Source organism: Pedobacter sp. AW31-3R (genome assembly GCF_052180285.1).
In the GTDB taxonomy this organism is placed as follows: domain Bacteria; phylum Bacteroidota; class Bacteroidia; order Sphingobacteriales; family Sphingobacteriaceae; genus Pedobacter.
Window position 1 is genome coordinate 3,517,962 of the sequence record NZ_CP197475.1, and the last position, 57,671, is coordinate 3,575,632.

The 57,671-nt window shown below is 42.5% G+C and carries 53 protein-coding genes (2 of these 53 cut by a window edge); 23 read left to right on the plus strand and 30 right to left on the minus strand.

Annotation, left to right across the window (positions count from 1 at the left end):
- The 9 genes from ACSBL2_RS14510 to ACSBL2_RS14550 form a co-directional block, all read right to left on the minus strand.
- Positions 1–259, minus strand: partial view of a hybrid sensor histidine kinase/response regulator transcription factor gene (locus tag ACSBL2_RS14510; RefSeq protein ID WP_442587251.1) — the 5' portion only. 4,238 nt of this gene lie to the left of the window's left edge; 259 of the gene's 4,497 nt are visible here — the first part of the coding sequence; the start codon lies at positions 257–259; the stop codon falls past the left edge of the window.
- 253 nt (positions 260–512) lie between these two features.
- Complete coding sequence (locus ACSBL2_RS14515; protein ID WP_442587252.1) at positions 513–1,964, minus strand: pectate lyase; 1,452 nt, start codon at positions 1,962–1,964, stop codon at positions 513–515.
- Positions 1,965–2,148: 184 nt separating this feature from the next.
- Positions 2,149–3,726, minus strand: a complete 1,578-nt coding sequence (locus tag ACSBL2_RS14520; RefSeq protein WP_442587253.1) for a DUF5123 domain-containing protein — start codon at positions 3,724–3,726, stop codon at positions 2,149–2,151.
- Positions 3,727–3,736: 10 nt separating this feature from the next.
- On the minus strand, positions 3,737–5,590 hold the full coding sequence (locus tag ACSBL2_RS14525) for a RagB/SusD family nutrient uptake outer membrane protein (RefSeq protein WP_442587254.1): 1,854 nt from the start codon (positions 5,588–5,590) through the stop codon (positions 3,737–3,739).
- 12 nt (positions 5,591–5,602) lie between these two features.
- On the minus strand, positions 5,603–8,851 hold the full coding sequence (locus tag ACSBL2_RS14530; protein WP_442587255.1) for a SusC/RagA family TonB-linked outer membrane protein: 3,249 nt from the start codon (positions 8,849–8,851) through the stop codon (positions 5,603–5,605).
- 555 nt (positions 8,852–9,406) lie between these two features.
- Positions 9,407–12,034, minus strand: coding sequence for a glycoside hydrolase family 3 C-terminal domain-containing protein (locus ACSBL2_RS14535; protein ID WP_442587256.1), 2,628 nt, complete (start codon positions 12,032–12,034; stop codon positions 9,407–9,409).
- A 172-nt stretch (positions 12,035–12,206) separates the two neighbouring features.
- Entirely contained in the window at positions 12,207–13,682 is a 1,476-nt protein-coding gene (locus ACSBL2_RS14540) for a serine hydrolase (protein ID WP_442587257.1), read from the minus strand.
- 83 nt (positions 13,683–13,765) lie between these two features.
- Positions 13,766–14,341 (minus strand): hypothetical protein, encoded by a 576-nt coding sequence (locus ACSBL2_RS14545; RefSeq protein ID WP_442587258.1) that lies wholly within the window; start codon positions 14,339–14,341, stop codon positions 13,766–13,768.
- Positions 14,342–14,418: 77 nt separating this feature from the next.
- Positions 14,419–14,997, minus strand: coding sequence for a Crp/Fnr family transcriptional regulator (locus ACSBL2_RS14550; protein ID WP_442587259.1), 579 nt, complete (start codon positions 14,995–14,997; stop codon positions 14,419–14,421).
- Positions 14,998–15,176: 179 nt separating this feature from the next.
- Between ACSBL2_RS14550 and ACSBL2_RS14555 the strand changes: the two genes are divergently transcribed.
- Entirely contained in the window at positions 15,177–15,743 is a 567-nt protein-coding gene (locus ACSBL2_RS14555; protein WP_442587260.1) for a DUF4256 domain-containing protein, read from the plus strand.
- 19 nt (positions 15,744–15,762) lie between these two features.
- On the opposite strand, the gene ACSBL2_RS14560 is transcribed toward ACSBL2_RS14555, so the two are convergent.
- The 7 genes from ACSBL2_RS14560 to ACSBL2_RS14590 form a co-directional block, all read right to left on the minus strand.
- Entirely contained in the window at positions 15,763–16,332 is a 570-nt protein-coding gene (locus ACSBL2_RS14560; RefSeq protein ID WP_442587261.1) for a Crp/Fnr family transcriptional regulator, read from the minus strand.
- A gap of 65 nt (positions 16,333–16,397) precedes the next feature.
- Entirely contained in the window at positions 16,398–16,928 is a 531-nt protein-coding gene (locus tag ACSBL2_RS14565) for a MepB family protein (RefSeq protein ID WP_442587262.1), read from the minus strand.
- 55 nt (positions 16,929–16,983) lie between these two features.
- Positions 16,984–17,511 (minus strand): GNAT family N-acetyltransferase, encoded by a 528-nt coding sequence (locus ACSBL2_RS14570; protein WP_442587263.1) that lies wholly within the window; start codon positions 17,509–17,511, stop codon positions 16,984–16,986.
- Between the two features lie 159 nt (positions 17,512–17,670).
- Entirely contained in the window at positions 17,671–19,206 is a 1,536-nt protein-coding gene (locus ACSBL2_RS14575) for an IS1182 family transposase (protein ID WP_442587264.1), read from the minus strand.
- Positions 19,207–19,408: 202 nt separating this feature from the next.
- Positions 19,409–20,344, minus strand: a complete 936-nt coding sequence (gene hflC / locus ACSBL2_RS14580) for a protease modulator HflC (protein ID WP_442587265.1) — start codon at positions 20,342–20,344, stop codon at positions 19,409–19,411.
- Entirely contained in the window at positions 20,334–21,341 is a 1,008-nt protein-coding gene (gene hflK, locus ACSBL2_RS14585; RefSeq protein ID WP_442587266.1) for an FtsH protease activity modulator HflK, read from the minus strand. The genes hflC and hflK overlap by 11 nt, the downstream gene beginning before the upstream one ends.
- A gap of 236 nt (positions 21,342–21,577) precedes the next feature.
- On the minus strand, positions 21,578–23,164 hold the full coding sequence (locus ACSBL2_RS14590; RefSeq protein ID WP_442587267.1) for an ABC-F family ATP-binding cassette domain-containing protein: 1,587 nt from the start codon (positions 23,162–23,164) through the stop codon (positions 21,578–21,580).
- A 276-nt stretch (positions 23,165–23,440) separates the two neighbouring features.
- On the opposite strand from ACSBL2_RS14590, the gene ACSBL2_RS14595 reads away from it, so the two are divergent.
- The 5 genes from ACSBL2_RS14595 to ACSBL2_RS14615 all read left to right on the plus strand — a co-directional run bounded on the left by ACSBL2_RS14595 (position 23,441) and on the right by ACSBL2_RS14615 (position 26,793).
- Complete coding sequence (locus ACSBL2_RS14595) at positions 23,441–24,100, plus strand: alpha/beta hydrolase (protein ID WP_442587268.1); 660 nt, start codon at positions 23,441–23,443, stop codon at positions 24,098–24,100.
- A gap of 87 nt (positions 24,101–24,187) precedes the next feature.
- On the plus strand, positions 24,188–24,811 hold the full coding sequence (locus tag ACSBL2_RS14600; RefSeq protein ID WP_442587269.1) for a hypothetical protein: 624 nt from the start codon (positions 24,188–24,190) through the stop codon (positions 24,809–24,811).
- Positions 24,812–24,829: 18 nt separating this feature from the next.
- Positions 24,830–25,876 (plus strand): hypothetical protein, encoded by a 1,047-nt coding sequence (locus ACSBL2_RS14605; protein WP_442587270.1) that lies wholly within the window; start codon positions 24,830–24,832, stop codon positions 25,874–25,876.
- Positions 25,877–25,880: 4 nt separating this feature from the next.
- Positions 25,881–26,444 (plus strand): LemA family protein, encoded by a 564-nt coding sequence (locus tag ACSBL2_RS14610; protein WP_442587271.1) that lies wholly within the window; start codon positions 25,881–25,883, stop codon positions 26,442–26,444.
- Positions 26,428–26,793: a hypothetical protein gene (locus ACSBL2_RS14615; protein ID WP_442587272.1), complete on the plus strand. Its 366-nt coding sequence runs from the start codon at positions 26,428–26,430 to the stop codon at positions 26,791–26,793. The genes ACSBL2_RS14610 and ACSBL2_RS14615 overlap by 17 nt, the downstream gene beginning before the upstream one ends.
- 4 nt (positions 26,794–26,797) lie before the next feature.
- On the opposite strand, the gene ACSBL2_RS14620 is transcribed toward ACSBL2_RS14615, so the two are convergent.
- Positions 26,798–27,547, minus strand: coding sequence for a hypothetical protein (locus ACSBL2_RS14620; protein WP_442587273.1), 750 nt, complete (start codon positions 27,545–27,547; stop codon positions 26,798–26,800).
- 374 nt (positions 27,548–27,921) lie between these two features.
- On the opposite strand from ACSBL2_RS14620, the gene ACSBL2_RS14625 reads away from it, so the two are divergent.
- Positions 27,922–28,530, plus strand: a complete 609-nt coding sequence (locus ACSBL2_RS14625; RefSeq protein WP_442587274.1) for a YdeI/OmpD-associated family protein — start codon at positions 27,922–27,924, stop codon at positions 28,528–28,530.
- Between the two features lie 97 nt (positions 28,531–28,627).
- Here the strand turns inward: ACSBL2_RS14625 and ACSBL2_RS14630 are convergent, their stop codons facing one another.
- Positions 28,628–29,737, minus strand: a complete 1,110-nt coding sequence (locus ACSBL2_RS14630) for an acyltransferase family protein (protein ID WP_442587275.1) — start codon at positions 29,735–29,737, stop codon at positions 28,628–28,630.
- Between the two features lie 222 nt (positions 29,738–29,959).
- Here ACSBL2_RS14630 and ACSBL2_RS14635 point away from each other — a divergent pair, with 222 nt between their 5' ends.
- From ACSBL2_RS14635 to ACSBL2_RS14665, 7 genes are all read left to right on the plus strand, one after another.
- Entirely contained in the window at positions 29,960–30,319 is a 360-nt protein-coding gene (locus ACSBL2_RS14635; RefSeq protein WP_442587276.1) for a VOC family protein, read from the plus strand.
- Between the two features lie 672 nt (positions 30,320–30,991).
- Positions 30,992–31,183: a hypothetical protein gene (locus ACSBL2_RS14640; protein WP_442587277.1), complete on the plus strand. Its 192-nt coding sequence runs from the start codon at positions 30,992–30,994 to the stop codon at positions 31,181–31,183.
- A 427-nt stretch (positions 31,184–31,610) separates the two neighbouring features.
- Positions 31,611–32,237, plus strand: a complete 627-nt coding sequence (locus ACSBL2_RS14645; protein ID WP_442587278.1) for a DUF6624 domain-containing protein — start codon at positions 31,611–31,613, stop codon at positions 32,235–32,237.
- 136 nt (positions 32,238–32,373) lie between these two features.
- A complete protein-coding gene (locus ACSBL2_RS14650) occupies positions 32,374–33,702 on the plus strand; it encodes a peptidoglycan DD-metalloendopeptidase family protein (protein ID WP_442587279.1) in 1,329 nt (442 codons plus the stop codon).
- Positions 33,703–33,811: 109 nt separating this feature from the next.
- Positions 33,812–34,393: a hypothetical protein gene (locus ACSBL2_RS14655; protein WP_442587280.1), complete on the plus strand. Its 582-nt coding sequence runs from the start codon at positions 33,812–33,814 to the stop codon at positions 34,391–34,393.
- 103 nt (positions 34,394–34,496) lie between these two features.
- The gene (locus ACSBL2_RS14660) at positions 34,497–34,625 is read left to right on the plus strand and encodes a hypothetical protein (protein ID WP_442587281.1); all 129 of its coding nucleotides are present in this window, start codon (positions 34,497–34,499) and stop codon (positions 34,623–34,625) included.
- A gap of 97 nt (positions 34,626–34,722) precedes the next feature.
- Positions 34,723–35,121, plus strand: a complete 399-nt coding sequence (locus ACSBL2_RS14665; protein WP_442587282.1) for a barstar family protein — start codon at positions 34,723–34,725, stop codon at positions 35,119–35,121.
- Positions 35,122–35,245: 124 nt separating this feature from the next.
- On the opposite strand, the gene ACSBL2_RS14670 is transcribed toward ACSBL2_RS14665, so the two are convergent.
- The gene (locus ACSBL2_RS14670; RefSeq protein ID WP_442587283.1) at positions 35,246–35,800 is read right to left on the minus strand and encodes an arylesterase; all 555 of its coding nucleotides are present in this window, start codon (positions 35,798–35,800) and stop codon (positions 35,246–35,248) included.
- Between the two features lie 5 nt (positions 35,801–35,805).
- Positions 35,806–36,582, minus strand: a complete 777-nt coding sequence (locus ACSBL2_RS14675; RefSeq protein WP_442587284.1) for an Fpg/Nei family DNA glycosylase — start codon at positions 36,580–36,582, stop codon at positions 35,806–35,808.
- Between the two features lie 151 nt (positions 36,583–36,733).
- On the opposite strand from ACSBL2_RS14675, the gene ACSBL2_RS14680 reads away from it, so the two are divergent.
- Together ACSBL2_RS14680 and ACSBL2_RS14685 are read left to right on the plus strand one after the other, a co-directional pair.
- Complete coding sequence (locus ACSBL2_RS14680; RefSeq protein WP_442587285.1) at positions 36,734–37,468, plus strand: SRPBCC family protein; 735 nt, start codon at positions 36,734–36,736, stop codon at positions 37,466–37,468.
- Positions 37,469–37,729: 261 nt separating this feature from the next.
- Complete coding sequence (locus ACSBL2_RS14685; RefSeq protein WP_442587286.1) at positions 37,730–38,647, plus strand: glycoside hydrolase; 918 nt, start codon at positions 37,730–37,732, stop codon at positions 38,645–38,647.
- On the opposite strand, the gene ACSBL2_RS14690 is transcribed toward ACSBL2_RS14685, so the two are convergent.
- Positions 38,648–38,845 carry a KTSC domain-containing protein gene (locus tag ACSBL2_RS14690; protein ID WP_442587287.1) on the minus strand — a complete coding sequence of 66 codons (198 nt, stop codon included), beginning with the start codon at positions 38,843–38,845 and terminating at the stop codon, positions 38,648–38,650.
- 383 nt (positions 38,846–39,228) lie between these two features.
- Between ACSBL2_RS14690 and ACSBL2_RS14695 the strand changes: the two genes are divergently transcribed.
- The 3 genes from ACSBL2_RS14695 to ACSBL2_RS14705 all read left to right on the plus strand — a co-directional run bounded on the left by ACSBL2_RS14695 (position 39,229) and on the right by ACSBL2_RS14705 (position 40,637).
- On the plus strand, positions 39,229–39,471 hold the full coding sequence (locus ACSBL2_RS14695; RefSeq protein ID WP_442587288.1) for a hypothetical protein: 243 nt from the start codon (positions 39,229–39,231) through the stop codon (positions 39,469–39,471).
- 11 nt (positions 39,472–39,482) lie between these two features.
- Positions 39,483–39,860, plus strand: coding sequence for a GreA/GreB family elongation factor (locus ACSBL2_RS14700; protein ID WP_442587289.1), 378 nt, complete (start codon positions 39,483–39,485; stop codon positions 39,858–39,860).
- A 345-nt stretch (positions 39,861–40,205) separates the two neighbouring features.
- A complete protein-coding gene (locus tag ACSBL2_RS14705) occupies positions 40,206–40,637 on the plus strand; it encodes a VOC family protein (protein ID WP_442587290.1) in 432 nt (143 codons plus the stop codon).
- A 100-nt stretch (positions 40,638–40,737) separates the two neighbouring features.
- On the opposite strand, the gene ACSBL2_RS14710 is transcribed toward ACSBL2_RS14705, so the two are convergent.
- The 5 genes from ACSBL2_RS14710 to ACSBL2_RS14730 form a co-directional block, all read right to left on the minus strand.
- Positions 40,738–41,328, minus strand: coding sequence for a DUF1543 domain-containing protein (locus ACSBL2_RS14710; protein WP_442587291.1), 591 nt, complete (start codon positions 41,326–41,328; stop codon positions 40,738–40,740).
- 20 nt (positions 41,329–41,348) lie between these two features.
- Positions 41,349–43,061 carry an FAD/NAD(P)-binding protein gene (locus ACSBL2_RS14715; protein WP_442587292.1) on the minus strand — a complete coding sequence of 571 codons (1,713 nt, stop codon included), beginning with the start codon at positions 43,059–43,061 and terminating at the stop codon, positions 41,349–41,351.
- Between the two features lie 102 nt (positions 43,062–43,163).
- Positions 43,164–43,832 carry a DUF2490 domain-containing protein gene (locus ACSBL2_RS14720; protein WP_442587293.1) on the minus strand — a complete coding sequence of 223 codons (669 nt, stop codon included), beginning with the start codon at positions 43,830–43,832 and terminating at the stop codon, positions 43,164–43,166.
- A 222-nt stretch (positions 43,833–44,054) separates the two neighbouring features.
- Positions 44,055–46,223, minus strand: coding sequence for an alpha-L-rhamnosidase-related protein (locus ACSBL2_RS14725; protein ID WP_442587294.1), 2,169 nt, complete (start codon positions 46,221–46,223; stop codon positions 44,055–44,057).
- Between the two features lie 197 nt (positions 46,224–46,420).
- Positions 46,421–48,385, minus strand: coding sequence for a right-handed parallel beta-helix repeat-containing protein (locus ACSBL2_RS14730; RefSeq protein ID WP_442587295.1), 1,965 nt, complete (start codon positions 48,383–48,385; stop codon positions 46,421–46,423).
- Between the two features lie 409 nt (positions 48,386–48,794).
- Here ACSBL2_RS14730 and ACSBL2_RS14735 point away from each other — a divergent pair, with 409 nt between their 5' ends.
- Entirely contained in the window at positions 48,795–49,547 is a 753-nt protein-coding gene (locus ACSBL2_RS14735; RefSeq protein ID WP_442587296.1) for a ThuA domain-containing protein, read from the plus strand.
- A gap of 78 nt (positions 49,548–49,625) precedes the next feature.
- On the opposite strand, the gene ACSBL2_RS14740 is transcribed toward ACSBL2_RS14735, so the two are convergent.
- Complete coding sequence (locus tag ACSBL2_RS14740; RefSeq protein ID WP_442587297.1) at positions 49,626–51,578, minus strand: sialate O-acetylesterase; 1,953 nt, start codon at positions 51,576–51,578, stop codon at positions 49,626–49,628.
- Positions 51,579–51,770: 192 nt separating this feature from the next.
- Here ACSBL2_RS14740 and ACSBL2_RS14745 point away from each other — a divergent pair, with 192 nt between their 5' ends.
- From ACSBL2_RS14745 to ACSBL2_RS14755, 3 genes are all read left to right on the plus strand, one after another.
- Positions 51,771–52,238 carry a hypothetical protein gene (locus tag ACSBL2_RS14745; RefSeq protein ID WP_442587298.1) on the plus strand — a complete coding sequence of 156 codons (468 nt, stop codon included), beginning with the start codon at positions 51,771–51,773 and terminating at the stop codon, positions 52,236–52,238.
- A 231-nt stretch (positions 52,239–52,469) separates the two neighbouring features.
- Positions 52,470–53,630, plus strand: a complete 1,161-nt coding sequence (locus ACSBL2_RS14750; RefSeq protein WP_442587299.1) for a sensor histidine kinase — start codon at positions 52,470–52,472, stop codon at positions 53,628–53,630.
- A 75-nt stretch (positions 53,631–53,705) separates the two neighbouring features.
- Positions 53,706–54,389, plus strand: a complete 684-nt coding sequence (locus ACSBL2_RS14755) for an SIR2 family NAD-dependent protein deacylase (protein WP_442587300.1) — start codon at positions 53,706–53,708, stop codon at positions 54,387–54,389.
- On the opposite strand, the gene ACSBL2_RS14760 is transcribed toward ACSBL2_RS14755, so the two are convergent.
- The 3 genes in view from ACSBL2_RS14760 to ACSBL2_RS14770 are tightly spaced (at most 27 nt apart) and all read right to left on the minus strand, a layout consistent with a single transcriptional unit that may run on beyond the window.
- Entirely contained in the window at positions 54,386–55,285 is a 900-nt protein-coding gene (locus ACSBL2_RS14760; protein ID WP_442587301.1) for a nucleotidyltransferase family protein, read from the minus strand. The genes ACSBL2_RS14755 and ACSBL2_RS14760 overlap by 4 nt on opposite strands.
- Before the next feature lie 5 nt (positions 55,286–55,290).
- A complete protein-coding gene (glmM, locus tag ACSBL2_RS14765) occupies positions 55,291–56,679 on the minus strand; it encodes a phosphoglucosamine mutase (RefSeq protein WP_442587302.1) in 1,389 nt (462 codons plus the stop codon).
- Positions 56,680–56,706: 27 nt separating this feature from the next.
- Positions 56,707–57,671, minus strand: the 3' portion of a protein-coding gene (locus ACSBL2_RS14770; protein ID WP_442587303.1) for a Gfo/Idh/MocA family protein. 385 nt of this gene lie beyond the right edge of the window; the window shows 965 of its 1,350 coding nt (coding positions 386–1,350); its start codon lies beyond the right edge, outside the window; its stop codon occupies positions 56,707–56,709.

The following is a 57,671-nucleotide window of genomic DNA, read 5'->3' on the forward strand; positions in this document are numbered from 1 at the left end:
AATTATGCCCGTCGAAACGGCAGATTCCTGACCAGGTTCCCATCCACATAAAGCCTTCCCTATCTTTGATCATGCATAAAATCCTGTTGTCGGAAAGGCCGTTCAGTGTAGAGTAATGTTCAAATGCTGCCGGAGGTTGCGCCATAGCCATATTGCTCTGTATAAACATACAGGCCATGCCCGCGAATATCGTGATCCATCTTATACCTACATGTCCATTCCTGATGTTTTTCATACTTACAATCAATTCGGTCAACATATCTTCGGGAAATCGGCAATAGCGCCAGAAAAAAATACCATTAAAGGATTGTTCTGATTTGAGCGCACAGGTTCAGCTAGGGTGAATGTTAAAATATTTGGTTACACAATCATACAACTTAAAAACTATAGGAAGTAATTTTAAGAAATGTTTTTGTGCAATCGATTGCGTCATAAGAGGTCTGGATAAAAAAAGCCCTTCAGCACTTGTAGTGCTGAAGGGCAAAAAAATCGGCTATTAAACAAAAATCAGGTTATGGTTTCAGCTGATCAGCTGTAATTTTATCCACCAGGCTGTTGATATACACTTCTATATTGGTGTATGCTGTACTCAGATTGTTGCCATTGGCATCTGGTACTGCGGGGTTCAGGCCCTTTGAACTTTCCCAGCTGTCTGGCATACCGTCTCCATCCGTATCAGGCAATGGCGGACTCGTTTGAAGCACCGGCCATCCGCCAACATCATTGGCATTGTCAATCACGCCGTTCCTGCTGTTTACCTGTCCGCTTGATCCATGGGCTGTGAAGGTTTTATCTTTTACATTTCCAATAATCCTGATATCCACAGCATCTCTTTTCAGGGATGCACCTGCAAAATCCAGTACCCGCTGATAGGCAACTGTGGCGGTATGGGTAGTGACATTGTTGTCGACCGCTAATGGAGCAGAAAGTTTCATCGCATCTTTATCTGCCTGGCTCACGGTTCCGTAACTGCTATGAAACTGATTGTACACGCCATAAGTCCAGTTGTCATTTGTAGGATCCGGCCTTCCGTCCACAACATTCCCATTAAAGTAATACTTCCCCCATATCCCATAAACTGCTGTACCTGAGATCTTATTTTTATCAATGGAGAACAGTTTGTCGGGATTTCCGGAAGCCGGACCTGGTTTGTAAAAGTTATTGATCAGGTTGATGTTCATTGCTTCACCTCCATAAACACTGTTGTTGCCCCAGTTGTAAATGACATTGTTCCGGAAATCGACCAGGTCAGTCAATGCGTATGCAGTACCTGCACGTTCACCGAAACGGGGTGTCCTGCTGTCATGATGGGCAAGCAGGTTGTGGTGGAAGGAGGCATTTTTTCCTCCCCATACTCCACCATAACCATGAGCGCCTTTAGCGTGTGCGGACACCCTCAGGCTTTCTGAGATGATGCACCATTGCAATGTGAAATTGTCATTGTTATAAAAGGAAACACATTCATCGGTAGACCAGCTCATGGAGCAATGGTCGACAATGATATCACGGTATTCAAATGCGCCGATCGCATCTGCCTCTATTCCGGCCTCATCACCCATCCTGAAGCGCATGTACCGGATAATCACATTATTTGACCTTACATTCAGAGGATATTTCCTCAAGGTAATTCCATCCCCTGGAGCGGTTTGTCCCGCAATAGTGACGTCCCCCTGATTGAGGTTAAGCGCAGTGTTTAAGGTGATGGTTCCGGAAATTTCAAAGATCACCATCCTTTTTCCAGGCGTTGCCAGTGCAGCCCTCAGACTTCCCGGGCCAGCATCATTCAGGTTCGTTACCTTGATTACTGCTCCACCCCTGCCACCGGTTACATTTCTCCCAAAGCCTTCTGCCCCAGGGAAGGCATAGGCATTTTCTTCAATGGCTACTTCCCGGGAGGTTTTACAAGCCAGGGAAAGGATCAAAAGGAAAATAGCCAGTACAGATCTGCTTATCTTATTTTTCATTAGTGAATATTGTTTTTTAAAGGTGATGAAGCGATCATAAGCTTATATATTATGGATTGTAAGTGGTAAGCTTATGATGGTTTCATTAGTGAATATTGTTTTTTAAAGGTGATGAAGCGATCATAAGCTTATATATTATGGTTTGTAAGTGGTAAGCTTATGATGGTTTGCGTTGCTGAATACATTAGGGTCTCCACCTCGGATCTCCTGCAGTTGACCTTCCCGGAAATCCTGCATCTTTAATGGTAAAATTATTCTGTCCCGGATTAGTAAACAGGTCGGAAGATGGCCTGATATACGGGATCAGATTGGGTATAGGGTTTCCGCCATTCACATAATCTGATGTAGCGTAGTTGTTCAGTGCACTGATCAGATTATTGTTTACCCTCACACCTCTTGGAGAAGCATTTCCTTTGTTGTCCTTGCCCACACTGAAAATATTGTTGTTCAGGGTCACCCCTGCAGTCACGCCAAAATTCTCATAATCTATCAGGTATGTCCCCCCATTTGGTGCCCTGTAGAAAGTACAGTTTTCAATCAGTACCGCATTGGAAGCCTGTTTCTTACTTTGAATCACCAGCTCAGTTCTGCTGACCGTACTGTTCGTGATCCTGATATTTTCTACCTTACAGCTGACATTATCCACTGTAAGAATTCCATATCCGGAAATGCTATCCACTACAGAATTATTGATCTCAAAATTGTTAATCGTTGTTGCACCTGACTGAAGCCTTACCACGCCCCTGAAAATCTGCAATTTACAATTGTCAAATTTCAATTTTCCTATGGTTGCCGCATTCGAGTTATTGAACACATATTTACTGCTGTAATCACTTCCCACAATATTCACGTTCACAAAAGAAACGGAATCAATGACACTTCCTGCAGCAAAGTTTAGGTTACCAGTAAAATAGATGCTGGCCGGAACCTGGGAGAGCAGGTCATCACCACTGGCAATAGTCACCGTTTTACTCAGGGAGACCGTTGAGGTCACCGTATAAACCAAGCCCTTTTTCAGGATAATCAAACTTCCTGAAGGAGCAGTTGGCAGGGTATCCTGAAGCACAGAAGGTCTTCCGCTAATTTCCCTCAGATCAATCACTACTCCGCTAAAAGGAGTTTTGGTCGTATAGGTCTCATACCCTCTAAGTGTATTTCCGCTATACAGTTCTATGTCATAGGAAGTTGCCCCCGACAGATTGGTGATCACCTTATATTCATTCTGTATATCCGCAGCAGAAAGTGTAACCGTCTGCAGCAATGTACCTCCCCGCCGGTCATACACACGGATCTCCGTCACCGCAGCCCCACTACTTATCCAGCGCATGATCGCAGAGGTTTCGGTCACATCATTGATCGTGGCAAACTTTACTATCGTCGGAAATTTAGGTGTCTTGATTTCCCCCAAATAACCAAATTTCGAATTTTTTGAGGAGTCGGCATGGTTGGCCCTTACCTGAACCTGGTAGAGTTTGTCCCATTGCAACTCCTCAACCAGTGCTTTCGCAGAGTCAATTTTTACGGATCGGTCGATGGTCTTAAACGTATCCCGGCTCAGCTGTAGGGTATAGGATTCCGCACTTTTCACATCCTGCCAGGAGGCCTGTATAAAATTACCTGTAGTTTCCAAAGTTCCTTTTATCACAGGCCTGAACAACCTTGGTGCCTCTCCAAGGTCATCCTCCTTTTTACAGGAGCATACGATGGCCATCAGTAACAGAAAGGAAACATAGCCTCTTTTATTCATCTTAAAACTCTTCATAGAAAAAAAATTATTGGTATTCATAACCTTTGTTATTTAATGTTCCCAGACTGGCACTTACCGTTGAACTGTGCAGGGGAAGGATATAACGAACCGGAGTTAGCCCTGAATTGTCCTTATACCCTCTCCAGGAGGTCAGTACATAGGAAGACGGCCCGGAAGTTTTGGTATCATACAGGCCACTTAACCAATTGATCCTGGTATAACCATTGGGATTATCCCCCTTTGCAGGAGAGTCCTTAAGTGGCGGAATAACCGCTGCGCGTTTATATTTATTGTAAAACACCACGGTTTTATTGAAGGGCGCGGCCTTGGTATTGTCTTCCACAAACTTATAATAAAGTACATCGGGAAGGCCTGCATATTGCCCTACTCCCCCAACGGCATCGGCTCCCATAGCGCCCAGCACATTCCTGGTTTCTGCAACCTTACGACCATAAAGATTCCAGCGGGCAAGGTCATACTTCCGTAAGCATTCGCCACCAAATTCCCAGGCCCTTTCATTTACAATGGCGGTAAAGAACTGATCTTTTCCGGATAGGCCGGCAAGATATTGGGTCACCTTTTCCTGGTGCGCACTGGCCGGAAAGGCACGTTCCCTTACCCTCCTCAGCGCAGCTATGGCTTCTGCTGTGGGACCGTTTTTCAGTTCATTATCACTTTCCGCGAACATCAGCAGCACATCAGAATACCGCATGATCGGCCAGTTGATGCCGGTACCTTTGGCCGATTGTGAACCCGCCGGTGTAGGCATAAATAAGCGGTTCCATTTCCCCGGGGCAATGGCTGATACTGCTGAAGGGGTCTGCTGCAGTTTGCTGTCATAGAAAATAATTGAACAGGTTACGGGCAGCCGGGTATCCAGTGTATCAAAAGAATGGTAATAGGTAGGCGTCAGGCCAATGTAGGCACTACCGGATCCATAGGCATGTGTACCTGCATCAACTTTCACCCCATGGCACCAGCCTACGTCACCTGCGCCGGGTTGAAAGGCCACTTCAAACAGGACATCATCATTGGCCGCAACAATCCATTTGCTTTCATTTTCGAAAACCCTGGCAAAACTCGGATTAAGTGGCCGGTCGTATGTTTTCATCAGTTTATCACTGTAATCGTGCGCGATCTGGTAATAATCCTTATAATCATCTTTCCTGCGCATCACCATGTCAGGATATAACCAATATCCGCCACGCATTAAGGCCAGCCGGGCAATCAGGCCCATCACAAATTCCCTGTTGACACGCTCAATGCCATAAGTAATCTGTGAGGCACTTTTCATTTGTGGTTCAATTTCTATTAAGTCGCTGATCAGTGCCGTAAGGATGGTATCACGTCCAGTTCTCTTCAAATAAAGGTCATCACCACCTCTTGATGGTTTGCTAATAAAAGGCACATCTCCCCAATGGTTCATCAGCCAGTAATACCACAATGCACGTAAGGCCCTCGATTCCCCCTGTAGCTGTTGCATTTCAGGGTTGGATGCAATGGGAGAAGCCTGAATGCCTTCAATACAGATATTTGCTTTATTGATCGCACTGTAGGCATTGTTCCATACCGTTCTGAAATCCCCGTTGGCATCAGAAGCCTCGAAAGAAAAGATGTCGCGTCTGGAGTTATCCGGTTGTGTCCCTACACCTCCGGCTTCCACATCGGTATTACCGGTAAAAATATTGGATAGCCTTGAAGTGAAAGCATCCTGATTGAACATGGCATATACCCCATATACTGCTTTACTTGCGTCACTTTCCGTGGCGAATATATATTCCTGTGTGAAGGAAGATGGGGAATCTGTGTCCAGAAATTTCTTACATGATGCAAGTACGAGTAAGGTAATTGCAATAGCCAATAGTGTTGTATATTTCATGATATTGCTGATTTAAAAATTCACGTTAAGACCAAGGGTATAGGTTCTGCTTTTAGGATAGGCGGAGAAATCTACGCCAGGGGTTAATGCCTGGTAGGTTCCGCTTCTGGTTGCCGAAACTTCCGGATCATATCCGCTGTATTTGGTCCACAGAAAAACATTATAAGCGGTGCCGTAAACCCTGAGGGATGAGATACCGATTTTTGAAGTCAGGCTTCTGGGTAGGGTATAACCGAGTGTGACATAAGACATTCTCAGGAAAGATCCATCTTCCACTGCATCATCCGTAAATACCGGAGAGGCATTGCCCATGGAAAAGGGTGACCAGATGGTAGCATTGGCATTCAATGAGGCCAGCTGCGCAAGATCGGTCACGATAGCTCCATTCCCATCAATATACTTGAACCTGTTATCGTAATTGACGGTATTGAGCATATTTCCATAAGTCGTACGGTAGTACATATTGTACTGTATTCTGCCGGTATTGTATATATCATTTCCATATACCCAGTTGAAAAAGGTCGACACATCAAACGCTTTATAGCGGGCCGTTAATCCGAAACCACCGCTATGCTTAGGGATGGCACTACCGATGATCTGACGGTCCTGGTCTGCCGTAATGACCCCATCCCCGTTCAGGTCTTTCAGTTTCATTGTACCCGGGCGTATCCCAATAATTCCACCCATTGTACCCTCTGCACTCGCTATGCCAGGTTTGAGGATATATTTCCTGTTTACAGCATCATAGGAGGAAAAATCATCAGTGGTGTAGAAACCATCGCTGACATAACCGTACATAATGCCAATAGTGCTGCCCACCATCAGACGATAGTCATCCGCTGTTTTTAGATCTGTACCCGCCCAGTTAGAATTCACTGAACGCATATCATTGCCATCCAGTTTATCCACTTTCGGAATGTTTCTGCCGATGTTAAAAGAGCCGGATAGCTGGAAGTCTTTTTTATTGATAATGACCCCGTTCAGAGACAGCTCAATCCCTTTGTTGGAAGTTTGACCCACATTGATCAATTGTGTGGTAAAACCATTCTGCGCAGGAATATCATTGTTGACCAGCAAGTCTTTAGTGGTATTCTTATACATATCCAATGTACCCGTCAAACGGTTTTTAAAGAACCCGAAATCTAATCCGATATTTCTCGATATCGTCGTTTCCCATTTCAGGTCGGGGTTTGGCAGAGAGCCGTTGACATAGTTATAATAGGTCTGATTCAGTCCCCCGGCACCATAAGGCCGGTTTGCTGTAGGCTGAAAAAGAAGTCTCCAGGAATCATTGGTGATCCTGTTATTTCCTGCTTGTCCATAGCTTACACGAAGTTTCAGGTCAGACACCACCTTGATCTCTTTAAAAAACTGCTCTTCAGATACCCTCCATGCGAGGGAAGCCGCAGGAAAATATCCCCATCTTTTTCCCGGAGCAAATTTGCTGGAGCCATCTGCCCTTAAAGTAGCGAAGAGAATATACCTGTCTTTATAGGTATAATTGATCCTCCCGAAAACGGACAGCAGGTCCTCTCCCCTTATCTCTGTAGTTTCCAGCCGGTCGCTTGTTCCCAGGGCCATATTGGCGAAAAGTTTCTCCGGTGTAAGTGTCGCATCAAAATACTTCGCCCGGTTGAAGGTCCTTGTACCGGAAGTTGTATTCAGCTCCTGTCCCAGCAGGAAGTTGAGTTTACTGTGTTTGGTTTCTTTGAGGCTGTAATTTGCGGTATTGATCCAGCGGTACGTACTTCCTGAAGTAATTTCCTTTTCTCCCAGTGGCAGGTTATTTCCCTGGTCGCGTGCTACTCCGGTTAAGGGCCCATAATACCGCTTGCTATCCCCGTTTCTCAGGGTGGTTGCCAGTTCTGACCGGAGAAGAAGCCCTTTTATTGGTTTATAGTTCAGGGCGGCATTTAAGCTGAAATCCCTGTTTATCCTTCTCCTGTAATCCTGTGCCGTAAGTTCCAGCGGATCAATAATGCCTTTAAGGAACTCTTCATAATCATCATCACCGGGATTGATATCATTCGGATCGAAGACAATCTCATCGGCAAGTCCGTTGATGGGGCGGGTCTGTATCCCGTCAGCCACCCGCACACTTGCGCCACCGGAAGTCCCTGCACCATCAATCACATTATTGGAATACCGGGCAGCAAGGTTCAGCGTTAGTTTTTTAGAGATTTCATGGTCGAGCTTGAAATTGAAATACAGACGTTCTGCTGCCGATCCAGGCATCAACCCCTCATCTTTATTGTAAGTGGTATTAAAGCCCAGTTTGGTTTTCTCTGAACCTCCTGTTAAACTCAGGTTATGCTGTTGTGAGGTGACAGATCTTCCGAATAATTTATCCTGCCAGTCATTTCCCTTCTGGTATTTATACAATTCCAGGTCTTCATAGACACCAAAATACTTGGTAAAGTTCGTAAACTCAGAAGAAGTAGTGCCCCTTAACAAAGCATACTCGTACTGTGCCAATGCATACTCATAGGGAGAAAGTACTTCTAGCTTGCGCGGAAAATACTTCCCCTGTCCGTATGCATTATAGGATATGGCCGTCTTTCCTGCCTTGGGTGATTTTGTGGTCACAATAATTACACCATTTGCGCCCCTGGCACCATAGATGGCTGTAGAGGAGGCATCTCTCAGCACATCGACCGATTCAATATCCGTAGGGGCAATATTACTGATGTTGTCTACAATAAAACCATCTACGATATACAGTGGTGAATTGTCCTGGGTAATGGAGCCTCCACCCCTGATCCTGATCACGACATCAGATCCTGGCGCGCCTTCAACGGAAGTTACCTGAACCCCCGCTATCCGGCCTGTTAAGGCTTCTGCGATATTCGTTACCGGAGCTTTCTCCAATTCCGATCCTTTGATGGAGCCCACAGAACCCGCCAGGTCCTTCCTTTTTACGGTACCATATCCGATCACCACCACCTGGTCCAGACTGGATACGGTACTGGTGAGTGCTACAGTGAGATTCGTCTGTGAAAGAACGGCCACCTCTTTTGCTTTATACCCCACATAACTGACCACCAGCGTGGCTGGTGTGCCTGGCGGGAGAGAAATCTTAAACGCGCCGTTCCCATCTGTCTGGGCAGTAATGGCTGTCCCCTTAATTTTTATAGATACCCCTACAAGGGTTTCTCCTGTTTCCTGATCGATCACCTTTCCAGTAATCTGCTTCACTTGAGCAAATCCTGTAATGGCCGACAGATTCAGCAGGAGAAAAAATAGTAAAAGTTTTATTTTCATCAGAATGTAATTGTTTTTTAAAGGTGATGAAGCTATCATAAGTATGCTCATTGCTATTTGTAAGCGCTATGCTATGATGGTTTCATTTGAATCCAGTTGATTTTTAATGGTTATCAGGCTATCATTACAGTTTGCAAGTGCTGAGCTTAGGACGGTTTCATTATTTTTATAATCAAAAATGATTAGCCGGAGCCCTAAAGGAACACTGTATCAAAGCATTTTACTGACAGGCCTGTTGCTGATAAAATTTTGAGTTGATGATGAACCTGAAGAAGAATAGCTAATTGCGTTCCTGACCGGCATAGCAGGTGTTGGTCCGGCTTCCCGTACAGGAAGGAACCAAACAGGGTTTCATGTTTGATTTTTTTCATACTTGTTGACTTAACGCCCATCGCTGCACGATGAAAGAGATGGGAATGAATGTTTATATTTGGTTAGTTTTTGTCCGGCATAACTGCTGAACTATTGGTATTGTGCTATCAAAAATAGCCCTGAGAATACGGATACAAGACCAATTTTTGACTGAATGAGTTCAAAAATTGGTCTGCTTTGAGATTAAAGGAAATAAATGGTAGTTTTTATCCCTGTACTGCTGGAAGGATTCATTTCATCTGGCTGACAGCCCCCAATGAACAGGTCAACTTTTCCCAGACGACTGGTGAGGGAACCATTTTCAGTCACATAAGAAAGATCATCCTTGTCCAGATCGAAGCTGACGACTTTGGACTCCCCTGCGGCAAGACTGATCCGTTTGAATCCTTTTAGTGCCTTGATCGGCATCTTTATGTGTTTCTGCTGGTTGATAAGGTATAACTGGACAACTTCTTCTCCGGATAATTTCCCTGTATTTGATACCCTTACAGCTATCCTGAGGGATTTCCCCTTTGGCAAAGTTGCAGGTGCCTGAATCCTGTCGTAAGTAAAAGTGGAATAACTCAGCCCATAACCAAAGCCATAAAGGGCTTTCCCTTTGAAATAGCGGTAAGTCCTGTTTTCCATTCCGTAATCCGTAAAGGCAGCGAGGTCATTATCCTGCTCATAAAATGTCACAGGCAATCTCCCTGAAGGATTGTAATCACCAAAAAGAATATCTGCCACAGCGGTACCGGCAGACTGGCCGCCATACCATGCATTAAGGATAGCGGGTATATTTTTTGATTCCCATGGGGTAGCGATTGCGCTTCCGGTCATCATGACAAAGACAACGGGTTTTCCGGTCGACTTCAATGCTTTCATCAATGCAGTCTGTGCTTCGGGAAGCAGCACAGAGGTCCTGTCACCCCCTACAAACCCGGGGTCTTCCACCCGCATCGATTCACCTTCCAGTTCCGGAGAAATTCCACCTGCAAAAATAAACAAATCTGCATCCTGGTGTCTTGCCAGGAGGGATTTATAATCTGTCGTTACATATTTTCCGATATTAAATTTCAGATAGGCATTCCCGTCGCTCTGCCATGACTCCACCACCAAGCGGTATTGCCGGCCCTTCTTTACCATCAGGTTATGCCTTTTAAATTCACCTTTTTTCGTTCCCCAGTTATCCAGGATAAGCTCGCCATCAATAAACAGGCGGCAACCATTGTCTGCCTCAATTTCAAGGGACAGCTGCTGGTCTTCGGGTGCTGTGAATGTGGTGGTATAACGAGCCGAAAAATCATTTGCAATCAGGTTACCGATCACGGTTTCCCCTTCCTGCCACATGTGGTTCATATTTTGTTCTATTCTTGTGGCCAGGGCCTTACCACCCAGGTCTTTATTGTTGAAATACGCTGCCTGAATTCCAGGTTTGCCATCAAACTCAAATTTCAGCCCGGAACCGGAATAATCCAGCAGTTTATTGCTGGTGAAGGTAACGGCTTTCTCATATACGATATTCGTCTGCTGTCCCACCTTATCTTTTATTCCTCGTAAAACGGTGACCAGCTTCGAGGGATTGCCGTTATAATTGCCAAGAATAGACACCTGGTTATCTGCATTCGGACCAAGGACAACTATCTTCTTCAGGTTTTTACGGAGGGGAAGCAGGTGGTCATTCTTCAGCAACACCATGGACTGTTGCGCCATTTTCAGCGCATGGGCTGCATGTGCTTTGCTTTCAAGGACTGCAGCAGGTGTTCGGGCATATTTAACCTGATCAGCCGGATCGAAGAGTCCTAACCTAAAACGGATCATAAACAAACGTTTGACAGAAACATCGATCTGCTGCGCTGTGATCTTCCCATTTTTCACTGCCTGAACCAGGCTTAGGTAGGCACCATGGCCACATTCTACATCTGTACCATGGAAAACAGCATCAACAGAAGCCGATTCCGCATCGGGGTGTGTTTTATGTTTGGTGAAAAAATCCTCAATACCCGCACAATCGGAAGTAACGTACCCAGTAAACTTCCATTGATCGCGGAGGATATCGTTCATTAAAATATCGCTTGCACAGCAAGGTTGTGTCCTGAAGGCATTATATGCGCACATCACACCGGCAACCTTTGAATCAACGACCAGTTTCTTAAAGGCAGGCAGATAGGTATCCCACAAATCATATGCAGAAACGTCAATATCGAAATGATGCCGCAGTGGCTCTGGCCCGCTATGCACGGCATAATGTTTCGCGCAGGCCGCCGCTTTAAGGTACTTGGGATCATCACCCTGGAGTCCCCTGACAAACGCATCCCCAAGGGCAGTGGTTAAAAAGGGATCTTCTCCATAGGTTTCCTGTCCACGGCCCCAGCGTGGATCCCGGAAAATGTTTACGTTAGGTGTCCAATAGGTTAAGCCTACATATCTCTTGCCACTTTTTCCTGAGGCTATCGCCTGGTTATAAATAGCACGGCCTTCCAATGCGGAATAATCCGCCATGCGGAAAAGCGACGCGGTATCAAATGTTGCAGCCATCGCGATGGCCTGTGGAAAAACGGTCACCTTATAGGGGGTTCTTGCTACGCCATGTAAAGTTTCATTCCACCAGTCGTACCCGGGAATCCCAAGCCTGGGAATGGCAGGTGCTGCGTTTAACATCTGGGCAACCTTCTCTTCCAGCGTCAGGCGACTGACAAGATCGTCCACTCTTTCTTCGAATGTCAGCCGATGATCGTTAAACAGGAATTTCTGAGACTGGGCACTGACCAGTTGAAAACTGGTCAGAAACAATACAATTAAAGGATATACCTTACAGTTTTTGTTGAGCATTGGAATTAAATATTTGGTTAAATGCCTTTACCGGGCATCAACAAATCTAATTGCAGCAAGCTCTACAGGGATAAAAATCCAGGTTCAAAAATTGAGTGAAAGGGTTCAAAATTTGTTCAAAAAGGGAAATAAGACAAATTAAGATAGTATCTGTACATATAAAGCGCATTTATCATTTCGATAACTGTCCCAGTCTTTTTTTGGCCTGTTCATGCTGTGGGTTTAAATCCAGGGTACGCTTATAATAAGCTATTGCATTCCTGGTATCGTCAACAGCGTCATATCCTTCTGCCAGGCCAAAGGAAGCATCCGGACTTTCAGGATAAAGGTGCACATACAGTTTAAATATTTCCAGTGCCTCTGTTTTTTTATGTTGTAACAGCAACAGGTTATAGGCCCAGTTTTCCAGCTCTCTTTCCTGAAACTGAAATTTACTGTCTTTCTTCCTTATCTTTTCCATGAGCTGGATCGCCTTAGTATATCCTTGTTTTTCCAGCAAATGCCTCAAAGGCAAAACTGCTTCCGGCAGATTTCCGCCATTTGCTGATTTCAGTTCCGGATAATAAAAACCGGCAACTTCAGGGGCAAGATCTTCAGGTTGACTGGTGGCAAGATTGGTTAGGATCACTACTGCAAGCTGGTGATCCGGATAAACATAAAACCAAGACCTCGATCCCCCAATACCCGCCACCGCACGGGGAGCAGTATTTCTCCTGGCCACCCAACCGGCCGCCCAGCCAGCATATGCCCCACTGTTGAGTTTGCCCGCCTGCCACATCGTTTGCAATGAAGCAGGTTGAAGGAGCGTTTTGTTTTGCAGCATTATTATCCAATTGGCCAGCTCTTTGGCTGTACTGTTAATGCCGGCAGTAGCGCGCAATTCAGGAAATTCTTCCCAGCTGCGTTCCCATGTGTTATTTTTTACGAAATTCCTTTCTGTCACACGCGATAGCCTGTAGGTCGGTGCTTTGTCCATCACCACATCACGCGAATCCCCAAAGCCACTTTTTGTCATGCCAGCCGGATCAAACTGCTGTTCTTTTATGATCTGCTCAAAGGGTTTGCCGTTTAATTTTTCTATCATCTGTCCCAGCAAGACATAATTCGTCTGATTATAGCTCAGCTGAGTTCCCGGTTCAAATTCCATGGGATAGTTCCGTATGGCTGCTAATGCCTCAGGATATTTCAAGCCCCCGACAAACCCACCTTTTTTGTGGTCAATGAAATCGGGCAATCCTGAAACATGCGTAAGCAGCTGATATACTGTTAGGGATTGCCATTTATCCGGAAGGCTGTCCAGGTAATGGGATATAGGATCATTTAACACCATCTTCCCTTTCTCCACCAGTTGCATAATGGCTACTCCGGTGAATGCTTTAGTAGCGGAATTAATCGAAAACAAAGTACTGTCATTTACGTTCACCCGGTTTTCAATATTGGCCAGACCAAAAGAACGCAGTAGTTCCAGCTGACCATTACGGACCACGGCAATCTGTAAACCCGGAATTTTTCTCCTGGTCATTTCCGACTGTATAAAATTACTGATGCTGTCAGTTTTTGACTGTCCGCTCGCATGAACAGCAGACAGGAGAAATGTCAGTATACAGAAAGAGAAAAGTATTGTTATTTTCTTAAAGTCAGGATTCATTGCAGCTATGTTTTAGCTATAAGACACTGTTCTAGAGGTATTGTTACCAGTTGCAATTGATTTAGAATTCAGGTGAATGGTTATCAAAACCGCCAGCCGACATGAACTGCCGGAAAAATAGAAAACGATTTTTGTTTATACTTTTCCGTTCCTGCAACTATGTCCGCTGCATTGGGCGAATAAATCAAAGCTGCCCAGGGATTGAGGTAGAATCCCTTGTAATTGGTCGCCACATTTCCGAACATCCACCTGTACCCAACCCTTGCGCCAATATTCAGGCCCCAAATTAGCTGCTGATCAGGATCGCTCTTCAATTCTACTTTCTCTTTAGCATAGCTGATTTGAAGCCCCGAATGCCAGCCAGCAATTCTTCCGAAAAGGTAATCTGTCTTCAGGTCGAACCCGGAATGATATACAGAGAAGGCTTCATTCCCGCTGAACATATCAGGTTGTTGTATGGCAAAAGTACCCATACTGGTTCGGAAACTGCCATAGGTAATTCCGGCATGAAGAGAATACCCCTTAAGAATATAGGCCAAAGGGTCTGCTTCAAGTTCAAAGCCAGTGATTTTACGTTGTGCATAGGCTCCGGACTGAATACAATTTAAACTAAGGACAGAGAACAGGAAAATAAGTGATCGTAAAGTGTATTTGTTCATAGTAATTTTAGATGCTGGTTTGAATCCAAAACTAACCATGCTATTCAGGAGATGCACTTAACAAAAGATAAGAAATATTATTTTCTTGCCGTCCTCTTTCTTATCCTGCTCAGGGAAACCGGAGTAATACCAAGATACGAAGCAATGATATTTAATGGCACTCTTAAAAGCAGCTGTCCATGATCCTGTTCAAAATCCAGGTACCGTTCCTCCGGACTCCGCGTAATATGTCCAATAAAAACCTTTTGTGAATTGATAAAGCGTTTGTCAGCGATCATTCGCGTAAGTAAATTCATCTTTGGCATGGATTGATGCAAGCTATCGAATGCGGCCTTGTCAATGACGAGCAAGATACAATCTTCCAATGTTTCCAGTCCCTGTTCCGAAGGTTGTCCAGTGAGAAAGCTTTCATAACAACTGGCAAAATTACCCTCACTGAAAATGAAAGTTGTGGTTTCCTCTTCCTTCGTATTGATACAATAAAGTCTGAGTACACCCTTGATGACAAAATAAAGCCGGTTTTCTATACTTCCAATTACAGTGAGGGAACTTCGGGACGGAATTTTCACAGCAGAAAAAGCATTTCCGAGCTGTCTCATTTCATCACTGCTAAGGTCAATGATTTTCTCAATCGTTTCCTTCAAGGTTTCATACATATCCAAACTTAGGTATTTTTTTCAAAAGTGTTTTCAGGTCATATCAATGCATCGTTAATCCAATTGCGTGAATCCTAACGCATCATCTGATGGCTGATGTTGGCCTTACTGTTCGTCACAATTTATTGGGAATATTATTTAGTTTGTACTAACTTGGTTCACACAAACCAGATCAACCCATGAGCAGTCATACAAGAGAATTATCCGCAGCGGATCGCCAATCACTGATGGAAATATGGAAAGTACGTTTTGAAAAGCACAGAAATCGCCATCCAGATCTGGATTGGGCTGCTGTCGCCGCAAAACTGGAGATGCACCCTGAAAAAATGTGGTCACTTCAGGAGATGGAAAGAACTGGCGGTGAGCCTGATGTTGTGGGTTATGATGAAAGTAAGGATGAATATATTTTTTATGATTGCTCAGCAGAAAGTCCTGCAGGCCGCAGAAGTACCTGTTATGACCGGGAGGGATTGGATTCCAGAAAAGAGCACAAACCGGCAAACAATGCTATGGATATGGCAGCGGCTATGGGGATTGAGTTATTAACGACAGAACAATACCAGTCACTCCAGAGACTCGGAAAGTTTGACGCCAAAACTTCAAGCTGGGTGCAAACCCCTGCTGATATCAGAAACCTTGGCGGTGCCCTGTTCGCAGATTTTCGCTATGGGACTGTTTTTATCTATCATAACGGGGCACAATCTTATTATGCAGCAAGGGCATTCCGCGGTTCACTAAGAGTCTGAATTTTTTAGTTCAACCCTATTACCGTTCTGCTCGTATTCTGCTGAGCTGAGTGGGTGTCACAGCCAGATACGAAGCGATATGGTGCAGCTTTAAACGGGTCAATAATTCTGGATAGGCTTTTTCAAATGCAAGGTAACGCTGTTTGGCGGTATCAGATTTGAGCCTGATTTCCCCTTGCTCCTTCTCAACGACCCAATGGCGTTCCAGATATGCAATATAAAATGCAGAAACATCTTTGTAATTCTTCAGCAGCGATTTGAACCCTTCAGCTGAATACGTGAGTAATGTTGTATCTTCCAGCGCCTGAATAGAAAAAATTCCAGGTTGCTGCTGAATTAATGCACTGGTAGAAGTAACCAATGAATTTTCTGCAAAAAACTTCTTCGTTACCTTTTTACCTTCCGTATCCAGGTAATCATAGGATAATAAACCTTTAGTAACAAAGGCGATTTTTTTAGGCACAATGCCTTCCTTCAGAAAGTAATCTCCCTTTGTAACTTCCTCAACTCTCAACAATAAGGACCATTCGGCTTTAGCTTCCGGAGAAATGGTTGTATAACGCGCTATATATTCCCAAAATAATGTCATTCGTCACAAAGGTTGTCATTTTTGTCTTGACAACAGCTATGCGAATGCGCAGTAGCGCTCAAAAATTAAATGAAAATCTTTTTAATCCACTCCAGATCAACAGGCGCATGTGCTCCCATAGATATAAAATACCGCGTCTGCCAGGCTATGGTTTTTGCTGCCTGCTGGCTTTCCGCCTTATCCCATGGCGGATAAACCCTGATCCCCCGCTTTCCTTCCCTGCCATTTGAACTAATGATTGCTTTCTCTGCCAATACAGCTTTAGGAAAAATAAATTGCCCGACTTCTTGCCCGCCGCATGCCGTAATCACGATGAAGTCAAAATGGTCTGAAAAATCAAAAGGGGTAGTTATTCCCTGCGCATTTCTTTTCCATATGGTTACAAACTGTCCGGTTTTCGTTGGCGTAATTTTAGATTTCCTGTGATGAATCAGCTTTCCATTTAAGACAAAGGAACATGCAGCGTAGGCTTTACTTTCAGTATCGAACACCGGATCCGTCAGTTTAAATCCACATTTGTGATATACCAGTTCAATGGATGTTTTCAATTCTTCAGGAAAGAAATTCAGTAAGTTCAGGTCTTTCGCTGATGTCATTTTAAATAGGTTTTATGTTGAATCTCTGTACCGGTAGCTGCAGATCAAAAAGACCTTAAGACCATTCCGGTTTATCCGAAGGGAGATGGCGTGTGATCAGGTAGTAAGCCATTTCAGCTTCTGGTCTTTTAATGTTTTCCATACGGCTTAATCCTACCTTTAGCAGCACCTTTTGCGAACCCGTATTATTTAAATCAGTCACCGCTACAACCTCGTTTGCAGTTGTATTTTTGAAAATATAAGCGATTAAAGCACGGCTGATTCCTGTCGCATATCCCCTTCCCCAGTATCTTTTATGTAAAGTATAGCCAATTTCAATCTGACCGGCAACATCCTCAAAATTCCGGACAAGGCACATGCCTATAAAATCATGGGTTACCACGTCAAATACTCCAAAGCGGCCAAAAAAACCATTTTTATAATCCTCCAAAGCAATACCAAATAATTCTGCATAAAGCTCAGGAGACCGGTAAGGAAGATACTTTGTGACCTCCGGGTGTTCAAAGAGCTGCACAAACAATTGCTGTTCCTCTGGTTTAAATTCGCGGACAATAATATTCTTGTTTTCGTATATGATTCGCATAAAAGTTTCTATGTACACAATATAATAAAAATGAGGCTGTATCAAATTAGATGATGCAGCCTTTTTTATTTTAATAAGTTTTGTACCATCTTTGGACACCAACGCGTTCATTTGCATTTTAGTCATCTGATTTTGAAAAAGGTCAATGAAACAGCTCTTTTAGGCTGCTTTTTTTCTGATATTTTGTGCAATTGCGAGTAAGCCCCATTCGATGGCCACTTTTTCCTTTCCACGAAGCCTAAAGCGGCGGAACCCGTGGTTCTGTTTGATATTTCCGAAGACAGGTTCTACATCATAACATCGTTTCTTTCGCCGCTGTATTCCTTCTTCGCTGTTCAGCTTTTCGAATGCGTTTTGCTTAAGCCTGTTCAGGTTTTCATTGATTTCAATGATGCGGTTCTCTTTTGATTTATGGCAAACTGCTCTCATAGGACAGTTTTCACAATTCCTTGCCTGGTATCTTTTAAGGGTTTGCTTAAAGCCTGTTGTCGTCTTTTTTGTGTAAGACCCGAGTGACAGCATTTGCTGGCCCATCGGGCAGATATAACAATCCTGCTGCTGGTTATAAAAAAGCTTGTCTGCCCCAAAAGGAGATTTGCTGTTGTACTTACCCTTCTGCTGTTTATCGAACATGCCATATTTCACAAAAGCCTCGACTTTCTGATCTTCCAGCAGTTGGTAGTTTTCCTCAGAACCATAGCCTGCATCTGCTGTAAGTTTCTTTGGTGCTTTTCCAAAGCTGCTTACGTGTTGTTCCAGGTGGATCTTCAGGGTAGTCGTGTCGGTTGGGTTGGGATGTATCGTGTAATTGACGATAAACTGGTTAGAGGTAGATATCTGTACATTATAGCCGGGCTTCAGCTGTCCGTTTTTCATGTGGTCTTCTTTCATCCGCATGAAAGTAGCATCAGTATCTGTCTTGCTATAACTGTTTCTCTCGCCCAAAATAGCCTCCTGAGCTTCATATCTGGCTATATTCTGCGGATAATTTTTAGTTACATACTTTAGCTTATCCTTCACTTTCTTGTCTATATCTTTCCGCCCGGCAAGCTTTTCATTCAGCTGCTCTACAGCTTGCTTTACCTTCTCACTATCAATCTGTTTAAAATCAGGCGGCTCAGGCATCTTGTCTTCATCACTGGCCACCTGTTGCGCATATTCCCAAATGTGGGTCAGCTGCTTTTTCATTTTTTCCTTATTGGTCTGAATGGATTTCTTCCAGACAAAAGTGTACTTGTTGGCACTGGCTTCGATCTTAGTCCCGTCGGTATTGATTTCCTCAATGCTTAATAAGCCTTCAGCGGCAAGTAGTTTTACCACATCCTCAAATACACTGCGAAGGGCATGTTTCAGGCGTACACCCCGGAAACGGTTGATGGTATTGTGATCTGGGTAGCTCATGGAGCTCAGCCACATAAAGTAGATGCTTTCACGGCAAGCGGCAGCCAGCTTACGGCTCGAATAGATATTGGTGAGATAACCATAAACCAGAACTTTAAGCAAAAGTTGGGGATGATAGCTGGAACTGCCTTTAATGTGGTAGGCTTTTAGAAGAGGTTCTATACTAATCTTATTAATCACCTCATTTACAACTCTAACAGGATGGGAATCAGGAATTAATTCATCAAGAGTGGGCGGGATGGCAAGAATCTGCTGTTGGTTATAGGGCTTAAATACGGGTTCTCTGATTGCCATATCTAGTGTGTTTTAATACATTAAATATATGAAAATCAAATAATTGAATCAATAGTGCTGCGAAAAATGTTATAAAAAATAAGCAGAGACAGAAGCTATAAATAAACAAAGAGGCTGATCATGATTTATGATACAGCCTCATTTAATCCATTTCAACAGTTTCCTTCAATCCTGGCAATTTAGGTATAAAGCAGGTCTCTTATTAAGGATTTTTCAGGTACCTGTAAATATCACTATTCGTTGATAATACAACAGATGTCTTCTCACTGAAAGTATGCTCAAGGGTCTCCATAGACTTTAAAAAGCCATACAATTCCCTCGATTGTGCAGATTGATTATAGGCAGCAGCATAAATAGATGCGGCATTCGCATCTGCCTTTCCCTTGATTTGTTCTGCACTTTTAAAAGCTGCAGACTGGATATTTTTCAGTTCACGGTCTTTCTCCCCGTTGATACGTGAGGCCTCACCCTGTCCCTCTGAACGGAACTTATCAGCAATTCGGTAGCGCTCACTTTTCATCCTTTCATACACCTGTGTTTGCACCTCCTTCACATAATTCACCCGTTTAAAGCGGAAATCAAGAATCTTTATTCCAAGTTCCTTGGCCTGTTTGTTGGCTGAAGCAATGATCATTTCCTGCATCTTATCTCTGCCCACAGAGATTACGGTCAGTGAATCGCCAAGCACTTCGCCTATAGAATCCAGTTCAGGTTTTCTATTGGTACTTCTGACCAGTTCTTCTATATTATTCTTTGCCACCACATTCCTGGTCTCTCCATCCAAAATATCGTCCAGTCTTGACTGTGCCCCACGTTCATTCGTCAGTCGTTTGAAAAACTGAAGCGGATCAGTGATTTGCCAGCGTGCATAGGTATCTACAAAAATAAACTTTTTATCCTTGGTAGGCACCTGGTTAGGGTCGCCATTCCATTCCATATACCGTTTTTCAAAAACATTCGCCGTCTGTATAAAAGGAATTTTCATATACATTCCGGGTTGGGTAATTACTTTGCCCACCGGTCTCCCAAACTGGGTGATCACCACTTGCTCATATTCTTTAACGGTAAACACACAAAGTGTAAAACTGAGGAATATAAATATTCCTGCCGCTATCATTAATTTATTTCTATTGCTCATTTGTACCTGGTTTTTGATTCGCCTTATTTAACTGCATCTGAAGTAAGGGCAATACATTTGCCCCATGTTGGTCGCTCACCAGCACATTTCCTGCTTTGGACAGGATTTCAGACATTTTTTCTAAATAGATCCTTTTCTTTGTGACTTCCGGTGCCTTGGTATATTGATGATAAAGGTCATTAAACCTCGCTACTTCACCCTGAGCATTATTTACACGTTCTATCGCATAACCTTCAGCAGTTTGGATCGTTGCTTTGGACTGGCCACTGGCTTTGGGAATCACTTTATTGTATTCTGATTTCGCCTGATTGATTAATGTTTCCTTTTCCTGCTGTGCCTCATTCACGGCATTAAAAGCAGCTTTTACAGGATCCGGTGGATTTACATCCTGTAACACTACCTGTTCAATCTTTATTCCCATTGAATAGTCATTACAAACTTCCTGGATCAGTTCCTGAAGTTTTACTGTAATTTCGGAACGACCAATGGTCAACACCTCATTCACCGTTCTGTCACCAATAATCTGCCGTGTGGATGCTTCAGCAATATTACGAAGTGTAGTTTCCGGATCTCTCACCTTGAACAGATAGTTATAGGCATTGTTGATCCTGAACTGGACTACCCATTCTACATCGGCCAGGTTTAAATCACCAGTTAACATCAGGGATTCATTGCTCACCCCATCTTTTGAATATTGAGATCTGCCCCCATTTTCTTCACTCCTGAAGCCAAATTCCAATTTTTGCTGCCTTTCTGCCGGTACTTTGTGTACTGTTTCCGCAAAAGGCAGCTTCAGGTTTAATCCCGGCTCCAATTGCCGGGTATATTTTCCAAATCGTGTAATTACGCCCACTTCCTCTGTACTGATCTGGAAAACCGAATTCCATAGTATAATAACAACCAATAGTCCCAACAGGATCTTATCCACATTGGGCATAATTTTCATCCGCACTGTTCTTTCAAAACCGTTTAAATCTTCTGTAAAGTTTGTACTCATTTACCTTAATTATTTAGTGACATCACTTAAAGGATATGATCTCCTGAAAGCTGTTGAAGATCATCATGACTAAAATGAATATAATTTAAGGCGAAGCATCTTTAGCCTAATGAAGAAGAATATTGAAATTATATACAAAATAGAGTCATTATTTAACTCAACAGCTTAAAATAGTAATTTTATATCAAATTAAGGCACAAAAAGTAAAAATAAAATTGATGAATTTATAGAAGCCCCTACAATTGCAGGGTCTTCTCTATCCCAATATGGTTCAGAAAATATACATCATGGGATACCACAATCAACGTTCCCTGATATTCCATGACCGCCGCCGCGAGGATGTCAATGTTCTGCATGTCGAGATTATTCGTGGGCTCATCCAGGATAATGATGTCAGGGGCTTGCTTGCAGATCGTCAGACAAGCAAGACATAGACGCATCCTTTCTCCTCCACTCAGTATACTGCAGGGTTTATTCCATTCCTCTTTGGAGAATAAAAACCGGTTGAGCCTTATTTTGATTTCATGTTCCTGCAGATCGCCGGTATTATAGATTTGTGCCTGCCCATACACACTTAACTGATCATTGATAAGGGAATACTCCTGATCAATATAAACCGATAAATTATCCGACCGGTACACCGAACCTGTATGAGGTTCCAGATTCCCCAGGATGATTTTTATCAACGTAGTTTTACCTGAGCCATTCTTGCCCTTTAGAGCGATACGTTCAGCACTTCGGATATGAAAGCTGAGATCTTCAGGCCAAAGACGTTCCTGCCGATAGCCGTAGTTCATACCGGAAGCAGTAAATAATATTTTACCTTTGTGTAATGAAGAGCGATCAAATCCGAACTTCATCTTGTCCAAACCAGGCTGAGCAGACCTCAGTTCACTCAACTCTTTAGCAATGCCTCCTATTTTTTCCTCATGAACTTCCCGGATCTTTGAACTGCTGTTTTCTGCACTGTTGCGAAGTGTATTCATCATGATGCGCGATACACCAGATTTCTCCTGTTTCTTTTTCCCCCTTGCATCCAGTTTCTGCTGCCGCTCTGCAGTTTCCCGCTCTTTTTCTTTTGCTTTTCGCAACGCTTTTTCCCGGTTTTGGATGCTCTCCTTTAAGGTTTGATTTTCAATCTGTTTCTGTGTGTCATAAAAGTCATAGTTGCCCCCATAAACGCTTATCCCCTGTTGATTCAATTCACAGGTGGTATCCATGAGATTCAACAGCTTTCTGTCGTGACTCACCACGACCAATGTACTGGATGTCGACTGGATAAACCGGTATAACAATTCCCGGCCAGGTAAATCGAGTTGATTGCTGGGTTCATCCAGCAAAATTAGTTCAGCCTGATGAATTGAAATTCCTGCAAGAAAAACCTTTGTTTTTTGACCGCCACTCAGCATACCCATGGTAGCGTTAAGATCCAGATCTGGCAATTGCCAATATTCCAGGGCTTCCCGGCAACGCTCCTCAATCGTCCAGTCGTCGTTGAGCAGAAGATAATTCTCTTCTGTTACTTTACCATGGAGTATTTCTTTAAGGGCATTGATTTTTCCTTCCACACGCAATGCCTCTGCAATGCTGAGTTGATTGATCTGACCCAATAGCTGTGGAACATAATAAGGGGAAACTTTTGCAGTTATTTTTCCGCACGCTGCCGGCAACTCCCCGGCAATAATTTTTAATAAGGTAGATTTTCCGCAGCCATTATTGCCAATCAAGGCAATTTTCTCCTGCTGGTTCACATTCATGTGGATATCCCCGAAAAGCAATTCTTTGTTGGGATGTATATAGGAAAGGTGCTGAATATTAAGCATAACTTCTCTCTTTAAGGATGAATAAATAAGCAGACCACCTATGAAAATGGTTAGCTGTCTATTGTTTTCTGAAAGAAATTATTTTATCACATAGCTGTTTATTGAATTCTTTTGCAAATATACAAATATAATTTTTACAACATATGGCAAACCCGTATCTGATCAAAGTGGGCATCAGAAACAGGTCGCTAAACCTGCTTAACTGAAATTTAATTATAAGTTTGTATTTTATCATACTATAGTTTGTAATATTGACCTTCAGGGATTCAGGAGAAAATGGAAATTACCAGTACGATTTATTTTATCAGTGGTTTGGGTGCAGACAGAAGAGCATTTAACAAACTCGTTTTTCCGGAGGGATACAGGCATATCTACCTCGACTGGATTCCTGCATTGCCCAATGAAACCTTATCGGAATACGCAGGACGATTGGCATCAGGAATAGATACCAGCACTCCATTTTACCTGATAGGATTATCTTTTGGAGGTATGCTGGTCACAGAAATGGCCAGGAAATTAAATCCGGTACATGCTTTTGTGATTTCCAGTACCCCTACCTACAAAGAAATACCATGGTACTTTAGGATGGCGGGAAGCCTGGGCCTGGAAAAACTGTTACCCATCAGTCTGTTTAAAAAGGGAAATGCCATAGGGCTTAAATTTTTAGGTGCTAAAACAACAGACGAACGTGAATTACTCCAACAGCTGATTATTGACAGTGACCCATACTTCATGAAATGGGCGTTAACCTGTATCCTGAATTGGAGAAATACGGAAAGACCTTCAAACACCATACATATTCATGGTACAGCAGATCATATTTTACCGATGAGATACACTATAAAACCTGATATTATTATCAATGGAGGCGGACATTTTATGGTGTACGCAAATGCTGCAGAGATCATTGCTGCAATTCTCCCGAAGTGCAGTTAAACCATTTCCCCCATGATTATCTTCTTAGTTTGCAAGATGGCATGTTCTTTGAACCTCTAATTCGGCAACCTTGAAGATAAAAAGTAAATGATTAAAAACACGCTCCTCCTCCAAATCACCCATGCGGGATACCTTTTTATTGCCATTATTATTTTATTGATTGTCCTGTTTAAAATCTGGCCTAAGGAAAAAAGAAATAAAACACTTTTATCTCTTTTTTTCTATTTGTTTTTTGGCTTGGGGGCCATCCTGCTTTTAGTCCTACTAGGCGGAATGGGTTATTTTGTTTACCTCAGGCTTTTTACCCACGAAAAAGATGAGGCGCCATTGTGGGCAGTGCTTTTGTGTATATTCTTCCTTTCGGTGATGGTCCTGGTGGTGGTTGGTCAGTTATTCAAAGGTAAAACCGCACATAAAGAAGGAAAAACAGACTTTGATGACTTGCAGGAAGCTTTACTTACCCCGCATGAGGTAATCAGGCTCAATTTAGTGGCCAAGGGACTTACCCGTGCGCCGGAAGATCTGCTTAAATTCAACAACTTGATTTCGCTGGATCTGAGTAATAACCAACTGGATACCTTACCGCTGAAGCTTGCAGGGTTAAAACACCTGGCTTCTGTGAAATTATCAAATAACCCTATCTCTGATGAAGAACGCTCCAAAATAAGGCGTGCATTCCCTCCCGAACTGGAACTTATCTTTAGAAATTAATATTCAAGCGGCCATCCTATGAATGAATTGATCAACTTTTTCTACAACCAGCCACTCGAAATACCCCTGCTTATCTTTCTGCTAGTATTCAGCGAGGGGATTGCCTTGTTTCATACCATCGTTTTCAATCATTTATATGGATGGAAAGCCAGACCAAAATTTTTGTTCTTCCTTCTTGACCCGCTCCTTGTTCTACTGGCCTATCTCGTACGACCAGGTTATGCCCTCATGGCCATAGCCCTTCTTTTTGTCTCTCTATTTCTATTGGCTGTCATCGGAATGATCATTTCCTCCATCAGATCTGGCAAGGAGCAAAAAGCAGGACAGGAACGTTTCAACGCAAAATATCCATCGGCACCACAGGAAAAAAGAAAAATCGTCTGGTTGAACCTGGGAATGCTGGCCTTTATCGGTTTTGGATGGTGGTTATTTTCCGAGGGGAGACTATCCCTCCTGTTATTGATCATTCCTGCATTGATCCTGCTGGATGCTATATTTCTGCCTACTGCAAAATCAAAGTTTTATAAATTACAGGCCGTCCTGCCGACATCCAAAATGAATGCCGTAGCTATGGGACTTGTAGAAGTAACCGGAGACCTGGTGGAAATATCTCCGATCCTCTCCCCTCATTTTAATACCCCTTGCATCGGTTATGCGATCCGGATCGAGCAAAGAGGAAAAAACAATGATGGAGAAACAACCTGGAGTACCATTCACAGCGAAAGTAAGACAGGCTTGTTTAAAATAAAAGACGAAACAGGTATGGTAGATGTAAATGGTGAAGGACTGGAGTACTATATCAACCGGGTAGACAGGGAAGCTGTCAGCGGAGATAAACGGTATTCGGAAACCTACCTGAAAAATGACGATTACCTCTTACTCATCGGTAAAGCCATCAGCAAGAATGGAGAAACCCTGATTGTCAAAGATGAGCACCAGAAGGTATTTGGTGCTGCCTTTCCACATGAAGTAGCAATTAAGAATAAGTTCGGTCCATTGTTGAAATCTTTTTTAAGCACTTTGTTTTTTATTACCTTGATTATCATTTATATCATTATATCCTAAACCTATGACTGCACAAAACATCGCCCTGATTGTAGGGATACTCCTTCTTATTATTGCCTTCAGTTTCTTTATCGGTATGTATAATAAACTGGTTATGCTGAAGAACAATGTAGAAAAAGCATTTATGAATATTGATGTGATCCTTATGCAAAGGGCAGAAGAAATTCCTGAGCTGGTAAAAATCACCTCAAAATACATGGAACATGAGCAATCAATATTCACGAAACTTACGCAGTTGCGAACGTCTTTTCTGAAGGCTACAAGTGCGGATGAAAAAATAGAATATGCGGCTGAACTGGCAAAAACCACAAAATCCCTTTTTGCGGTATCAGAGAATTATCCCGACTTACTGTCCAACAATAACTTTATAGAACTGCAGCGCAGGGTTTCCCAAATGGAAGATAAGATTGCAGACCGCCGTGAGTTTTACAATGACAGCATTAACCTTTACAACATTGGGATAGAAGAATTCCCCAACCTGATACTTGCGGGACTGCTGGGGTACAAACAAAGGGCACTTTTCAATGTTTCACCAGAAGAAAAAGAATATCATGGCATTCAGCTTTAACGACTTCTTCGGTTACGAAAAGGTGATCAATGCCCATCCCGATCTGGTGTTGATTTACGGTTTTACAGGGATCATATTCGGATTGCTGGCATTGACCTTTATTGCTTTCATTCTCCGTAAAATACATTTCCATGCTATTGTTGAGCACCTGATTGCCCCGCTGATGTGGGTGCTGATGCTTTCCTTTGGTATCGCAGTGATTCCTACGTTGGTATTGTATTTTCTGGCGAACAATGTCAGCGGTGTAAAGCTGATCTATTGCTGGATGACCATCCTTTCCGGGATGACCTTTTTCTGTTTCATGAATGATGCCATGATCAAAAAATGGATGAGTACCTCAAAAAGATAGGGACTTACTTTTTTGAAGCCATGTACAGTTGTTTCCCGTAGATTAGGAAGGAAGCATTTATCCTCTTGCGGAACCTTTCCGGAACCACAGAAAAGTTGAAGACGAAAGGTTCCAGGTCAGAATCCTGAGTGAAAATCAGCGCATTACATGAAGTCGGCACTTTAAATTTCAACTTTTCCCCGCCAATAATGATTCGGTAATATCCCCTTCCCTCCCAGTAATAACAGTTTCCTGCACCATTCGGATTACCAAATCCACGAAAAGGATTCAGGCAGTGTCCGTTAAATTTATCCCTTGAAAAATGGCTCATATAAATGGGTTGACTGTCATCCAGCCAAGGCTGAAAAGGTAAAATTACATCTTCCAGAAGCAGGCAGGAACTCAATAGTTCAGGATTTTCCTGTCCCGGGAAGTCTACTTTAGAAATGGTTGTGCCTTTTGAATTTAGGGTCAGCAAGCGGCTTTTCCCATCCTGAACATCCCCTCCTTCAGTTACACTATCCTCTACTGCCACAACTTTAAAATGAAACGATACGGTATCCAGATAAACCTGTCCGGAATAATTTAAATAATTTGGTGGATCCGGATGCTCCATATCTACCTCTCCATTAGCCAGTAACTTCAGGGTATCTGTGTGTTGGGAATCGATCACACTACTTTTAGCCTCCCGGTACCCGGGTCTTCCAGGCAGGTCTATTCTCTCCAGTTTAAAATGTGCAGAAGAAATATCCTCTCCTAAATTTTTATAACTCATGTTATAAAATAAGCTGATGAATCTATTTACACCCGATACGAGATAGGGAAAAATTATAAGAAGCGTAATGGCTAATAACCATTTATAGCGTTTTTTCAACAGTGAATATTTTCTTTTTAAAGGTGATGAAGCGATCATGTGCCTATTTATTGCTGTTTGTAAGCAATAGACGCATAATAGTTTCATGGGTAAACTTGTTTTTTAGTTTACAATGTACGTAAATTCCTCAAAAACAAAATTCAATTGGCAGGAACAATAAGGCAAAATACTCCTCGTAATCCACATCCTGTTAATTTTTCTGAAATTACATGACTGATGATCAGGTTATCTCGTATCTTAAGGGCATATGATTATTTAATTCATCAAATTGCATTATGGAAAAGTTTGATAAAAGAGTGGATCAATACATCGCGAAGAGCGCAGAATTTTCACAGCCTATTCTTATTCATCTTCGTGATCTGGTGCACAAAGCCTCAGCAGATTTAAAGGAAACCATGAAATGGAGTTCACCATTTTTTGATTATGAGGGACCGGTATGCCAAATGGCAGCATTTAAGCAGCATTGTGCTTTTGGTTTCTGGAAATCAGCCTTAATGGATGATCCGCACCAGATCTTAAACCAGCAGGCCGATACAGCGGGAAGTCTGGGACGCCTCATGAACCTGTCCGATCTACCTGACGATGAAATCCTTATACAATATATTCAGCAAGCTATATCCTTAAATGTGAATGGCATAAAAGCCTCGCCGCGGCCAAAAGTAAAAAATGAACATGAAACAATGGAAACTCCTGCATATTTTCAGGACAGACTCAATGAAAGTCCTCTTTCAAAGGCCAATTTTGAGAAATTCAGTCTCTCTCAGAAAAAGGAATATATTACCTGGCTGGAAGAGGCAAAAACAGAAGTGACGAGAAACAGGCGATTGGAAACGGCTCTTGAATGGATCAGTGAAGGGAAAATAAGAAACTGGAAGTACACATAAAAAGCCTGTAAACAGTTAACCTTTTCATATCTGCCAGAGCAGGAAAACCTGAGGTTCACCTGCAAATGACTAACCTATCTCATTTTAAATAGGATAGCTATGCCCTTTGTCTGTTCAGCCATTTCCTCAGCGGTTCGTCATACCATTTTAAACAGGCGTAAGCAATACCCACGCTAACAATCAATGCAGCCAGGCCATATGGCCAACCCTGCCCAAGGGATATTTTATGCGTAGCGACCCAACCCGTATAGATATAGATCAGCGGATAATGTGTAATATAAATCGGATAAGAGATATCACCTAAGAATTTACACAGCTTTTCCGACAGTTTATCCTTCAATATTCCACCGGCACCAATATAGATAATAACCGGGAAGATGAAAATAATACTGAGGGAATCATATAAACCATTCATCCATAGATGTTCGGATCCACCTATTCTTGGCATTGCAAAAACTACGATTAAAAGTAAACTGCTCCAGAAAAATGCATTTCTTACTGTCTTCACTTTGATAACGCGGCAGAGCAATAATCCTGCAAAAAAAGGATACATCAGTCGCGTGAAACCGATCCGCAACTGCAGCCCATCAATAGTCCAGCCACCTATTACATCTCCCGCCGGAGAGCTGACTGCCAGATGGATCAGCGCAAGACCTGAAAAGACCACTAAAATACTTAATGCCAACTTAGAAAACTTCCTGACAAACAATGCGTACATCATGTTGGCGATATATTCAAAAAATAAAGACCAGCCAGGTCCATTAAGTGGATGCATTTCCTGCCAGCCACGAATATCCATGCCTGGCGTAACTGGAATCAGCGTAAATCCGATAACCATGATCAGCATCAATTGCCATACCGGCACTTCATGTATGCCTGGCCACAGTACAGAATCCTGGAAATAAAAACCCAAAGCACCAATAATAGATCCCATCACCACCATAGGTTGCAGGCGTATCAGTCTCCGTTTAAAAAAATCCCTGACTGTTAATTTGTGCCAGCGGTCATCATAGGCATAGCTGATCACAAAACCAGATAACATAAAGAAAAAATCTACCGCCAGATATCCATGGTTGATGATCAGGTCTAAATGGCTGGTGGCATGTGCTTCAAAGAGGTGAAAGATAACGACAATGATGGCTGCTACACCACGCAAGCCGTCCAGAATCATGTAATGTGGTTTGGAGATGACGGAAGCACTATTCATTAAAATATTTTAAATGGTTTAAGGATGATCATTAAGGGATCAAAGCAGGGGTATAAATGAATTATAGTCCCCTTTCCAAATCTAATACAATTATTGAAGGATCATATCCTTCACCTATAAATTTGTAATGAACTAGATATAGGGTATAACAAGTGGATGTCAAAATAAACAGAAACACGACATTGATCAGGCAATACCTGTCAGGAAGTATATCTTTACCGCATGATACAATTTAAGCGAACAGATCATATCATGATCACCATACCTGAGGGCTCTTCTGCGGAAGCCAGAGCATTTTACGGCAATACATTGGGGCTGATTGAAATTCCGGGAAATCATCCCAGTGGTGCCATATGGTTTACTATTGCAGATATTGAACTCCATTTAAGAGAAGAAAAAGCTGGAGCGGTATCAGGCAGGCACGCGGCCTTTGAAGTCATTGATCTGCCAGCGGCTAGAGTCTATCTGGAAAGTAAAAACATTGATATTCAGCTTTCCTCTGACATTCAGGGTAGAGATCGGTTTTTCTTTAGGGATCCTTTCCACAACCGCTTTGAATTACTTGAATACAAACGAAGCTGATCATTAAACATTCGACTAAAGGATGCTGAATGACCTCTGTTTCTATTCGGTAACTGATCGGAAAGTGTTCGGCTAGCATGCCAGTTTAATCCGAGCTGACTCCCAGTTACTACCCCCTGAAATCAGGAGAAAACTGGGAATAAAGTGGGAATATACTGGGAGTATACAGGGAAGTTGCCCGAGTAGTGAAGGACGACGGGCCGAATAATGTTCGAAGAATACAGCCGCTGATCTGCTTTATTTTGTATGAAATAGATTTACATCGTAGATGTAATCTACCTCAATTCATGAGAAGTAAAATAAATATTCTATAATTATTTCTCAGGAAGGACCAAATTTTTTAGCCCGGTATAATTAAGACAGGAAATAAAGAACATTCATTGAAACCCTATTCCCGTACGACCAGCACCATACTGTTTAAAATAAAGATTTTCAGTTATTTGAAACTAAAATTCATTGATTATAAAGTGGAAAATGGAGTAAATAATCAATAGATTAAAAAAAATATTTGAAATTTCCATCAGTGTAAATCTGAACACTTAAACTGCACACTCCACCAAAAAATACCCTGGTTATTCCGGTGAATTTGAAATTTATTTTAAATGTTGGGTTACCTTTTCCTGTTATGGGTATTAAATACCGAAACTTAACACGTATATAACATTATTTTTTATGAAAAATTTATTCAAATTTGGCTTTTTAGCACTAGCGATTTCTTTATCAGTTGCAGCATGTGGTGGTTCTGATAAACCAGCTGATACAGATTCAACAGCTACTGATACAACTTTAACTACTGTTGACACGACTGTTACTGATACAGCTGTTGTTGCTGATACTACTGTAGCTGATACTACAAAATTGTAATTTAGCTTAACCAGCTATTGGAAAGTGCATCATTTATCAATAGCTGGTTAACCCTTATATTTTATTTCATGTATTCCTTAAAAAATCTATTGAGGAGTACATGAAATTGAATATATATCCCCCTTTCCAAGAACATCTTTCTTTCCTGAATTTTATCCGCATTGACCTGCTGATCTATCAATTCTAAATAATTATTTCTGGTCTTCATCTGCACAGCCGTCGAACATAAAATTCTGCCCGGGTTATGCTAAGCTGTAATAGCTCATTCTTGCCTAACATTTTTTCCTATAGACATTGTAATTTGCCTTTAATTAAGTAATTTACGCTATGCTTTATACAAAATGATTGAATAGTAATGAAGATTTTTAGGATGTCCACGGAAAGCAGAATAGCTATTATGAATACCTTAATGATATCATTTTCGTTCATGTTAGCGCTATTTTGTCCAGGAAAAACTTATGCACAGTTTGATCAGCCTCTCAAAGACACCCTCAAAACAAAGGTAGTTTCCGATCAGAAAGCAGCGGGTTTACCGCCAAAGGGTATGACCTTTGAAACTCCGGCATGGCAACATTATAAGGATAGTGTGTTTTTGTCTAACTACAAATGGGCTAAAAAATTAATTGACCGGCAAGGTTTTCCAGGACATGATAAAGTTGGAGAAGATGGTTCGAGGAATTTCTGGTTACTTGTTCAACATTGCGATAAGTGGCCGGAATTCCAGCAACAAGTACTTCTTTTAATGGAGAAAGAGTTAAACAATAACAATGCAAATCCTCAGGACTTCGCTTTTTTAACAGACCGTGTACAATTAAATACAGGTGGAAAACAAAGCTATGGAACGCAAGTGACCTACAATACCGATAGCTGCCAGGCAATTCCCCGGCCATTGAACGATCCAGGATCCGTTAATTCCCGGAGAAAGTTAAAAGGACTTGGTCCGCTGGAAGAATACCTGAACATGATGAGCCTGATGCACTTTCAAATGAATAAAGTATCATATGAAGAAAGAGGCATATCTCAACCTAAATTACTGATTGTTCCAAAAGAATAGTCATACTTCCCTGCTTCAAAACAGGATTTCTTATCGCTTAGCTACAGGTAGTACTGATTTTCTGTACTGAACATCATCCTCGTTGAAACAAACATCATCGCCCTGAGATTGTTATCCTACAAATCTCTAACTTCCGATGAAAATACCTTCCAAAATCCTCCGGCATTTATTCCTGTATACCTTTATCATTTCATCCATTTTCTCCTGTAAATCAGGCTCCGTGAATTTATTCAAACCGGCATCTCCACATGAGGTATACAAAAGGAAGCTCAGCACAGCGGGACTCGACAAAACGGCAATGGGGATTTCCTGGATCAATGCATCAGCTCAGAGCCTCAGGAATGCATTGAGCATTACTATTCCTTTTCGGGAAACCGGTTACTTTGCAGCGGAAAAAATACCTGCTACCGCCTATCGCTTTACAGCAACCCAGGGCCAAAAACTGCTGATCAGCCTAAGCAAAACCCCTGCAGACCAATTTATGATATATGCCGACCTTTGGGAAGATGGAGGAACTGCTGTACCAAAATTATTACAATCTGCAGATACGCTGGACAACAACATACAATTTGAGGTGAAAACAACCGGGACTTATCTGCTGCGATTGCAGCCGGAATTACTGAGGAGCGGACAATACACACTTGAAATCACATCCGGTCCATCACTGGGCTTTCCTGTCAAATCGACCAAAGCCAATATTGGAAGTTTCTTTGGCGACGGAAGGGACGCTAACAGTAGAAAACATGAAGGAATAGATATATTTGCCACTTTCCGGACGCCCGTTATTGCCGCTGCTGAAGGGACTGTGGTTCGGGTCAATGAAAACAACCTGGGCGGAAGGGTAGTTTGGTTACGTCCAAGAGATAAAGATTATACCCTTTACTACGCACATCTGGATGAACAGATTGCCATAGAAGGTCAGCAGGTTTCAGCAGGTGATACCCTGGGATTGATGGGCAATACCGGAAATGCGAAAACTACTGCCCCGCATTTACATTTCGGTATTTATACTTCCAATGGAGCAATTGATCCACTGCCCTATGTAAACCCTGTCATTAACAATCCCCTGAAAATTACAGGTTCACTTGACTACCTCAATGCTACGGCACGAACACTGGGCAGGACGATCTTACGTCAGTCACCAGCAGTAAATTCCCCGGAGCTCAGTACACTAAAAAGCGGAACAATTATGAAGGTAAATGCCGCAAGTGGGATGTGGTTTACCGTTGAACTTCCAGATGGGCTGACTGGATTTATCCAGACCAGACAGGCTTCCACCGTAACGAAACCTTTACGGAAAATAAAAATCAACACCAGGCAGCAACAGGTGTATGACCGGCCTGATACCCTGGCAGCAGTGAAGCTAATACTGCCTCAAGGCAGGAATATTGCTGTTCTGGGCGATTATGAAGATTATCAGTTCATTGAAGATGAGAACAGGCAAACAGGCTGGATAAAAATGTGAAACAGTACAAATACCTCTTTTCAGAAAGTGTAAGTCCCATTTATTAAAACATTTGGAACTGTATGTTGTAGTTATATCAATCTACAATTAATAATTTAAAATAACAACTATGAGAAAAATTACACTTTTTGCACTACTTGGCATGATGGTATTCGGTGTGGAAGCGAATGCCCAGATTCAAAAAGGAAATGTATTTGTTGGAGGTAACTTCGCAAACTTAAACCTCGGTTTTGATGATCCTAAAATTTTCAGCGTGGATATTACACCAAAAGCAGCATGGTTTATTCAGGATAACATTGCTGTCGGTGGATACCTGAACTTCGGACTTCAGACCGCTAAGGATGTTCCTACCACGACCAGCTATGGTGTAGGTGGTTTAGGTAGATATTATACTGGAAAAGATGTAGAAGTATTACGTCACGGAAGAATCTTTGCAGAAGCAACAGCGGGATTTGGTGGAGTAAACGTAAGTGATGGCGGTGGAAAAACAAACGGACTTAATCTAAGTATCGGTCCCGGTTTCGCCTATTTCATCACACCAAACATCGGTTTGGAGACCTTGCTTAAATACAACAATTTAGTTGGATTTGGTAGCGCAACTTCTCAAAGTAACCTGAACCTATCCTTTGGCCTGCAAATCTATTTGCCTGGAAGAAGTACAGCAAGAAAAGTTCAAAACGACGTGAACTAAATGGAGACGCATTAAAATTAATTATTGAAGTCCTGCGAAGTACAGCATTCCTGTATCGCGGGACTTCTTTAAAAAGATCCATCAGTATGTTAAACTTAATATTATGGCAGAACAGAAGAAAGATAATGATCCCTGCTGGAAAAATTATGAACAGGTAGGCATGAAAACAAAAGACGGCAAAAAAGTACCCAACTGCATTCCGAAGAAGCCTGCAAAAAAATTAAAAAAATAGGGCCATAATGAATAAATCTTGCTCATCTATTCATTATGGCCCTATTTTTTCGGGGTATTGTGTAGATTTGTCCTTTTGATGGATAAAGACAAGATTTATGGAAAAGACAATCACCATTGATGGAAACAAAATACACGATATCGCTTCTTTTTATAAGGAAATAAACCAGGTATTCATGTCTGAGGAAGATTGGGAACTCGGTCCAAGCCTGGATGCGCTCAACGATTTATTTTATGGAGGTTTCGGAGCGATAAAAGGAACAGAGAATATAAAGTTAATCTGGCAAAATATTTCCAAAAATAGAGTTGATCTGGGTACTGAAATCACCTTATCTTATTACCGGGACAAATTAAATTCTCCCTCCACATTTAATATCAAGTGGGTGAATGAAAAGATTGAGGCACTGGAAAAAGGGGAAGGGCAAACCTATTTTGAAGTCATCATGGAAATTATTGCAGAACATCCCAATATAAAGCTCATTAAAGATCAGGAATAAGGATCAACACCATAGCAAAATACTTGTACCGGATTCATATCGGAACCGTATCCCCCCTGTTCATATCACTATTACTCAAATCTGATCAAATTGTGTAAACTTACAACAGATCAGTAACCACACCTCACAACATAGGTTTCAATACAGACCAGACATTTTCTGCTATAATTGTATAACCTTCCATAAGTGGATGGATACCATCTGCCATGTTCAGGTGACTTATACCCGCAACTCCCTCCAGTAAAAAAGGGACGAATTCCATCTGATTTTCATCCGCAATCCGCTGGTAAATTTCCCTGAATTCAGCGGCATGTAGGCCGGGAACCCATACAGGCAGCTGCATCCCCAATAACAACAGTTTAACTTGGGGATGCCGTGATTTCACCTGATCAATAATCTGCTGCAAGTGGCTAAATGTCGTTGCTGCAGCAGTACCCCTTAACATATCATTTGCACCCAATGCCAGAACAAAAACATCTGTTTGCTGATTGAGTATGCCATCCAAACGGAGCAAGCCTGCAAGGGAGGTATCACCACTGATACCTGCATTTACAATCCTGTATGGCAAGCCCAGGGCATCTATTTTTTGCTGTATAATTGATGGAAAGGATTCCAGTAAAGCATTTTTCAACCCATATCCCTGGGTAAGGCTGTCTCCAAAAAAAATAATCTGCTGCATATAAATTACTCATAAAGTTTCTGTTCATTGGTATAGTAGGATTTCCGACCGCCTATTTCTTCTACCAGTATTTTTCCTCCGGTAGGACTCTCCCTGATTGCTGCACCATGTACCTTCAGAAATTCCTTAATTTCTCCACCCAGTTCATCAGGAAGCATCCTGCCAATCTGAACAATTTCTTCCCTCAGCACCTTTTTCATCTGCTGATGCAATTGAATGACCTTTTCCTTTGGAATTGCCCTGGATACAGAGAATGGAGATATTCCAGCTGCCCAGAGAATCTCATCAGCATACGTATTGCCGATTCCCCTTAATAACTTCTGGTTCATCAAAACTGTTTTTACCGGCGTTCTCGTCTTCGCCAGCATACCTTCAAGATACGCAGCAGTCAGCACTTCGGATAAAGCATCAGGAACATCGGAGGGCGACGGATTTAGCGTAGGCGTTGCCGCCTTCTGGAAATCGGCCAGTGCAAAACCTTTTCCTCCCTTAAAATGAAACGCAAGAATCTGGTGTTTTACCTCTTCATCCGCCTGGGTCAGTTTCAATTCCCCGTGTAACATGAGATGCAAACCCAATACTTCAGTTCCAAAATGGAGCTGAATAGTTTTTCCCTCACGCGTAACCGAATCTAGTTTCTTCCCTTCCAGAGCAGTTGTCAGTTCTTCTGCACTCACATTCAGCTTTCTGGAGACCGTTACCTGTATCTTTTCCAGGATTTTATTTTTAAATAACTTTTCAAGATTGACAGCAAAAACAGCTAAGTCGGGCAATTCTGGCATGGTAATTTTTTTAATGAGCAATATAGTTCATAACAGACACAGATGAAGAATGTTTAAAGCTATATCATTGCTCATCAACCGGCACGTCAATTTTTGAGATCCATAAAACCAATAGGATAGTAAGTTGTTCTTCATTTACAAATACTCATCTATGAAAAACACAATAAGCAATAAAATCGTCGGGGGAATAAAAGAACTGAGCATAGAACCCAAGGGCTTAGAGAATATCGACCAGGGTGAAAGATTAATCTCCGTATTTGCCGGAAGCTGGTTACTCTATAAAAGTCTTAAAAAGATTGGACGTCACCCCTTTCTTGGTATACAGGGTGTAGCAGCAGGTGGCTTACTGCTTTATCGAGGGGCAACAGGCATATGTCCTGTATATAAAAAACTCAACAAGGACACCACAGATCCTGAAGCTATAAATATCACAGAAGATATTACGGTTAATGTATCAAGAGATAAAGTATATGCTTTCTGGCGAGAACTGTCCAACCTGCCAAGGTTCATGAAACATTTGAAATCTGTGGAAGAAATCAGTTCTGAAATTTCTCTCTGGAAAGCCAATACCCCGGGAGCGCTGATCGATCTGAAATGGAATGCCGAAATCACTAGGGAAGAAACAGATGAATATATCGGATGGCAATCACTGGAAGGATCTATGATTGATAATGCCGGTAAAGTGGAATTCAGGGATACCCTCAATGGAACAGGTACGGAAATCCACATAGAAATTGATTACTTCCCCCCTGCGGGAAGTGTGGGTAGAGGGGTCACTACCCTTTTCAATGGTGTATTCGAAAAAATGATCCGTGAAGATATCCTCAACTTTAAAGCTTACGCAGAAGCAACTGATTTCAGGAATTACGCAGGGATAGATTTATAAGTAAACATTTATTGTACACATTTACAATGCTGTTTATCGGCAAAAAGGGCATTCATTCAGTTCCTTCTTGCTGGTAAACAGCTACTAATTGTACTGCAGCCGCTATCTGGTTATATCCGTCCGTTTGATATATTGGTCAATATAGGGTTAGAATCGGTTAATATCAATTCTTAACAGGAGTAAAATGTAAGGTAATTTGCGGTTTAAGCTATTCCGCGATTTATGCGCTGAAGACTGCACATCAACAAAACCTAAACCTATATGATCAGAACCAGATCTTTTTTTCCTGTTTTATTACCCGCATTACTGTATTTTTCAGCCACGGGAACTGCTCTGGCCCAGCAACAGACGGTTGGCGGTCCACCACTGGCAGTAGATTATGAATCTGCTATGATTTCAGCTCCCCCATCTGCACTGGGACTGGACACCTTCTATACCAAACACATTGATGCCTACGGCATACCTGTAGTTTCTTCAGGAAATGTACCCAATACAGCATTGCTCTATGCACGTGACATCATCAACTATATGCTGTTGAAGCGTCCTGATGTCAGAAAATCACTGATCTCAAATCATGCCCGGTTGTCTATCCTTGGTAAAAATGAAATGCAGACCGACCTGCCGGAGTGCCGTGACTGGAAAAAACCTACTTTCGAGGATAAACGTCTGACAGACAAAGAACGTGCGGAATATCATCTTCCAGGTGGTGTTGGAAGCATGACCGATAAAGGATACTGGAACCAGAGAGCACGTGGCATGGGTGGTATACAGACTTCCTGCGCAGAGGAAAACCTGCTCGGTTATCCCGGGACAAAATATTACGGGGAGAATATTGCCGTACACGAATTCAGTCACAATATCATGGGTGCCCTGAAGAAGTGTGACCCTGCCTTTTATGCGAAAATTGAGGCCGCCTACCTATCTGCCAAATCAAAAGGAATGTATAAAGGTCAATATGCCATCAATACAAAGGATGAATATTGGGCTGAAGGTACACAGTGGTGGTTTTACAGCAATTATGAATTTTTTGATGGAAAAATGCACCTCCGCTCTCCGGAGGATCTAAAGAAATATGATCCGGAACTGTATGCACTGCTGGACCAGATCTATCCAGGCCACCACATCCCAACAGATGTGTATTATGGAAAAAACATTCCCTATCCGGCAACGCGTAAATAGTCATTCCAATGCATCAAAGGCATACCGGTTTTTGATGTAAGCATTAAAATATCTTCCTTTTGATCCTGAAATGCTGAATGCGGTATGAATCTCCGGGGGAACTTCTTTATAAGAGTAGACCCTGCCCGAAAGGAATGTGATTTTTAGTCGCCGGGTTTCAGGATCATAACTCAACTGTTTTATTACTGTTGAAGGCATATATAAAAGATTTGATCTGCTGACTTGTCAAAATAATCGACCTTACTTATACATATAATCAATTTCTTCGCGTTTAATGTTTTAAAATATTACATTTACCCAAATGAAGAAACGACAAACAGCCATGATGTATGAGCTGGCTCCATTGAGCCACTGTTTTTGTCGTAAAATATATTTTTTCTCCAATTTCAAGGACTTCAATACCTCCACCCCGGCCTACTAAGAATTAGAACGCGTTCAGGACCGGGGCTTTACTCCAATAGTCCTTTATTTACCTTATTCTTTTTACCATGTTGCGAAATCTTTACAGACTTCCGGCAAAGCGATATTTTACGCTTTTTGCGTTTATATTCAATTGTATACTGCTGATCACAGCAATTTGTATGGATAATAACTTTCTGTGCATTTTATCCCTTGCCTTATCACAGGTTATTCTTCTGACAGACCACAGACGTAAACTCAGGGCAATACACCAGTCACACTATATTACCCTGGCCGAGATGCCGGAAATAACTTCCGTGTCCTCTTATGAGATCGTTGATCTCCAGTTTCCGGTGAGTAATGAAGGCAATACATTGCAAAAAAAGAGTACGACCTACTGGATGAAAAATTATCCACTTAACTAAATAGCATTATTATGGAAATGAACAAGCAAAATGCGGTTGTAATGACCGAAGAAGATTATAATTTATTAAAACCTTACGCCAATAAAAGACCTGACGGTGAAATGTCATTGGCAAATGAGTTGGGCAGGGCTGTAATTGTTAAAAAAGATGCCTTTCCTCCGAAATGTATCAAAATAAACTCCAATGTGGAGATCCTTGATGTAGACACTGGAAAAACAATGCGATTCATGCTGGTGATGCCAGAGCAGGCAGATATGAAAAAGCAAAAGGTTTCGGTATTAAGTCCCATTGGTGCTGCCCTTATCGGATTTCGGGAGACAGAACAGGTGGTGTGGAAAGTACCCGCAGGGTTAAAGAAAATACAGATCACTTACGTCAGCAATACCTGAAATCTACCATTTACGGTTACCGCTATCCAGCAAGAAAGACCTATCGTCGAGGGACATCAATGCGATGTCCTCGAATGATCATTCTCCGATAGAGGTTCTAATCTGCCGATACGTGAATCTCCTGTCGTGTTTGCCCCTCTAAATTGACCGCATCAGCCCGTTGTTCTTTCCTTTTTAAGCTTTAATTTAGGATAACCATTACAAGTGATTCACTTAAAAACAAAACAACAACCAAAAATTCATTGTGAAGCCCACATGATCAAAAATAAGAATTAAACACACAGGGCAATCCCTATTTTTATTATCAAAGGCTCCATCTGACCATTAAAAACAAAACATAAACAGATGAAAGTACATCCTTATTTAAACTTCGATGGCAAGGCAGAAGAAGCATTTAATCTTTACAAATCAGTATTCGGTGGCGAGTTTACTGCAAATATGAAAATGAAAGATGCGCCCAATGGATCCGGCATTCCATTAAGCGAACAGAACCGCATTATGCATATTTCCCTTCCGATTGGAAAAGATACCATTTTGATGGCCTCAGATTGCGTTCCTTCAGCTGGACATGTGATCAAACCAGGAAATCAGACTTATGTGATGCTGAGCACGGACAGCAGAGCAGAAGCCGACAGGTTATTTAATGGGCTATCAGCAGGTGGTGACGTAGAAATGCCAATGGAAGACATGTTTTGGGGCGATTATTTCGGCAGCTTCACCGACAGGTATGGTATTCAATGGATGATCAGTTTCAATCAAAATGAATCTGCCGGATAATACCATAATCCATTGTGGTCAGAAACGAACCGATTGTTCCTGATCACAATGTGTATGAATTCACTTGAATTTTCTGAGTCTCCGATGCTCAACGCCTTTTTTATATTTTATCTAGCTTGAAATATCCCAGATGGATTTCATCTTCAGGAAGCCCTGGAATGGGAGTGATTTCAATATGGTACTTATCTTTATGGGCCGGAGTCAGGATGTCTTCAATTTTATAAATATCATCTACATCAATACCATACTTTTCATCAATATGGGAATTCGCCCCTTTGATAGAATTGGATTTAAAGAATACGGTTTTCTTTGCCTCCTGAATGGCAGTGGCCCGACTGTCCTGCACACTTAACACGATATAATGCTGTTCCTCCAGTTTATTGGCCTGGTACCCACCGAGGTTAATAAAGAATAATTTCCTTTCAGAAGGAATACTGGAATCTTTCTTCGGAACGACTTTTATCGCATATCCATCTACGGTATTGACTTCGCGCCAGCCATCAATATGGATGCTGTTTCCTGCTTCCGGCCAGAATGATTTAATTTCCGGAACCAGTTCTTTCAATGAATTTGCTATACCGAAGAAATAATCATGCTGCTCAACATTCCGCTTCGGCGCTTTTGAGCCCAAGAGCAACATAAATAGTTTTGGCCCTGAACCAGGTAAATTAGAGGGAGTATCTGTCATCATTTAACGTTTATAATTGATATTCATTTTAATATACTTTTTGCAATTGCTGCAGAGGCGGCTTCACAGAAGTCCAGACCCGAATAATCCGGGTTATACCCTCCCATATAGGGCACAGCCATCATATAGAGGCGTTCATTTAAGGCTCCATAGGCATCCACCACCTGAAAACTGTCATTGATGGTAATGCCGGGTACCCTTAAATAATAACTTCCATCAGGATCAACCTCTACCTGTGGATTAGCCTCCTCCAACAAACCTGCACCAATCGCATGCTCCCTGAATTTTAATCGCGCAGGACTCAGGGTTTTCTTTTCCAGCAAGCCTGGATAAGGTAACTCATCATGGGATAAATGGGGCTGACCGACACAATCGATATAGGTCTTATAATAGACTGAGCGGGAATGATTTTCTTCATCCACATAATGATAAATTGCGCCGCCCTTCTCCTTGTCAGCTTCTACACGATTGTCATCCCCGACAGCAATCAGATCAAGTACCCCAGCCTCATGAAGGGCAAGCATATCTTCCACGGAACTCTGCGGGATAAAGGCTATCACAATAGAAATTAAAGGCATCAATACTTTCTGTAGTCTTAGCATATCTTCAGCAGAAAAGTATTTCGCAGGATAATTCATGCTGAAGCTGAGCACCGCCAGCAACTCCTTCCAGTACACCGATTCTTTTCTTTTAATAGACTTTTCTGCTTGGATATACTCTGCTTTGAATAACTGAAATGGTGGTAATTTTTCCCTCAGCTCCATCACCAAGTCTACAAATTCCTCCAGATTCATGTCTTTGATCCGTTCATAAAAATCAGGATCCTTTTCCGGAAATAAATCCTTAAAGTTTTTTTCAAACACATAGTCGAGCGACAGGAAACCTTCATTTTGCTTTCTATTGTGATTTACCTCTTCAGGCTTCATTATTGACTCTTTCAATAAATGCGGATCTTCCAGGTGAAACCGGATGGCGGGCAGCATACCGTTCCGCGAATGCATGATGAGTCTGAACTTGCTGCTGTCAGCATGCAGCTGGTAGGTCAGTTTTCCTTCTTCATTTGTGCGAAAAACCCCATTATAACGTGAAAGTGTGCGAATTGCATCGATTGCCGTCAGTGATGAACCTTTTAAAGCGACAGCATGATTAAGATGGAGCTTGAGTTTCTCTGGCGGATATGGGGAATCAAAATAGCCATTTACAGTACCTTCATATTTAATTGGCCAGGTATGACCGGTACAGATCACGACATGATCATAATCAAAGTGTGCTCCCCCAACCACTTTAAGCTGAACAATGCCCTGTTCAGGAAAATCGACAATATCGATAACCTGAATTCCGGTATGAATAGTCGTCGTTAATCCATTTTTCTTTGCACGCTGCCGCAGCAGCTGAAATTGTGTACTGAGATAATCGCCAAACAGCAATCGTGGCAAGACCTTATAATCGTTGAATTTATTCGGATCAATATGAAATTTATGTAAGGTATCTTCAGGAACAGTTTTTATCCATTCAGAGATTGGAGTGACCAGTTCAGGGATCTCATTGCCGGAAACATTGGTAATATGTTCTTCATTGGCACCCGCTCTGCTATAAGGCATCCCTGCACCAAGCTGTTTCTTTTTTTCAAAAATGTCAATAGTCATGTCGGTTCTGCCCGATTCCACGAATCTCTTGTACATAAACAATCCACTGGGACCACCCCCCAGTATAGCAATACGTTTTGTGTCTTTCAAAGTGTAAAGTTCCAAATTAGCGTGTGAATGATTTTGCTAATAACAAGCACACGATGTTTTAGTTTGAATTGGAGGACATTTGTCGAAGGACAATTAAACACATCAGAATTTCGTGTAAACAGCCACCTGCACGACATGGTTGAGTGTATTGAACGTCCGCCCTTTTGATGACTGGTTCAGATAACCGGCTTCCATATCTAAATTCCTGCTGAAGCGGTAACCCAGAGCCCCGTAAGCACGATTCTGATCGAATACATGGGTATTGAGTTTCTCCTTGTTTTGAAGATTCAGAAAAACTTCATTTTGCAAAGCTGCAAAAGCTCCTTTTTCAAATTTCTGCTGATCTTTTTTCAGAGGGATGATCATCCGGAAGAAATACCTGAAACGTTGGGCAAATAAATCTTCCGCATTAAAACGGCCGATAAACCGCTGCTCTAATCTGAACCTGTGGCTGACAGCTATCGATTTCAGCTTATGTTTATAAACGTATTGCTCCCAGATCCGGTGTTCTGTCAGTTGATAATCATCTCCCAAAGCGGGATAAACGAAAGTCTCATTCAACAGGTATCCCAGCGTAAATTCATTTTTCTCATCCAGGTAATACGTTAATCCAGGTCTAAACATCAGGTTTCTTACGTTTTCAAAGCTATCGGTTGACCTCAACTGGAGATCTGCGTAAATACCCCATTTTTTACTGATTTTAGTATTATTCAGAAATAGAAACCAACCGGTATGCTGCACTTCAGTCTGTGCCTGGCTGGTCAGGTTCATACAAAAAAGTAAAATCAAAAGAAAAAAAAGATAACGCATGTCTGTTGTTTTATTTGGTCAATTGCCTCTAAAGTATAAATAATGTTCAAATAAGCAGGTCTAATTCTATTAAAATGATGGGTAAAGGATTCATAGTACAGTCTATTATTTTACAGTTTACAGCAAAAAGCCGTCTCATACTTTTACGAATGAGACGGCTTTTTCTGGTTATTGTAAATTGGCTTAATTGTATTTGACCACACAATCCTTACCTTTTATAATGGTGATTTCATAGTTGCCATTTCCTTTGTTCAGCAATCCTCCTCCTCCTTTCACCTTGGGTAGGGATTTACTTTTAAAGCGCAGTGTACCCTTGCCTACAGGCGATTTAACCCTGATTTCTTTGGTACTGCAATAAAGTTCAATCTCCCCAGCCGGGGTTGGTACCTTTCCTTCCATCCATTTCAGTCCCCCAAGTTCAGGCACAACCTCCCAGGTTTCATATGCCGGAGACAATGGTTTGATGCCGAGGTAGTATTTACCCAGCAGGTACAGCGGACTAGCGCCCCAGGCATGGCATAGACTTTTTCCAAAAGGGCGGCCATACATCGATAAATGTTCCGCACCTTTTTTCGAAGGGTCATACTCTTCCCAGAAACTGGTGGCACCTTCTTTCAACATTCCTCCCCAGTAAGCTTTCATTTCTTTCAGTACATAGGATTGTTCTCCCAACGCACATAATGCTTCCAGCTCATAAAAACGCATGTAAGGTGTGGTGATTTTCTGTACTTTATCGTTCAGCAGTACATTCTTTTTGACACCCTGCTGCTGGTCTGCATTAAAATAACCAAAGAAGATCCCGAACATATTGGAATACCTGGTGACATTATCTGTTTGTTTCCCATCAATACTGCTGTGGACCAGTGCCTGTTTTTCTTTATTCCAGTATTTAGCCATGATCGCTGATTTCAGCTTTTTAGCCATTTCACCATATGTAACGGCATCTTCCTGATGGTTAATCAAGGCGGCACTGGTCGCCATGGTTTCCAGGCTGCGGGCAAACAACAGCTGTTCAAAGCTCAGTTCCCCCTGTTTACTTAAACCCTCTGCCCAATCAATAAATACCCAGTCGCCCGCCAAACCTTCCAGCATCCCATTCTTATTGGTCCTGGAAAGGCAGTAATCCATCAGGGTCTTCATTCTCGGATAAAACTGCTCGACAAACGAGCGGTCGCCAGTATACAGGTAATAATCCTGAATTCCCATGAACCAGTAAAAGGTATAATCCATAATCGTATTCGTATGGCTTGTTACCGGATCCTTTCCACGCAGGGCGAGCAGCGTACGGGTAACCGTTGGGGAATCATACAAGAGATAATAGTTCATCAGGAAACTCTGGTACGCATCACCCGACCATATCCAACGGTCACGTTTAATGCCATCAATAAAAAACTCCCTGGTATTCAGGTGAAAGGTATATTTTGCAACGTCATAGATTTTATTGATTTCTTCATCTGAACAATGAAAACTTCCTCTGTCCTTCACCGGAGCATATTCATACAACATAGAAACGGAATCTACCGTCATACCTGGTGCCAGCTGTACATTCACATAACGGAAAGCCTTTGTGAGTGTGGTCAGTGTATCTTTTTTCTGGTCGAACTGAACATCCAGCCTGTCCAGAGTTTCCCCATGGTCTATGGAAAGTGCTTCCTCAGGAGATTCTCCGTAATAAATAGCAACCTCTCCCCGGCCTTTCAGTCCATGAAGCCTGATAAAACCAAAGGTTTCCCTGCCGAAATCCACCAGGAGGGATTTACCCAATTTTTCAGTTTTCACAGGCGATTGCGGGACAGTGGGCAAAGCATAAGCCGACGGCGGCGTGGCAGCATTGTCAAAGTTCCATTGTGCAGCTTTCAGCCAGGTGGTACCGGACTGATCCGATGCTTTCCCCGACTGATCTATCCATTCCTTGTCCTCATAAGTAACCAGCCAGGTGGAATCTGAGACCACCTTCTTTCCTTTGACGAATATTGCAGGCACTTTATCCTGGCTAAAGACCTTCAGGCTTACTTTATGTTTACCGGCAGGAATACTCAGTCTGTTAGGGTAACCAAAAATAGCTTTCCCGTCGATTTTAACATTATACTGTCCTTCTACATACAGCTCTGCTTCTTCCGCTTCCTGAAGATCAAAATCTTTATGAAAATCAATCAGCACATAATGGCTGTCGAACTTCCAGAATGGGGGAAGGAAAGTACCACGTTCTGTCCTTCTCGACTGCATTTTATTTCCCAGCCAAACTTCGAAATCACCGGGATACCAGATCCATGAAGGCTTTGACTGTGCCTGCAATCCTTCGCAGAAAAGGAGAAAAATAAAGAGCAGGAGGAGTTTGTTATAAGTTTTCATCAGCATATAATTGTTTTTTAAAGGTGATGAAGCTATCATATGCCTATTCATTGCTGTTTGTAAGCGGTAGGCTTATGATGATTTCATCAGAATATATTTTTTTTAAAGGTGGTGAAGCTATCCTATGCCTATTCATTGCTGTTTGTAAGCGGTAGGCTTATGATGGTTTCATTAGTAAGTATTTGTTTTTTAAAATGTTATTTTTTTGTATCCTTAATTTCCTTTACGTGGTTAATTTTCCAGCCTGCTGAAATGGTGGCCCTCTCCCTGAGCAGGTAGCGGTAAGGCTTTTCCAAACCTGCAGCATCCTTTATCGCACCGGACACTCCGGGGCCATTATTTTCCCATACATTGCCGGGGCCGTTGGCATTCTGGAGATATTTTTCCGCTGGTGTCCAATTATCCTTCACTGTGAAAAAAGAAGATCCTTCATCGGTATACAGGTAAAACCAATGTTTAGGGTCATGGGCATAAGGAGCAGTATAAATACTGTCAACCACATTCCCTTCAATCACTGAGGCAGGTTGTGCAGATAGCGTGTATATCCCCGATACATCGTACATATGTTTGGCATATCGCTGGATCCTGTTTGCGGTAATCCTGTTGTTCATCGCGGCGGTCACCGTCCTGGTCCAGCCCCATCCCATAGAAATTCCTGAGTAGGAAACCTCACTGATATCATTGTGGTCAATATGTATCCCATTGACATAACCGGCGCTGATGCCCAGTGTCCCCCAGTCTTCATTGGTCACATCGGTAATCAGGTTATTGCTGATGAGGAGGTTGGTACACACTTCCCTTCGATCAGCAGGTTGATAAGGAAAATGTACTTCCTGGGTGTCGTCGGAAAATACACCTGCCTGAATACCTGAACCTGCAATATCTTTGAATACATTTCCTTTAATCATATCATCATGGTTTCCTCTTTTATAGTCGAGACCTGCAGAACCCAGGTGTTGAAAACGGCAATCCTCGAAGGAAGTATGACTGGAAAAGGTCACTTCTACTGCTGCCGGCGGACGGCCAACCCAGGCCTGGTTTTCCAGCGTCTTCTTGTCTGCTGTGCCGGGAATTTTCAGTGAATAGGCATCTGTCATATACATACCGGACTGATGGGGAACATGCCCTTCTTTTGAAGGCCTTAACCAGGTCGCATGTTCAATACCCACACCTTTAAAAGAAATATAGGAAACCGGTCTGTCGATAGTTCCCAGGATTTTAACCACTGTTTCCAGCACAGGGACTGTTACTTTTGCGGTTTGCAGGTGCTCTCCTTTTCGCGGCCAGTAATACAGTTTACGGTTCAGTTTATCCAGGTACCACTCTCCTGGCTCATCCAGAAACTGTATGGCATTGCTCAGGTAAAAGGCAGAATTGCCATCATCTTTGGAGATACGTGGTGCAGGCCATGGATGCTCGGACTGTACCCTGCTCTCCGGCTGATAAAATGATAATTTGGCACTGTCACCCTTTACCTGCATGTCTTTAATCCTTAGTACGGCTATTGACCACCATTGGTGGATAAACATTTCCATGCCTGCTACTGATTTCAGCCTGGCGGCAGGTGCCGGGATCCAGCAGGTTTGTTCGTCATGATTCCAGGATAAAATCCTGTTCATTGTACCACTGTGTGTGTCCTTTGCCCGGACAGCCTTTACATTGTTGATATACAGCTGCCTGAAGTCCAGAACCTGATCCCCATATACAGGCGCTTCGGTGACCCAAACCCTGCCTTTTGCTGCTGCTGGAAGTCCGGTTACACCTGAACCTGCTTTTTTCCAGGCGCTGACAGTTATTCCTCCGCTTAGTACCGGCATTTCTCCAGGCAAAGCTTCGATGCGTGTGGGGCTAAGTGCAGTTCCTGAATCTTCGGGTCTGATGACTACAGGTTCCTGATGCTGGTAAAGTCCTCCGTACAGGAGGATCTGTATCCCCTGCTGAATTGAAGGGTCAGCTAACCTGCGCATCTCCCTTGCTTTGCGCAACGCCATATCTAAGGTACGGAATGGATGATCTTTACTTCCGGAATGGGCATCATTTCCCTTTGTGGAAACATATAAACGGGCTGAAGAAGGTGGTGTCGGAGAAGATTGTGCAATTAGCTGCGTAAGAGGAAAGAAGAACATCACCACACCGGTAATTCGCCTGAAAATTCGGTTCATTGATCAGATTATATTTGGTTAAAACAATTAATTATTACATTCCATGTGGCCTATCCTGAGGCCCTTCCGGTGAAAATTGTCAATTATCGATGGCAAGATAACAAAAGCATTAACATTTCTGTTCAGGAAAATGAATTAAAACCTGCTCTTAATATTATTTTCCAAAATTTATCTATTGGTACCTATCGTTTGGGAGAAAAAACCTGTTGCCATAGAAAAGCCTGAAATCCAAAGGGTATTCAGAATGGAGAATTCTTCATAAAGCTTCTGCTGCGTAAAGATTAAAGAAAAACAGGATAGCATTTAAGCCTTTAAAGTATTACTTTAGGGATAGATTTAAAAAGTATCGGAGAAAAGAACAGACAAATGTTTTTCGATATGTTGTCCACAGCTAACCAAATCAATGTGTATGAACAAAAACAATAAAGGCCTGCCATTGGCAGCAAGATGCGTATTACTGACAGGTTTTCTCCTCCTGCTGCTACCCGGAGCAATGGCGAAACCTCTGCCCAAAGTACTCGTATTCAGTAAAACCCAGGGATTTCATCATCAGTCTATCGCCACGGGGATCAGGGCTATCCAGGATCTGGGAAAAGCAAACAAATTTGAGGTAGATACCACTACCGATGCTGGAAAGTTTAGTACAGCCTACCTAAAGCAATTTAGTGCAGTGATCTTCCTGAGTCCTACAGGTGATGTATTAAATGAGGCACAACAGCAGGCATTTGAAAAGTATATTCAGGCCGGTGGTGGGTTTGCAGGTATCCACGCTGCAACGGATTGCGAATTTGAATGGAGTTGGTATGGCAAGCTGGTAGGTGCTTATTTTAACGGACATCCGAAACAGCAGGAAGCCATATTAAGGATTACAGATCGCAAGAACACATCCACAAGGCACCTTCCTGAAGTATGGAAACGTAAAGATGAGTGGTACAATTTCAAGTCGGTTGCCGAAGGCCTTCAAATACTGATGACTATTGACGAGAAAAGCTATGATGCCGGTGAAACGAAAATGGGCGATGTCCATCCTGTATCCTGGTACCATGCATATGACGGCGGCAGGGCTTTTTATACGGCTCTGGGGCATACCGAGGAATCCTATTCAGATCCTTTATTTTTACAGCATTTGCTGGGCGGAATCAGGTATGCTATAGGTCAATAGGACCATAATAATGATGTATTACCGATCAACCCGGTCATCAGTTAAAGCCCGCCATAAACTGATGACCGGGTATAAATGTTATTGACCCGTCCTGAAAGGAGAGGCAGGAAGACCTGCACCATTATACAGGTTACATTCGGGATTATTTCCCCAGGCATATCTCACCGCAACAGGGTTTGGAACTTTATCACTGCTGACTATAACTTTATCGCCCCGGATCTCAGCCTTTGCCCAATAGTATTCCTTATCCGCACCTGCGATTGCAAAACCCTTTAATTCACCTTTCCTGGCAACAAGACCACCCTCCGTAAAATCAAAGCTTAGCTCAACCGTATTCCCGTTAATTTGTTGCGAAGTAAACCGGGGGCCGGAATACGCTATATTCTTCCCATAGTTTTTGGCAAGGGCAATCAATGCCAGCCGCCTTCCTACTTCCTGTTTATTTTTAGGGTGAATATCCTTGGCATCACCAATATCAATGGTTACTGCCATTCCGGTATTGGGCAGTGAAAGTGTTTCCAGTTGTGCATCCCTGAGTTCTGCCCATTGAGAATCCACAGGATCCGGAGCCTTGTCCATAAAATTAGCCAACTGCACAAAGTAAAATGGAAAATCACCGGTATTCCATTTGTTGCGCCAGTCTTTTATCATGGCAGGGAACAAGGTTCGGTATTGCACTGCCCTATCTGCATTGGATTCCCCCTGATACCATATTACCCCACGGATACGGTATGGAGTAAAGGGATGAATCATTGCATTATATAATACTGTAGCCCTGTTGGGTTCATTATCAGACACCGGAGCCGCTGTAATATCTTTCAGGTCAATTCCCAGTTTATATTTCCAGTCACCATCAAGGGAAATCTTTTCTCCTGAAGCAGAAGTAAGGGCAAGAACATCTTTGTCGCCATACATTCCACCTCCACCAGAACCATCAAAGATACGTACGGCAATCACATTTTCACCTGGTTTGACTTTATTACCCGGAATGGTATACACCCGGTCAATGTTATAACCTACCGTTTCCCCAATCTGCTCCCCATTAAAATAGGTCAGATCATCATCGTCAATAGTTCCCAGGTGTAACTTCATGGCTTTGCCTGCCCAGGATGCCGGAATGACGACTTTTTTGCGGAAGTAGACGATACCATCTACATTTTTCATAACCGTTTTATCCCAATATCCCGGCAGTTCCATGGTATTCCATCCACTATCATCAGTAGTTGTACTCAGCCACCCTTCCGTACCTTTTCCCTTATCACTGTTGAATACAAGCTGCTTCCAGGATTTATATTCCTGTTCATAGTTTTTACTACTTTTGGTCGCAGCAACCTTCTCCACGGCAGCAGCAAAATCAGGCATATTTTTCAGGGTTGCAGCACTTGTCCATGCTTCAGCAACAGTCCCTCCCCAGGAAGTATGGATCAGTCCGATAGGAATCCCCGTCTCCCGGTACAGTTCCCTTGCAAAAAAATAAGCGACAGAAGAAAAATCAGCGATATACACCGGACTGCAGATGGTCCATCCTCCGTTACTGATTTTAGGAAAAGTGGACAACTCCCTGGTACTGGTTGTTTTTTCTGCCTGAAATAACCTGATGTTTGGAAAATTGGCATTGGCAATTTCCTCTTTATACTGGTCAATCTTGCCCCATCCTGCCAGTGGCATCTCCATATTGGATTGCCCTGAGCACAACCAGACTTCACCAATCATTACATTTGTCAGTGTTACGGGTTGTCCATCACTGACCGTCACCTTATACGGACCTCCAAAAGAAGGTGTATTGACCAGCGTTTTCCAGTTTCCCTGTGTATCTGCTTTAACGGTATACTTTTTCCCAGTCCAGCTTACACTGATCACTACATTTTTACCTGGACCTGCCTTACCCCAGAAAGCAACATCCGATTTCTGCTGTAATACCATATTGGTCGTAAATATGGAAGGAAGAATAATTTTGGAATGTGCATAGCCTGACAGGAGCAGCAGGGTAAAAAGCACAATCATACGTGAATATATCTGGTTTGGTTTCATAAGGATAAATTTAATAATTAAAACGACAATACAACAACCAAATATGATCATGTTTTCTGCATCCACATGAATATATTTATTGAGGTTTTCGCCAGAAAGCTCATCTCTCATTACTGGACAATTGCAGATATTTTTGTAAATTGCAACTCTGAATAGTTAAGAACTCTTATTTAGCAAAAAAATAGACATCAAATGAAACAGTATGTGTTAACGCTATCCCTGATTTTGGGAACTTTGTTTTTTGTGCAAGCGCAGCAAAAAGTACCTACAGCGACAGAACTGGCCGATAAAAACATTGAAGCATTAGATAAAAAACTGAAGTTAAACCCTACCCAACGGAACATCATTTATAACTATACACTTGACCTGTATAAGGAACAAATGGACTTGAATAAAAAGCAACAGGCAGGAATCTACAATGAAGACAGTGTGACGCGCTTTTTCAAGTTCCAGAATGCAACCAATGCGAATATCAGGAAAATCTTAACCAGCAGTCAGCAGAAAGATTACGATCTCTTCCTGGATGAGCAAATGCGTGGTGGGGCTAAAAAGAAGAAAAAGGGCAAACGTGCAAAGGATGAAGAGGAAGAAGTAGTGACTGGGATTGAAGGCCTTAAGTTACCTCCTGCAACGCCGCTTCCTGAAAACAATAATCCTTAGTTTAGCCTGTTGACGACTTATATGGCGACCAGAACAGCCTGTATCATAAATGATACAGGCTGTTCTGGTATTAAGGTAATTCAGATCATTTATCTTCAAGCCATAGGAGGCAATATTTCGTAAGTAGACTTTAAAAAGGTACTTTTGTAATTTATAATTTCAATGATGCAGCGCTTTCCTCTCCCCCCTAATGAAAATGAACGATTAGAAGCTTTAAGGTCTTATCAAATCATGGATAGTATTCCGGAAGAAGAATACGAAGAACTTACCATGCTTGCCTCAGAAATCTGCCATACTCCTGTTTCCCTAATCACGATGATTGATGAAAACAGGCAATGGTTTAAAGCCGCAGTTGGTACAGAAATCAGGGAAACACCAAAGGAACATGCTTTTTGTACCCATACCATTATGAACCATGAGGAGATCATGGTGGTGAGAGATTTAAGGCTGGATCCCCGTTTCTCTGATAATCCGCTGGTCACCGGATCCCCGAATGTGGTATTTTATGCAGGTGTGCCACTCGTGAATAATGACGGTTTTGCCCTAGGATCTTTATGTGTGATCGACCTTGAACCTAAAGAACTCAGCATGCAGCAGCTGCGCTCCTTAAAAATACTGGCGCGTCAGGTTATTGACAAACTTGAACTGAAGCGAAAGCTGGCAGAGTTGGAAAAGAAAAATGAAATATTGCTCGAAGCCAACACCTTTATCCAGAAATTTGCTTCTACCGCGGCCCATGATATAAAAAATCCGCTGAGTAGTATCCTGCTGACCTCACAGCTTTTACACATGCGACTGACAAAAGAAGAGGACAAGAGAAATATAAACCTGGTGGAACTGAATGTCAGCTCCGCGAAAAAGCTGCTCAGCCTGGTAGATGATATGCTTGCCTATTCAAAAAATCCATCATTGTTATTATCTAACCAGCATAGTTTTAACCTCAATGAATTGCTGGAAAGAGTAAAAGGCATGATGGAAATTCCAGACCATATTGAAATTGTTATCCCTCCCAGCAGCAGGTCTATTGTGTGCACCTCTGTAGCCCTGGAGCAGATATTCCTGAACCTTTTGACGAATGCTGTCCGTTACAACAACAAAGAAAAAGGAATCATTCGTATCCTGTTCCGTGAAGAGGAAGATTACTATAGTTTCAAGGTCATTGACAATGGAATTGGCATTGCACCGGAAGACTTCAGCAGGATTTTTAAAGAAGAAGTCGTCCTGAACACAACCGACTGTTTTAATAAAAAAGGCAACGGACTGGGACTAAATACAGTGAAGACACTGGTTGAAAAATTACAGGGGAAAATTGAAGTCGAATCAAGTCTTGGCCAGGGAAGCACATTTATATTTTCTTTAAGAAAACCTGCACCTTCTTTTAACCTATCTTAATTTCAATTTTGTTATTTTAGGGTCTTAATTATAGCAGAGGAAGCTAAGCAGGTAACATTTATAAAAAAGATACAGATGAAACGATTGGTGGTATTCACAGGGGCAGGTATAAGTGCAGAAAGTGGTTTACAAACCTTCAGGGGTGACGGCGGACTTTGGGAAGGTCATGAGATAGAGGATGTAGCCACTCCAGGTGGCTGGCAGCGTAACCCTTCATTGGTTCAGCAATTTTATAATGAACGAAGGAAAGCGGTACTGGGAGCTACACCGAATGCGGCACACCTTGCCCTTGCAGACTTACAAAAAGACTTCGATGTACAAATTATTACCCAGAATATTGATGATTTGCATGAAAGGGCCGGTTCCAAAAAAGTATTACACCTGCATGGTCTCATTACCCTTGCACAGTCTGATGCCAATCCGAACCTGATTTATCCCATTGAAGGCTGGGAAATTAAACAGGGAGACTTATGCAGTCATGGAAAACAGTTGCGTCCCCATGTGGTATGGTTTGGTGAAGCAGTACCTAACTTTGAACCAGCCATAGAATTTTGTAGGTCGGCAGACATTTTCGCCGTTATTGGCTCTAAATTGGCCGTTTATCCTGCTGCTGGACTTCTTGACTATGTGCCATCAACCGTATTGAAATATGTAATCGATCCCGACATCCCCTATGTAGCCGGAGGAAGTAAGGTAAGGAAAATACAGGAGCCTGCCACTATCGGCGTCCCAATAATGGCAAAAGAACTCCGTGCTTAATTCCAGAGATTGGCCGGATACAGTCCGTCCTTAATCAGCTGATCAATACTGGCCTGTGCTATGGGTTTATCCTCTTTGTAAGTCACCCCAAACCATTGACTGCCTGTTGGGATCACTTTAAAATCAACTTTACCCGAATGCAGTAATGTTTCCGCAACAGTAGGGATATAAAATTCAGCAGTTAGGTTTTCCTGGTTTACTTGTACAAATTCCCTGAACAGTTCCTCTGCGACAGGGAACACTTCTGGGGTAAAACCCCAGAAATTCATCGAGACGAGCGTATCTGTACTTAGAGGATGAAGATGGTTGTCTTCTTCGTAGCAGATACGATCTGCCGCAGTCAGCACCTTGGTTCGTTCTACAATATCTTCCAGGTAGCCCTCTGCACTCACTCTGCAAATTCCACGGGATACGGCACCATGGTCTGATAAGGTTTTACTGATCTCATACCCAATCATGGAATAGCGTTCCGGGCTCACTTTTTCCGTTAAAAATTCATGCATTTTTTCAAAAGCATCAAGCCCGTAAAAATCGTCTGCATTAATCAGGCAAAAAGGTTCTTTAATGGCATATCTTGCTGCGAGGATCGCATGCCCCGTTCCCCAGGGTTTAGTCCTGTCAATTTCCAGGTCAATGCCAAACTGCTGGAGGTCAAAGTTCTGAAATACATAATCGGTAGCAATTTTCCCATGAAGTTTTGCATCGAATATCGCTTTGAAATTTTCTACAAACTCTTCTTTAATGATAAATACAACTTTACCAAAACCAGCTTTGATGGCGTCATAAATAGAATAGTCAATAATAGTTTCATCATTAGGGCCAAAACCGTCTATTTGTTTCATACTGCCATACCTGCTGGCCATACCGCCAGCAAGGATCAATAAGGTGGGTTTCATATCTTTTAATTTTGATGGAGAATTTGATGAATATTGGCAATAATACTGTTCGCCAAGTTGTTCGCTGCCTGTTCTGAGGCTGCTTCTGCATATATACGGATAATGGGTTCTGTATTGGAACGTCGCAGGTGCACCCATTCCTTTCCAAATTCTATTTTTAATCCGTCAATGGTGGTATGAGGCTGCTGACTGTACAGTGCCTCTACTTTCCACAGCAGGGCATCAATGTCCATATCTGCTGTAAGAGTAATTTTATTTTTTGAGATAAAATATTCAGGATAGGACGCACGGAGAACTGATACAGTCTTACCGCTTTTGGCGAGCTGTGTCAGGAACAGGGCTATTCCGGCAAGGGCATCACGGCCATAATGCAGCGCAGGATAAATGATCCCACCATTGCCTTCTCCACCAATGATCGCCTGGGTTTCTTTCATTTTCGTCACCACGTTCACTTCCCCTACCGGCGCCGCGGTATAGGTTGTTCCTGCCCATTCTGTAACATCGCGAAGGGCGCGTGTAGAAGACAGATTAGACACCGTATTGCCGGGGGTATGCTGAAGGATATAATCAGCAATAGCCACCAGCGTATATTCCTCGCCAAACATCCTGCCTTCTTCGGTCACAAAACACAGGCGGTCAACATCCGGATCTACGGCAATCCCCAGATCAGCACCCCTTTTGATGACTTCCTCAGACAAGGCCACCAGGTTTTCCGGCAATGGCTCCGGATTATGGGGAAATTCCCCGTTCGGCTCAGCAAATAGTTCATATATGGTTTTTACGCCCAATGCTTTCAATAAAGCAGGGACAAAAATTCCACCGGTAGAATTCACGCTGTCAATGGCTATTTTGAAATCAGCCTCTGTAATCGCCTCCACATCAACCAATGGTAACGCAAGTATCTGATCTATATGTATTTTAAGATAGCTATCATCCATCATTACTTTACCCAGCTCATCTACTTCAGCGAAGGTAAAATCACTGTTTTCCGCGATCTCCAGCACCAGTTTTCCTTCAGCATCATTGATGAATTCCCCGTTTTCATTTAATAATTTCAGGGCATTCCACTGTTTAGGGTTATGGGATGCAGTGATGATAATTCCTCCGGCGGCTTTCTCCAGTGGAACGGCAATCTCCACTGTCGGTGTGGTGGACAGGCCAAGGTCAACCACATCAATCCCCAGCCCCTGCAATGTTCCTGTCACCAGGTGATTGACCATGCTGCCCGAAATACGGGCATCACGGCCAATGACGATCTTTTTCAAGCCTGATTTTTTTACGGCCCAGGTGCCAAATGCGGATGTAAATTTAACGATATCAAGTGGAGTCAGGCCCTCAGCGGCCACCCCACCTATGGTTCCCCGGATACCGGATATTGATTTGATAAGTGTCATGTTCTAAATACCTGTCTGTTCTAATTTCTAAAATCCGCTGTCATCCAATGCAAAGGTATTTTTACGCTCCTTCCAGGTACCTTGGGTAAAGTCAGGGAATTTCTGCGGCATATTGCCTTCTTCAATTGATTTTTCAGACAGTGGGGTGATCACACTCATCGTCAGCGAGTCATAAATATCAATCGGTGTCTGTTTACGTTGCTTAACGGATTCAACAAAGGCGTTGAATACATACCAATCCATTCCGCCATGTCCAGCCCCTTCCGCTTCAGTCTGATATTTTTTCCATAGCGGATGGTCATATTTTTCCGTCCATATTTTGGCGCTGTCCCATTCATCGTATGACTTTGACTTGCCTTCGATATAGATCGATTCTGCAACATCCATCCAGATCCCTTCCGTACCCTGCACCCTGAAACCGATAGAATAAGGTCGTGGAAGATGGGTATCATGAGTTAAAGTCACCGTTTCGCCGTTGGCACAGTTCAGCATCGTAGTAACAATATCACCGTTTTTGAATTTGATGGATGCATTTTTATGACCGGGAGCTACTTTATTGATATAAGAATTCAGTCCGGGTGACTTTGAAGCGAAAGACACCAGGTTGGTAAACTGGTTTCCACGGTTGATATCGATATAATTCATCACTGGCCCAATACCATGTGTCGGATAAATATCCCCGTTACGGTCGGCATTGTACTGTGTTCTCCACTGTGCTTCTCCTACCGTATTTGGGCCGAACTCCGCTCCTTTTCCGTCGAAATGCTTTCCGTCGTTAAACAATACGCCACGAAGGTCATGCTGATATCCGCCTTCCAGGTGTACCAGTTCCCCGAATACATTTTGTCTCACCATATTCAGCACTGCCATCACATCCCTGCGGTAACATACATTTTCCAATGTCATGTAAGGAACTTTTGTTTCTTCATATACCTTTAAAATATCCCAGTGATCGTCTACGGTAATTCCGGCAATCACTTCGCAGCCTACAT

Bases quoted from the DNA above. Each gene is read 5' to 3' on its own strand.
- ACSBL2_RS14515 (WP_442587252.1), bottom strand. From the start codon at position 1,964: ATGAAAAATAAGATAAGCAGATCTGTACTGGCTATTTTCCTTTTGATC.
- ACSBL2_RS14520 (WP_442587253.1), bottom strand. From the start codon at position 3,726: ATGAAGAGTTTTAAGATGAATAAAAGAGGCTATGTTTCCTTTCTGTTA.
- ACSBL2_RS14525 (WP_442587254.1), bottom strand. From the start codon at position 5,590: ATGAAATATACAACACTATTGGCTATTGCAATTACCTTACTCGTACTT.
- ACSBL2_RS14530 (WP_442587255.1), bottom strand. From the start codon at position 8,851: ATGAAAATAAAACTTTTACTATTTTTTCTCCTGCTGAATCTGTCGGCC.
- ACSBL2_RS14535 (WP_442587256.1), bottom strand. From the start codon at position 12,034: ATGCTCAACAAAAACTGTAAGGTATATCCTTTAATTGTATTGTTTCTG.
- ACSBL2_RS14540 (WP_442587257.1), bottom strand. From the start codon at position 13,682: ATGAATCCTGACTTTAAGAAAATAACAATACTTTTCTCTTTCTGTATA.
- ACSBL2_RS14545 (WP_442587258.1), bottom strand. From the start codon at position 14,341: ATGAACAAATACACTTTACGATCACTTATTTTCCTGTTCTCTGTCCTT.
- ACSBL2_RS14550 (WP_442587259.1), bottom strand. From the start codon at position 14,997: ATGTATGAAACCTTGAAGGAAACGATTGAGAAAATCATTGACCTTAGC.
- ACSBL2_RS14555 (WP_442587260.1), top strand. From the start codon at position 15,177: ATGAGCAGTCATACAAGAGAATTATCCGCAGCGGATCGCCAATCACTG.
- ACSBL2_RS14560 (WP_442587261.1), bottom strand. From the start codon at position 16,332: ATGACATTATTTTGGGAATATATAGCGCGTTATACAACCATTTCTCCG.
- ACSBL2_RS14565 (WP_442587262.1), bottom strand. From the start codon at position 16,928: ATGACATCAGCGAAAGACCTGAACTTACTGAATTTCTTTCCTGAAGAA.
- ACSBL2_RS14570 (WP_442587263.1), bottom strand. From the start codon at position 17,511: ATGCGAATCATATACGAAAACAAGAATATTATTGTCCGCGAATTTAAA.
- ACSBL2_RS14575 (WP_442587264.1), bottom strand. From the start codon at position 19,206: ATGGCAATCAGAGAACCCGTATTTAAGCCCTATAACCAACAGCAGATT.
- hflC (WP_442587265.1), bottom strand. From the start codon at position 20,344: ATGAGCAATAGAAATAAATTAATGATAGCGGCAGGAATATTTATATTC.
- hflK (WP_442587266.1), bottom strand. From the start codon at position 21,341: ATGAGTACAAACTTTACAGAAGATTTAAACGGTTTTGAAAGAACAGTG.
- ACSBL2_RS14590 (WP_442587267.1), bottom strand. From the start codon at position 23,164: ATGCTTAATATTCAGCACCTTTCCTATATACATCCCAACAAAGAATTG.
- ACSBL2_RS14595 (WP_442587268.1), top strand. From the start codon at position 23,441: ATGGAAATTACCAGTACGATTTATTTTATCAGTGGTTTGGGTGCAGAC.
- ACSBL2_RS14600 (WP_442587269.1), top strand. From the start codon at position 24,188: ATGATTAAAAACACGCTCCTCCTCCAAATCACCCATGCGGGATACCTT.
- ACSBL2_RS14605 (WP_442587270.1), top strand. From the start codon at position 24,830: ATGAATGAATTGATCAACTTTTTCTACAACCAGCCACTCGAAATACCC.
- ACSBL2_RS14610 (WP_442587271.1), top strand. From the start codon at position 25,881: ATGACTGCACAAAACATCGCCCTGATTGTAGGGATACTCCTTCTTATT.
- ACSBL2_RS14615 (WP_442587272.1), top strand. From the start codon at position 26,428: ATGGCATTCAGCTTTAACGACTTCTTCGGTTACGAAAAGGTGATCAAT.
- ACSBL2_RS14620 (WP_442587273.1), bottom strand. From the start codon at position 27,547: ATGAGTTATAAAAATTTAGGAGAGGATATTTCTTCTGCACATTTTAAA.
- ACSBL2_RS14625 (WP_442587274.1), top strand. From the start codon at position 27,922: ATGGAAAAGTTTGATAAAAGAGTGGATCAATACATCGCGAAGAGCGCA.
- ACSBL2_RS14630 (WP_442587275.1), bottom strand. From the start codon at position 29,737: ATGAATAGTGCTTCCGTCATCTCCAAACCACATTACATGATTCTGGAC.
- ACSBL2_RS14635 (WP_442587276.1), top strand. From the start codon at position 29,960: ATGATACAATTTAAGCGAACAGATCATATCATGATCACCATACCTGAG.
- ACSBL2_RS14640 (WP_442587277.1), top strand. From the start codon at position 30,992: ATGAAAAATTTATTCAAATTTGGCTTTTTAGCACTAGCGATTTCTTTA.
- ACSBL2_RS14645 (WP_442587278.1), top strand. From the start codon at position 31,611: ATGTTAGCGCTATTTTGTCCAGGAAAAACTTATGCACAGTTTGATCAG.
- ACSBL2_RS14650 (WP_442587279.1), top strand. From the start codon at position 32,374: ATGAAAATACCTTCCAAAATCCTCCGGCATTTATTCCTGTATACCTTT.
- ACSBL2_RS14655 (WP_442587280.1), top strand. From the start codon at position 33,812: ATGAGAAAAATTACACTTTTTGCACTACTTGGCATGATGGTATTCGGT.
- ACSBL2_RS14660 (WP_442587281.1), top strand. From the start codon at position 34,497: ATGGCAGAACAGAAGAAAGATAATGATCCCTGCTGGAAAAATTATGAA.
- ACSBL2_RS14665 (WP_442587282.1), top strand. From the start codon at position 34,723: ATGGAAAAGACAATCACCATTGATGGAAACAAAATACACGATATCGCT.
- ACSBL2_RS14670 (WP_442587283.1), bottom strand. From the start codon at position 35,800: ATGCAGCAGATTATTTTTTTTGGAGACAGCCTTACCCAGGGATATGGG.
- ACSBL2_RS14675 (WP_442587284.1), bottom strand. From the start codon at position 36,582: ATGCCAGAATTGCCCGACTTAGCTGTTTTTGCTGTCAATCTTGAAAAG.
- ACSBL2_RS14680 (WP_442587285.1), top strand. From the start codon at position 36,734: ATGAAAAACACAATAAGCAATAAAATCGTCGGGGGAATAAAAGAACTG.
- ACSBL2_RS14685 (WP_442587286.1), top strand. From the start codon at position 37,730: ATGATCAGAACCAGATCTTTTTTTCCTGTTTTATTACCCGCATTACTG.
- ACSBL2_RS14690 (WP_442587287.1), bottom strand. From the start codon at position 38,845: ATGCCTTCAACAGTAATAAAACAGTTGAGTTATGATCCTGAAACCCGG.
- ACSBL2_RS14695 (WP_442587288.1), top strand. From the start codon at position 39,229: ATGGATAATAACTTTCTGTGCATTTTATCCCTTGCCTTATCACAGGTT.
- ACSBL2_RS14700 (WP_442587289.1), top strand. From the start codon at position 39,483: ATGGAAATGAACAAGCAAAATGCGGTTGTAATGACCGAAGAAGATTAT.
- ACSBL2_RS14705 (WP_442587290.1), top strand. From the start codon at position 40,206: ATGAAAGTACATCCTTATTTAAACTTCGATGGCAAGGCAGAAGAAGCA.
- ACSBL2_RS14710 (WP_442587291.1), bottom strand. From the start codon at position 41,328: ATGATGACAGATACTCCCTCTAATTTACCTGGTTCAGGGCCAAAACTA.
- ACSBL2_RS14720 (WP_442587293.1), bottom strand. From the start codon at position 43,832: ATGAACCTGACCAGCCAGGCACAGACTGAAGTGCAGCATACCGGTTGG.
- ACSBL2_RS14725 (WP_442587294.1), bottom strand. From the start codon at position 46,223: ATGAAAACTTATAACAAACTCCTCCTGCTCTTTATTTTTCTCCTTTTC.
- ACSBL2_RS14730 (WP_442587295.1), bottom strand. From the start codon at position 48,385: ATGAACCGAATTTTCAGGCGAATTACCGGTGTGGTGATGTTCTTCTTT.
- ACSBL2_RS14735 (WP_442587296.1), top strand. From the start codon at position 48,795: ATGAACAAAAACAATAAAGGCCTGCCATTGGCAGCAAGATGCGTATTA.
- ACSBL2_RS14740 (WP_442587297.1), bottom strand. From the start codon at position 51,578: ATGAAACCAAACCAGATATATTCACGTATGATTGTGCTTTTTACCCTG.
- ACSBL2_RS14745 (WP_442587298.1), top strand. From the start codon at position 51,771: ATGAAACAGTATGTGTTAACGCTATCCCTGATTTTGGGAACTTTGTTT.
- ACSBL2_RS14750 (WP_442587299.1), top strand. From the start codon at position 52,470: ATGGATAGTATTCCGGAAGAAGAATACGAAGAACTTACCATGCTTGCC.
- ACSBL2_RS14755 (WP_442587300.1), top strand. From the start codon at position 53,706: ATGAAACGATTGGTGGTATTCACAGGGGCAGGTATAAGTGCAGAAAGT.
- ACSBL2_RS14760 (WP_442587301.1), bottom strand. From the start codon at position 55,285: ATGAAACCCACCTTATTGATCCTTGCTGGCGGTATGGCCAGCAGGTAT.
- glmM (WP_442587302.1), bottom strand. From the start codon at position 56,679: ATGACACTTATCAAATCAATATCCGGTATCCGGGGAACCATAGGTGGG.